This is a genomic window from Sphingobium sufflavum (assembly GCF_021403115.1).
GTDB classification, from domain to species: Bacteria; Pseudomonadota; Alphaproteobacteria; order Sphingomonadales; family Sphingomonadaceae; genus Sphingobium; species Sphingobium sufflavum.
This window is the reverse complement of record NZ_JAJSSH010000001.1, coordinates 331,935-388,893: the sequence shown is the minus strand read 5'-3', so window position 1 is coordinate 388,893 and position 56,959 is coordinate 331,935. Positions and strand designations below refer to the sequence as shown.

The 56,959-nt window shown below is 66.6% G+C and carries 50 protein-coding genes (2 of these 50 only partly in view); 31 read left to right on the top strand and 19 right to left on the bottom strand.

Annotated features, from left to right (window positions below; translation table 11 throughout):
- Positions 1–513, bottom strand: the 5' portion of a protein-coding gene (locus tag LWE61_RS01980) for an A/G-specific adenine glycosylase (RefSeq protein ID WP_234148303.1). It extends 537 nt beyond the left edge of the window; 513 of the gene's 1,050 nt are visible here — the first part of the coding sequence; it begins with the start codon at positions 511–513; its stop codon lies beyond the left edge, outside the window.
- 74 nt (positions 514–587) lie between these two features.
- Between LWE61_RS01980 and LWE61_RS01975 the strand changes: the two genes are divergently transcribed.
- The 4 genes from LWE61_RS01975 (at position 588) to LWE61_RS01960 (ending at position 6,282) form a co-directional block, all read left to right on the top strand.
- On the top strand, positions 588–1,151 hold the full coding sequence (locus LWE61_RS01975) for a DUF721 domain-containing protein (RefSeq protein ID WP_234148302.1): 564 nt from the start codon (positions 588–590) through the stop codon (positions 1,149–1,151).
- Between the two features lie 40 nt (positions 1,152–1,191).
- The gene (locus LWE61_RS01970) at positions 1,192–1,926 is read left to right on the top strand and encodes a DsbA family protein (RefSeq protein WP_234148301.1); all 735 of its coding nucleotides are present in this window, start codon (positions 1,192–1,194) and stop codon (positions 1,924–1,926) included.
- Positions 1,927–1,988: 62 nt separating this feature from the next.
- Positions 1,989–2,726 carry a thioredoxin domain-containing protein gene (locus LWE61_RS01965; protein ID WP_234148300.1) on the top strand — a complete coding sequence of 246 codons (738 nt, stop codon included), beginning with the start codon at positions 1,989–1,991 and terminating at the stop codon, positions 2,724–2,726.
- 115 nt (positions 2,727–2,841) lie between these two features.
- Positions 2,842–6,282 carry a chromosome segregation SMC family protein gene (locus LWE61_RS01960; RefSeq protein ID WP_234148299.1) on the top strand — a complete coding sequence of 1,147 codons (3,441 nt, stop codon included), beginning with the start codon at positions 2,842–2,844 and terminating at the stop codon, positions 6,280–6,282.
- A gap of 191 nt (positions 6,283–6,473) precedes the next feature.
- Here the strand turns inward: LWE61_RS01960 and LWE61_RS01955 are convergent, their stop codons facing one another.
- Complete coding sequence (locus LWE61_RS01955; protein WP_234148297.1) at positions 6,474–7,691, bottom strand: MFS transporter; 1,218 nt, start codon at positions 7,689–7,691, stop codon at positions 6,474–6,476.
- Positions 7,692–7,874: 183 nt separating this feature from the next.
- Between LWE61_RS01955 and LWE61_RS01950 the strand changes: the two genes are divergently transcribed.
- Positions 7,875–8,051 (top strand): hypothetical protein, encoded by a 177-nt coding sequence (locus LWE61_RS01950; protein WP_234148295.1) that lies wholly within the window; start codon positions 7,875–7,877, stop codon positions 8,049–8,051.
- 28 nt (positions 8,052–8,079) lie between these two features.
- Here LWE61_RS01950 and LWE61_RS01945 read toward each other — a convergent pair whose 3' ends face one another.
- Positions 8,080–9,225 carry a sulfotransferase family protein gene (locus LWE61_RS01945; RefSeq protein WP_234148293.1) on the bottom strand — a complete coding sequence of 382 codons (1,146 nt, stop codon included), beginning with the start codon at positions 9,223–9,225 and terminating at the stop codon, positions 8,080–8,082.
- 347 nt (positions 9,226–9,572) lie between these two features.
- On the opposite strand from LWE61_RS01945, the gene LWE61_RS01940 reads away from it, so the two are divergent.
- The 3 genes from LWE61_RS01940 (at position 9,573) to LWE61_RS01930 (ending at position 13,700) form a co-directional block, all read left to right on the top strand.
- Entirely contained in the window at positions 9,573–11,426 is a 1,854-nt protein-coding gene (locus LWE61_RS01940) for a CHASE3 domain-containing protein (RefSeq protein WP_234148292.1), read from the top strand.
- Between the two features lie 509 nt (positions 11,427–11,935).
- Positions 11,936–12,451, top strand: coding sequence for an outer membrane protein (locus LWE61_RS01935; protein ID WP_234148291.1), 516 nt, complete (start codon positions 11,936–11,938; stop codon positions 12,449–12,451).
- Positions 12,452–12,746: 295 nt separating this feature from the next.
- Complete coding sequence (locus LWE61_RS01930; RefSeq protein ID WP_234148289.1) at positions 12,747–13,700, top strand: phosphatase PAP2 family protein; 954 nt, start codon at positions 12,747–12,749, stop codon at positions 13,698–13,700.
- Between the two features lie 28 nt (positions 13,701–13,728).
- Here LWE61_RS01930 and LWE61_RS01925 read toward each other — a convergent pair whose 3' ends face one another.
- Positions 13,729–14,277 (bottom strand): P-loop NTPase family protein, encoded by a 549-nt coding sequence (locus LWE61_RS01925; protein WP_234148287.1) that lies wholly within the window; start codon positions 14,275–14,277, stop codon positions 13,729–13,731.
- A 136-nt stretch (positions 14,278–14,413) separates the two neighbouring features.
- Positions 14,414–14,989: a septal ring lytic transglycosylase RlpA family protein gene (locus LWE61_RS01920; protein WP_234148593.1), complete on the bottom strand. Its 576-nt coding sequence runs from the start codon at positions 14,987–14,989 to the stop codon at positions 14,414–14,416.
- A gap of 141 nt (positions 14,990–15,130) precedes the next feature.
- Here LWE61_RS01920 and uvrA point away from each other — a divergent pair, with 141 nt between their 5' ends.
- Positions 15,131–18,028 carry an excinuclease ABC subunit UvrA gene (uvrA, locus tag LWE61_RS01915; protein ID WP_234148285.1) on the top strand — a complete coding sequence of 966 codons (2,898 nt, stop codon included), beginning with the start codon at positions 15,131–15,133 and terminating at the stop codon, positions 18,026–18,028.
- 113 nt (positions 18,029–18,141) lie between these two features.
- On the opposite strand, the gene LWE61_RS01910 is transcribed toward uvrA, so the two are convergent.
- Positions 18,142–19,395, bottom strand: a complete 1,254-nt coding sequence (locus LWE61_RS01910; RefSeq protein WP_234148284.1) for an HD-GYP domain-containing protein — start codon at positions 19,393–19,395, stop codon at positions 18,142–18,144.
- A gap of 735 nt (positions 19,396–20,130) precedes the next feature.
- Between LWE61_RS01910 and LWE61_RS01905 the strand changes: the two genes are divergently transcribed.
- From LWE61_RS01905 to LWE61_RS01895, 3 genes are all read left to right on the top strand, one after another.
- Positions 20,131–20,787, top strand: a complete 657-nt coding sequence (locus tag LWE61_RS01905) for a DUF7700 domain-containing protein (RefSeq protein WP_234148281.1) — start codon at positions 20,131–20,133, stop codon at positions 20,785–20,787.
- Between the two features lie 538 nt (positions 20,788–21,325).
- Entirely contained in the window at positions 21,326–21,547 is a 222-nt protein-coding gene (locus LWE61_RS01900; protein ID WP_234148278.1) for a hypothetical protein, read from the top strand.
- Positions 21,548–21,778: 231 nt separating this feature from the next.
- Positions 21,779–22,123: a glycine zipper 2TM domain-containing protein gene (locus LWE61_RS01895; protein ID WP_234148277.1), complete on the top strand. Its 345-nt coding sequence runs from the start codon at positions 21,779–21,781 to the stop codon at positions 22,121–22,123.
- 68 nt (positions 22,124–22,191) lie between these two features.
- On the opposite strand, the gene LWE61_RS01890 is transcribed toward LWE61_RS01895, so the two are convergent.
- Positions 22,192–22,614, bottom strand: coding sequence for a low affinity iron permease family protein (locus LWE61_RS01890; protein WP_234148275.1), 423 nt, complete (start codon positions 22,612–22,614; stop codon positions 22,192–22,194).
- Positions 22,615–22,726: 112 nt separating this feature from the next.
- Between LWE61_RS01890 and LWE61_RS01885 the strand changes: the two genes are divergently transcribed.
- The 4 genes from LWE61_RS01885 (at position 22,727) to LWE61_RS01870 (ending at position 26,215) form a co-directional block, all read left to right on the top strand.
- Positions 22,727–23,044: a hypothetical protein gene (locus LWE61_RS01885; RefSeq protein ID WP_234148274.1), complete on the top strand. Its 318-nt coding sequence runs from the start codon at positions 22,727–22,729 to the stop codon at positions 23,042–23,044.
- Positions 23,045–23,168: 124 nt separating this feature from the next.
- Positions 23,169–24,368, top strand: coding sequence for an ADP-forming succinate--CoA ligase subunit beta (gene sucC / locus LWE61_RS01880; RefSeq protein ID WP_234148273.1), 1,200 nt, complete (start codon positions 23,169–23,171; stop codon positions 24,366–24,368).
- A 168-nt stretch (positions 24,369–24,536) separates the two neighbouring features.
- On the top strand, positions 24,537–25,286 hold the full coding sequence (locus LWE61_RS01875; RefSeq protein ID WP_234148272.1) for an electron transfer flavoprotein subunit beta/FixA family protein: 750 nt from the start codon (positions 24,537–24,539) through the stop codon (positions 25,284–25,286).
- Positions 25,283–26,215 carry an electron transfer flavoprotein subunit alpha/FixB family protein gene (locus LWE61_RS01870; RefSeq protein WP_234148271.1) on the top strand — a complete coding sequence of 311 codons (933 nt, stop codon included), beginning with the start codon at positions 25,283–25,285 and terminating at the stop codon, positions 26,213–26,215. The genes LWE61_RS01875 and LWE61_RS01870 overlap by 4 nt, the downstream gene beginning before the upstream one ends.
- A gap of 259 nt (positions 26,216–26,474) precedes the next feature.
- Here LWE61_RS01870 and LWE61_RS01865 read toward each other — a convergent pair whose 3' ends face one another.
- Positions 26,475–27,452: a right-handed parallel beta-helix repeat-containing protein gene (locus LWE61_RS01865; protein WP_234148270.1), complete on the bottom strand. Its 978-nt coding sequence runs from the start codon at positions 27,450–27,452 to the stop codon at positions 26,475–26,477.
- Positions 27,453–27,750: 298 nt separating this feature from the next.
- Here LWE61_RS01865 and LWE61_RS01860 point away from each other — a divergent pair, with 298 nt between their 5' ends.
- Positions 27,751–29,355 carry an inorganic phosphate transporter gene (locus LWE61_RS01860; RefSeq protein WP_234148268.1) on the top strand — a complete coding sequence of 535 codons (1,605 nt, stop codon included), beginning with the start codon at positions 27,751–27,753 and terminating at the stop codon, positions 29,353–29,355.
- Between the two features lie 124 nt (positions 29,356–29,479).
- On the top strand, positions 29,480–30,397 hold the full coding sequence (locus LWE61_RS01855; protein ID WP_234148267.1) for a CorA family divalent cation transporter: 918 nt from the start codon (positions 29,480–29,482) through the stop codon (positions 30,395–30,397).
- 177 nt (positions 30,398–30,574) lie between these two features.
- Here LWE61_RS01855 and ppk2 read toward each other — a convergent pair whose 3' ends face one another.
- The 4 genes from ppk2 to LWE61_RS01835 all read right to left on the bottom strand — a co-directional run bounded on the left by ppk2 (position 30,575) and on the right by LWE61_RS01835 (position 35,853).
- Positions 30,575–31,489 carry a polyphosphate kinase 2 gene (gene ppk2, locus LWE61_RS01850; RefSeq protein ID WP_234148266.1) on the bottom strand — a complete coding sequence of 305 codons (915 nt, stop codon included), beginning with the start codon at positions 31,487–31,489 and terminating at the stop codon, positions 30,575–30,577.
- Positions 31,490–31,606: 117 nt separating this feature from the next.
- The gene (locus tag LWE61_RS01845; RefSeq protein ID WP_234148264.1) at positions 31,607–33,190 is read right to left on the bottom strand and encodes a DUF4139 domain-containing protein; all 1,584 of its coding nucleotides are present in this window, start codon (positions 33,188–33,190) and stop codon (positions 31,607–31,609) included.
- 14 nt (positions 33,191–33,204) lie between these two features.
- On the bottom strand, positions 33,205–34,614 hold the full coding sequence (locus LWE61_RS01840; RefSeq protein WP_234148261.1) for a DUF4139 domain-containing protein: 1,410 nt from the start codon (positions 34,612–34,614) through the stop codon (positions 33,205–33,207).
- A gap of 348 nt (positions 34,615–34,962) precedes the next feature.
- The gene (locus LWE61_RS01835) at positions 34,963–35,853 is read right to left on the bottom strand and encodes a LysR family transcriptional regulator (protein WP_234148259.1); all 891 of its coding nucleotides are present in this window, start codon (positions 35,851–35,853) and stop codon (positions 34,963–34,965) included.
- 128 nt (positions 35,854–35,981) lie between these two features.
- Here LWE61_RS01835 and LWE61_RS01830 point away from each other — a divergent pair, with 128 nt between their 5' ends.
- From LWE61_RS01830 to LWE61_RS01815, 4 genes are all read left to right on the top strand, one after another.
- Positions 35,982–36,545, top strand: coding sequence for a UGSC family (seleno)protein (locus tag LWE61_RS01830; protein ID WP_234148257.1), 564 nt, complete (start codon positions 35,982–35,984; stop codon positions 36,543–36,545).
- On the top strand, positions 36,542–37,705 hold the full coding sequence (locus LWE61_RS01825) for a hypothetical protein (RefSeq protein WP_234148255.1): 1,164 nt from the start codon (positions 36,542–36,544) through the stop codon (positions 37,703–37,705). The genes LWE61_RS01830 and LWE61_RS01825 overlap by 4 nt, the downstream gene beginning before the upstream one ends.
- Positions 37,706–37,799: 94 nt before the next feature.
- Positions 37,800–38,351: a carboxymuconolactone decarboxylase family protein gene (locus tag LWE61_RS01820; RefSeq protein ID WP_234148253.1), complete on the top strand. Its 552-nt coding sequence runs from the start codon at positions 37,800–37,802 to the stop codon at positions 38,349–38,351.
- A 102-nt stretch (positions 38,352–38,453) separates the two neighbouring features.
- Complete coding sequence (locus LWE61_RS01815; protein ID WP_234148250.1) at positions 38,454–40,067, top strand: helicase HerA-like domain-containing protein; 1,614 nt, start codon at positions 38,454–38,456, stop codon at positions 40,065–40,067.
- Positions 40,068–40,104: 37 nt separating this feature from the next.
- Here LWE61_RS01815 and LWE61_RS01810 read toward each other — a convergent pair whose 3' ends face one another.
- Together LWE61_RS01810 and LWE61_RS01805 are read right to left on the bottom strand one after the other, a co-directional pair.
- Positions 40,105–40,800, bottom strand: coding sequence for a TetR/AcrR family transcriptional regulator (locus tag LWE61_RS01810; RefSeq protein WP_234148248.1), 696 nt, complete (start codon positions 40,798–40,800; stop codon positions 40,105–40,107).
- Positions 40,801–40,915: 115 nt separating this feature from the next.
- On the bottom strand, positions 40,916–41,770 hold the full coding sequence (locus tag LWE61_RS01805; RefSeq protein WP_234148246.1) for a diacylglycerol/lipid kinase family protein: 855 nt from the start codon (positions 41,768–41,770) through the stop codon (positions 40,916–40,918).
- A gap of 212 nt (positions 41,771–41,982) precedes the next feature.
- On the opposite strand from LWE61_RS01805, the gene LWE61_RS01800 reads away from it, so the two are divergent.
- Positions 41,983–43,974, top strand: coding sequence for an LTA synthase family protein (locus LWE61_RS01800; protein ID WP_234148245.1), 1,992 nt, complete (start codon positions 41,983–41,985; stop codon positions 43,972–43,974).
- Between the two features lie 573 nt (positions 43,975–44,547).
- Here the strand turns inward: LWE61_RS01800 and LWE61_RS01795 are convergent.
- From LWE61_RS01795 to hflK, 3 genes are all read right to left on the bottom strand, one after another.
- On the bottom strand, positions 44,548–46,065 hold the full coding sequence (locus tag LWE61_RS01795; RefSeq protein WP_234148244.1) for a Do family serine endopeptidase: 1,518 nt from the start codon (positions 46,063–46,065) through the stop codon (positions 44,548–44,550).
- Positions 46,066–46,194: 129 nt separating this feature from the next.
- Positions 46,195–47,046, bottom strand: a complete 852-nt coding sequence (gene hflC / locus LWE61_RS01790; protein ID WP_234148243.1) for a protease modulator HflC — start codon at positions 47,044–47,046, stop codon at positions 46,195–46,197.
- Positions 47,043–48,125 carry a protease modulator HflK gene (gene hflK, locus LWE61_RS01785; protein WP_234148241.1) on the bottom strand — a complete coding sequence of 361 codons (1,083 nt, stop codon included), beginning with the start codon at positions 48,123–48,125 and terminating at the stop codon, positions 47,043–47,045. The genes hflC and hflK overlap by 4 nt, the downstream gene beginning before the upstream one ends.
- Positions 48,126–48,292: 167 nt before the next feature.
- Between hflK and LWE61_RS01780 the strand changes: the two genes are divergently transcribed.
- The 4 genes from LWE61_RS01780 (at position 48,293) to LWE61_RS01765 (ending at position 52,433) form a co-directional block, all read left to right on the top strand.
- On the top strand, positions 48,293–49,288 hold the full coding sequence (locus tag LWE61_RS01780) for an Mrp/NBP35 family ATP-binding protein (protein ID WP_234148239.1): 996 nt from the start codon (positions 48,293–48,295) through the stop codon (positions 49,286–49,288).
- Between the two features lie 99 nt (positions 49,289–49,387).
- A complete protein-coding gene (locus LWE61_RS01775) occupies positions 49,388–49,816 on the top strand; it encodes a CoA-binding protein (RefSeq protein ID WP_234148237.1) in 429 nt (142 codons plus the stop codon).
- Positions 49,817–49,937: 121 nt separating this feature from the next.
- Positions 49,938–51,566 (top strand): alpha-D-glucose phosphate-specific phosphoglucomutase, encoded by a 1,629-nt coding sequence (locus LWE61_RS01770; protein WP_234148234.1) that lies wholly within the window; start codon positions 49,938–49,940, stop codon positions 51,564–51,566.
- A 93-nt stretch (positions 51,567–51,659) separates the two neighbouring features.
- Positions 51,660–52,433 (top strand): SDR family NAD(P)-dependent oxidoreductase, encoded by a 774-nt coding sequence (locus tag LWE61_RS01765; protein ID WP_234148231.1) that lies wholly within the window; start codon positions 51,660–51,662, stop codon positions 52,431–52,433.
- Between the two features lie 46 nt (positions 52,434–52,479).
- On the opposite strand, the gene LWE61_RS01760 is transcribed toward LWE61_RS01765, so the two are convergent.
- Together LWE61_RS01760 and LWE61_RS01755 are read right to left on the bottom strand one after the other, a co-directional pair.
- Positions 52,480–53,994, bottom strand: a complete 1,515-nt coding sequence (locus tag LWE61_RS01760; RefSeq protein ID WP_234148229.1) for a YifB family Mg chelatase-like AAA ATPase — start codon at positions 53,992–53,994, stop codon at positions 52,480–52,482.
- A gap of 327 nt (positions 53,995–54,321) precedes the next feature.
- Entirely contained in the window at positions 54,322–54,957 is a 636-nt protein-coding gene (locus LWE61_RS01755; protein WP_234148227.1) for a winged helix-turn-helix transcriptional regulator, read from the bottom strand.
- Between the two features lie 173 nt (positions 54,958–55,130).
- Between LWE61_RS01755 and LWE61_RS01750 the strand changes: the two genes are divergently transcribed.
- The 4 genes in view from LWE61_RS01750 to LWE61_RS01735 are tightly spaced (at most 38 nt apart) and all read left to right on the top strand, a layout consistent with a single transcriptional unit that may run on beyond the window.
- Complete coding sequence (locus LWE61_RS01750; RefSeq protein ID WP_234148226.1) at positions 55,131–55,574, top strand: VOC family protein; 444 nt, start codon at positions 55,131–55,133, stop codon at positions 55,572–55,574.
- Positions 55,575–55,612: 38 nt separating this feature from the next.
- The gene (locus tag LWE61_RS01745) at positions 55,613–56,017 is read left to right on the top strand and encodes a DoxX family protein (RefSeq protein ID WP_234148224.1); all 405 of its coding nucleotides are present in this window, start codon (positions 55,613–55,615) and stop codon (positions 56,015–56,017) included.
- Between the two features lie 11 nt (positions 56,018–56,028).
- Complete coding sequence (locus tag LWE61_RS01740; RefSeq protein WP_234148222.1) at positions 56,029–56,400, top strand: DUF1428 domain-containing protein; 372 nt, start codon at positions 56,029–56,031, stop codon at positions 56,398–56,400.
- A 1-nt stretch (position 56,401) separates the two neighbouring features.
- A protein-coding gene (locus LWE61_RS01735) for a VOC family protein (RefSeq protein ID WP_234148221.1) crosses the window boundary here: on the top strand, positions 56,402–56,959 show its 5' portion. The gene runs 246 nt beyond the window's last position; only the first 558 of its 804 coding nucleotides appear in the window; its start codon is at positions 56,402–56,404; its stop codon lies beyond the right edge, outside the window.

Sequence of the window (56,959 nt, the reverse complement as noted above, 5' to 3'; positions counted from 1 at the left end):
GGCGCGGATTTCCGGACGGGCGGCGGGCAAGGGCGTGGCGATGGCAAAGAGGCGGGAGACGACCCGCTCCACATTGGCATCCACCACCACGGCACGGCGACCAAAGGCGATGGCGGCGATGGCGGCGGCGGTATAGGCGCCCACACCGGGCAGGGCGCGCAGCCCCTCCTCCGTATCCGGGAAGATACCGCCGAGGTCGCGCGAGACGACCCGCGCGCAGGCGATCAGGTTGCGGGCGCGGGCATAATACCCAAGGCCAGCCCAGGCCGCCATGACATCGCCATCCTCCGCCCCGGCCAGATCGTCCACGGTCGGCCAGCGCGTCGTGAACGCCTGGAAATAGGGGATGACCGCCGCCACCGTCGTCTGTTGCAGCATGATCTCGCTCAGCCACACCCGATAGGGATCGGTCGCATTGGCCCCCGGCGGCGCGCGCCAGGGCAGCGTTCGCGCGGTGCCGTCATAATGGGCGAGCAGTTGCGCCGCCACGCCGGAACCCGTGATGGACCCCATGCCCTCCTCATCGCGGGGGGACTGGTCCGAAAGAGCATCGACGCGCATGACCCGTCTATGGCATGAAGGCGGCAATGACCCAATCCCCTTCCCGTGACGAAAAACCGGCTGCAAAGCCCGCCCGCAAGCGCGCCGCCGCTCCTGCCGCGGACCGTCCGCGAGTCGGCGGGGCGCGCGCCATATCCGACCTGATGCCCGAAATCGGCGGGGCGGCGTTCCGCAAGTTCGGCTTCATCCAGTCCAGCATCGTCACCCGCTGGGCGGAGATTGCAGGCGCACGCCACGCCAGCCTGTCCATGCCCGAATCGATCCGCTTTCCGGTGGGCAAGAAGGCGGAGGGCACGCTGCACCTGATCGTCGCCAGCGGCCACGCCCCGATCATCCAGCATGTGATCCCCGACCTGATCGACCGGGTGAACCGTTTCTTCGGTTATACCGCCGTCGCAAAGATCGCCATCCGCCATGGCGAGGTACGGGCAGAAGCCCCCGCCGACCGCCCGCCGCCGCGCATGTTGCGCCCCATTCCGGTGGAGATTGGCGACGGTCTGCGCGACATCGGCGACCCGGAACTGCGCGCCGTGCTGGAGGCGATGGCGGGCGGTCTCGACATGCCCGCCCGGCCGCAGCGTATCGGCTGAAATCCGCCTTTCCCGTCACATATCATAACCGGAGCCTGCCATGCGCGCCCTGCCGATCCTTCTCGCCGCGCTGTTCGCCATCCCGCTCGCGTCACCCGGCCTTGCCAAAGCGCCCGTAACGGCTCCGGCCAAGGCTCCGGCGAACGCCGCCCGCCCCGCCCCCACCGACTGGACGCGCACCGTCACGCTCACCCCCGACGGGGCCTTTGTGCTGGGCAATCCGCGCGCCACGCGCATGGTGGAATATGTCAGCTACACCTGTTCCCACTGCGCCCATTTCGTGGGCGAGGCGAGCGCACCGCTGCGCGCCGACTGGGTCCGGCGCGGCGCCTTGTCCATCGAGGTGCGCAACGCGATCCGCGATCCCTATGACCTGACCGCCGCCGTGCTGGCCCGCTGCGGCGGGCCGGCGCGCTTCTTTGGCGATCATGAGGCGCTGTTCGCCAACCAGACCGACTGGATGCCCCGCATCGAACCCTATGAGCAGAAGCGCGCCGACCAGCCGCCGATCAAGGACCCCGGCCAGCAACTGGCGGCCATTGCGGAGGGCACCGGCCTGTCCAGCTTCATGGCCCGGCGCGGCCTGCCGCTGGCCCGGCAGCGTGCCTGTTTCGCAGACAAGGCGACCCTGACCACGCTGGCCGCCATGGCCAAGGATGCGTGGGAGGTGAAACAGATCGGCGGCACGCCGTCCTTCTCCGTCGGCGGCACGATGGTCGCGGAGGTGCATGACTGGAACGGGCTGCGCGGCGCATTGCCCGCCCCGCGCAAGTGAAGTAGAGCCTGTCCAGGCTAAATCTGGCCGGGGGCGGTCAAGATGATGGAGTTGGCAAGAGGATGAAGACGGGTTTCCTGGTCGTAATGATGGGCGCCATGCTCACGCTGTCGGGCTGCGGTGACAAGGCGGCGGAGGGCAATCAGGCCAGCGCCCCGCCGGTCGCCGCCGTGGCCGCGCCCAAGGGCAGCATCTGGTCCGAAACCGTCGCCGCCACGCCGGAGGGCGGCTTTCGCATGGGCAACCCCGATGCGCCGCTCAAGCTGATCGAATATGCGTCCTTCACCTGCCCGCACTGCGCCGAATTTGCCGAGACGGCGGATGAGGGCCTGCGCGCCAAGGTGGATACGGGCAAGGTCAGCTTCGAATTCCGCAACCTGATCCGCGACCCGCTCGACCTGACGACAGCGGTGCTGGCGCGCTGCGGCGGCAAGGATCCCTTCTTCTCGCTCAGCCACCAGCTGTTCGCCAATCAGGCGGCGATGTTCAAGACGATCCAGGGCGCGGGCGACGCGGGCTATCAGGCCGCGATGCAGGCCCCCCCCAACCAGCGCCTCGTCAAGCTGGCCGAACTGGCGGGCCTGATCGACTTTGTGAAGGCGCGCGGCATCGCCGACGCACAGGCCCGCACCTGCCTGGCCGATGTGGCGGCGGCGGAGAAGCTGGCCGCCGAAAGCGGCGCAGGCGCGGAGAAATATCAGGTCGAGGGCACGCCGACCCTGATCCTGAACGAGAAGAAGATCGACAACGCCAACACATGGCCCCTGCTACAAGCCGCGCTGAAAGAGGCGGGCGCCTGAAGAGGGGCCTTCGTTTTTGGTCCACTGATGTGGAGCGGCGACATCGGTTCCGCGACCGGGCCACGCGCCCCTGTCGCGGGGCCGGTATCGCCCCTCGGCATAGCTGAGCGTTGACATGCGCCTGACCCGTCTCAAGCTGTCCGGTTTCAAGAGCTTCGTCGAGCCTGCCGACCTGCTGATCGAGCCGGGGCTGACCGGCATCGTCGGTCCCAATGGCTGCGGCAAGTCCAACCTGCTTGAGGCGATCCGATGGGTGATGGGCGAGGCATCGGCCCGGACCCTGCGCGGCGGGGCGATGGAGGATGTGATCTTCGCGGGCACGACCAAGCGTCCGCGCCGCGACTTTGCCGAAGTCACCATCATCGCGGAAAATGTTGCGCCCATGCCCGGCGTAGGTGACGGCATGGAGGATGGCGCGGCGGAAATCATCCGCCGGATCGAGCGGGGCGCGGGCAGCGCCTATCGCATCAACGGGCGCGATGTGCGGGCAAAGGATGTCGCGCTCCTCTTCGCCGACGCCGCGACCGGCGCGCACAGCCCCGCGCTGGTCAGTCAGGGCCGCATCGCCGCCGTCATCGCCGCCAAGCCGCAGGAACGGCGCGCCATGCTGGAGGAAGCGGCGGGCATCGCGGGCCTGCACGTCCGGCGCAAGGATGCGGAGACGAAACTGCGCGCGACCGAGGCGAACCTGGCCCGTCTGGCCGAGATCATGGCCGACATGGAGGGCCGCGCGAACAGCCTGCGGCGGCAGGCGCGCGCGGCGGAGAAATATCGCGAGCTGACCACCCGCATCACGCTGGCAGAGGCCCGCGCCCTCTTCGCCCGCTACCGCGCCGCGATCCGCGAGGAGGAGCAGGCGATGCAGGCGTCCACCGCCGCAGATGCGGGCGTAACCGGCGCGCAGGGCGAGCAGGCTGCCGCCGCCACGGCGCAGCGCGACGCCGCGGAGACGCTCAACGCCCGCCGCATCGCGGTGCAGGAGGCGCGCGACGCCGCGCTGGCGGCCCGGCACACCCTCGACAAGCTGACCGCGCAACGGCGCACCGTCGAACGGCGCATCACCGACCTTGCCACCCAGCTCCAGCGGCTGGACGCCGACCGGGACCGGGAGACGGCGCTGGACCGGGACGCCGCCGCCGCATCGCAGCGGCTGACGGCGGAGGCGGAGGGGCTGGCCGCCCGCGTCGCCACGCTGGACGCCACCATCCCCGACCTTGCGGGCCGCATCGCCACCGCCGACCTGACCGTGCGGGAGGCGGAGGTGGCGCTGGCGCAGGCGATGGCCCGCCGCGCCGCCGAACAGGCCGAACGGCGCGTGGCGGAGGCCGCGATGGTCGCCGCCCGCCACCGGCTCGAACGCGCCTCTGTCGAGGCCAAGACGATCGACGATGCCCGCGCCGCCCTGCCCGATCTTGCCCCCATCGAGGGGCGGATCGCCGCCGCCCGCGCCGCGCGGACCGTCGCCCTCGCCAATGCGGAGACGGCGGAGCGCGCCATCGCCGCCGCAGAGGACGCGCGCGTCATCCATGCCGCCGGGCAGGAACGGCATCAGGGCGCTTTGTCGGCGGCCCGCGCCACGCTGGCCGCGCTGGATGCGGAGGCGGTGGCGCTGCGCAAGGCGACGCAGAGCGTGCAGGGGTCGAGCAAGGCCATCGACCGGGTCCGCGCCGCCCCCGGATATGAGCGCGCGCTGGCGGCCGCGCTGGGCGATGCCCTCAACGCGCCCATTGGTGCGGACGGCCCGATGCGCTGGGCCGGGGCCGCGCCGATGGACGGCGATCCGGCCGTGCCCGCCGACTGCACCTGTCTGGCGGACAAGGTGGACGCCCCCGCCGAACTGGCCCGCGCCCTCGCCCTCACCCTGGTGGCGGAGGTGGACGACGGGCGTCCACTCGCCGCCGGGCAGCGGTTCGTCACGCTGGCCGGGCATATGCGGCGCTGGGACGGCTATGTGATCGCGGACCGGGGCGCGGCGACGGCGGAGCGGTTCATCCGTCTCAACCGGCTCGACGCCATCGCCGCCGAACGGCCCGGCCATGCCGCGACGGTGGAGGCCCATGCTGCCGCCCTCGCCACGGCGGAGGCCGCGCTGCGCCAGTCGCTGATCGACCAGCGCACCGCCCGGTTGACGGCGGGCGAGGCGCGCGAGGCGACCCGCGCCGCCGAAAAGCTGATGGACGAGCAAAGCGCCGTCGCCGAACGGCTGACGCAGCGCCGCGCCGACCTCGACCGCCGGGCGCAGGAGCAATCGGGCGAAATGTCCGCCGCGCGCATCGGCCATGAGCAGGCGACGATGGCCGTCTCCGACCTGCCCGACGGCATGGCGATTGCGGAGGAGATCAACCGCCACAACAATGTCTGCGAGGGTGGCCGCCGGTTCATCGTCGAACTGCGCTCCGAACTGGCGCTGGCCGAACGCGGCGCGGCGGAGCAGCGCGAGCGGCTGAAGGCGGTCGCGGCGGAGCAGGCGGGCTGGCGCACCCGCGCCGCCGACGCCATCGCGCGGCTGGCCGACATGGCAGCGCGGCGCGACAGCCTGTCCGGCGAATATGACGGGCTGGTGGATCGCCCGGCGGCGCTGCTGGCGGAGCAGGGCGAGGCCGATGCCGACGTCAAGACCCGCAACGCCAAAGTGGCGGCGGAGAGCGAGGCGGAGAAACAGTCCGACGCGCTGCTGAAACTGGCCGAGGAGGCGCTGGCCGCCGCGACCGAAACGCTTGCCCGCGCCCGTGAACAGCGCGCCAGCGCCGCCGCCCGCGCGGAAAACGCCACCCACCGCCGCATGGAGATTGGCGGCCAGTGCGGCGAACGCTTCCACTGCCCGCCGCCGGTCCTGCCCGAACGTTTCGCCTTTGCCGCCGACAGCGTGGAGGCGGCGGAGCGGGAGCAGGACGCCTTCGACCGGCTGACCGCCGAGCGGGAGCGGATGGGACCGGTCAATCTGGTCGCGGCGCAGGAACTGGAGGAGATGGAGGCCGAACAGGCCCGCAGCGCGGCGGAGAGCGAGGAACTGCAACTCGCCGTCAACCGGCTGCGCGGATCGGTCGGTTCGCTGAACCGCGAAGGACGGCAAAGGCTGCTGGCCGCGTTCGAGGCCGTGAACGAGCATTTCCAGCGATTGTTCACCACCCTGTTCAACGGCGGACAGGCGCATCTGGCGCTGGTCGACAGCGACGATCCGCTGGAAGCGGGGCTGGAGATTTTCGCGCAGCCGCCGGGCAAGAAGCTGGCCGCACTGACCCTGCTATCGGGCGGGGAGCAGGCGCTGACCGCCGTCGCGCTGATCTTCGGCCTGTTCCTCACCAACCCCGCGCCGATCTGCGTGCTGGACGAGGTGGACGCGCCGCTGGACGATGCCAATGTCGGGCGCTTCTGCGACCTGCTCGACCGGATGGCGCGCGATACGCAGACGCGCTACCTCGTCGTCACCCATAATGCGGTGACGATGAGCCGCATGCACCGCCTGTTCGGCGTGACGATGGTGGAGCAGGGGGTCAGCCGCCTCGTCTCGGTGGACCTGGGCGGTGCGGAGGCTTTGCTGTCCGAACCGATGTGACCGGGAGGGCTACCCGGTCCGCGCCCATGGCTCCTGCGGATGAGCTTTGGCCATCCCGTCACGCGGGCGTAGCGTGACAATCCCCTGACGCCGTACGATGGATGGCTTCGCTACGCTCGCCATGGCGAAGCTGTCGACAGGGCGGCGGGTTCGGCGGCTCAACGCCCCCAGACCCGCCGCCCGCGCAAAACTTATGCCGCCACTTCGTCGCCCGTCGCCGCGCCACGCGGCATGAGCAGGAACAGCAGGCTGCCGGTCAGCACCGCCACGCCGCAGATGGTCAGGAAGGTGGAGAAGGTGCCGGTCTGCTTGAGCATGATGCCCAGCACCAGCGCGCCCACCGATGCGGAGACGGAGATGATGGCGGTCATCATGCCCATCACGCTGCTATAAACGCGCACGCCGAACGCCCGCACGACCAGAAAGCTGACCAGATCGCCCTCCGCGCCGAAGGACAGGCCGATCAGCAGGATGGACAGCATCACCACCGGATAGGCGTCGAGGCTGGACGCGATCAGGAACAGACCCATGGACGACAGCGCCATGCCGCACGCCGCGACCAGATGCGGCGGAAAGCGGTCGAGCGCCACGCCGCAGATGAAGCGACCCGCCAGCGTGCCGACGGCAAAGGCGGAGATCATGCCCGAAACGCCCGCCGCGCTGACGCCATTGTCGAGCAGGACGAGGTTGAGCTGGGTCAGGGCGATCACCTGCGGCAGGTTGCACAGCAGCATCGCACCGCCCAGCACCCAGAAGGCGCGGTTGCGGAAGATTTCGGGATAATCCTCCCGCGCGGCCCTGGTCTTGGGCAGGGGAGCGGCGCCGTCCCTGCGATCCTTCGGCATCATCGCCAGCGCGAAGAGGCCGACCGCGCCGGAAAAGACGGCCATGACCACATAGCCCGCGCGCCAGCCATGCGCCTCCACGAAATTGTTGAGCAGCGGCGCGGCGAGCACGCCCATCACCGCCGGTCCCGACGCCACGATGGCCAGCGCCAGCCCGCGCGCGTTGGTCACATATTGCACCACCATCCGGCTATACACCGTGGCGGTGGTGGTGATGCAGATGATGCCCATGAACAGAAACAGCGCGATATAGAGACGGATGTCGCCATTCTGCATGCTGAGCAGCGTGTAGCTGATCGGAAAGGAGAGGACGCCGATCAGCGCCGTCTTGCGCACGCCGATCAGGTCGGTCAGCCGCCCGATGAACGGAAAGACGAGGGTGCTGATGAGGCCCAGGCTGCCGATCGCGGCAAATTCCGACTTGGACCAGCCGAATTCGGTCAGCATGTGCGGCGCCATGATGCTGGTGACATAGTTGGTGATGGAATAACCGCTGCTCATGCCGATGATCGCCGCCAGCAGCGGCCGCCATTGCACACGCAATTCCTCTAAATATGCCGACATGCCTCTCGTCTCTCCAATCCTTGGCCGACGCCGGTACGCGCCCGTTGTGGCGTTCGTATACATAGCGCACGCTGCGCGCCATGCTCAAAAAGTGAGGCGGTCTGTTTTTAACAGCACCGCGACCGAACCATATGGCCCGTCATGCGTTGTCCCGGCTTCGCATGGCTGCCGAGGATCATCTTCATGGGCGTGGACGATACGGATAGTGTGTCCGAACGGGCCGAACTGCATTTTCTCGCCGCGCTGGTCGACGAACTGATGCGCCAGCTTCTCGTTGCCGGTGTCCTGAACCAGGGCCAGTTGAACGAGGTGGAGGAGGCCGTGTCCCGGCGCGTCGGCTCCGTCGCCCGCGCCTGGTAGGGGCCTCCCCACCCCGTCCATCCTGTTCCTAGGCCTTCACGCCAAGGCCGTAACGCTCGGAATAGTCGTGGAAATGCTCTTCCACGCCAGCCTTCGTCAGGCCAAATTGCTCCAGCGTATAATGATGCTTGCCATGCTTGCCCTGCTGGTTGTCCGCCAGGAAGGCGCGCATCGCGGCCTCCGCCTCTTCGGTCAGCGTCTCGCCGAAATGGGCGTAGAGCTTGCGGATCACCGCGATCGGGTCGCGCAGCAGGTCGGTATACTGGATGTCATGGATCGAATCCGCGCCATGCTTCGCGCGATAGGCTTCGGACCGCTCGATCATCGCGTCGAAGGTTTCGAGCAGATTGTCCGCCACCACATGCGGATCGGCCGCGTCGCTGGTCATCGCGCGCGAGGCATGGACGAGGCTGCACGCGGACCCCACGACCTCCACCGGGTCGCGGTGCGTCATCACCAGTTGCGCGTCGGGATAGACGGCGGTCAGGTCGTCGAGGAACAGCGGGTGCCACGGATTTTTGAGAACCCAGCGACCGCCTTCATTCTCCTGCAACACCTGCAGCAGTTTCTTGTGATATTCGAACGCCGGGCGATAGTCCGCCTTGTTCAGGAACCAGTCGTGATAGGTGGGAATATCCGCGACGGAATCGAAGAATTGCGCGCAGAAGGACTGCGACATGGAGAATTGGCACTCCGTCGGGCTGTCCGCATCCTCATAATGGATGGCGGCGATATGCGGCGCATATTTCACCGACATCTCCAGCATCGCCTGCTCCGCCTTGTACCGCTCGTCGGAACTCAGTTCGCCCTTCTGCACCGGCGGCACGCTGTCGAAACATTCCCAGCGCAGGAAGCCGCGGTTCGCCGGATCGGCGTTCAGCAGGTTGATGACCAATGTGGTGCCGGTGCGCGGCAGGCCGAACACGAAGATCGGCCGGGCGACGGGCCGCTCCAGCAGGTCGGGATGCTGCTTCAGATAATCGACGACGCGCAGGCGGTTGGCGATCATCTTGGTGATGCGCGCGACGGTCCCGGCCGCGCCCCGCTCGGTCAGCTTCGCTTCCCGGTCCAGCGAATCGACCAGAACATGCAGCCCCTCCAGGATCCGGTCGTCGCCCAGATCGCTCAGCCCGGTCTGCTCCCGCGCGGCGGCGAGCATTGCATTCGCGTCCATATTCATCCTTTCTACGGGCCGTCCTGCGGCCTATTCCATGGGCCAGCGCCTGCGCGGCCGGTCCCGTCACTCTTGGGCTATCCTCTTGGGATTGCACCCGGCATGCGCGACCGTGCGTCCCGGTTCAACGATGGACAAAAGCGCCAACCGGCCATTTATCATCGGTTCAGGACATTATCGGATGGACGCCCTTTCCGTCCCCGGACGGCGAAAACGCAAAAAATGCGTCCTAACCCCCTGAAACGGATACACAGTGTTGCGTCCGGCCGCGCCGACCGATAGCTCTGCGCGATCAGGCCCCGTTGCCGCGGGCAACCGGGACCATCGGGCCAGAATGACGGCCGGACATGACAGGGAGTGAGACGATCAGCGTGACCCGCAAGATATTGCCGCTGCTGCTGGGGGTGACACTGCTCGCCGCGACCACGATCAGCGCGATCTGGCTGTCGTCCCGGCAGGAAAAGGCGACCGGGTGGGTGCGCCACTCCATGCAGGTGCAGGCGATACTGGGCCGTGTCCAGTTGCTCGTGACCGGTGCGGAGACGGGCCAGCGCGGCTATGTGCTGACCGGCGACTCCGCCTATCTGCGGCCCTATCAGGACGCGGTCGCCCATATGCCCACGGAGATCGAGGCGCTGGCCCGGCAGACCAGCGACAATGGCCGGCAACAGGAACTGGTCACGCGCCTCACCCCCTTGCTGCGCGACCGGATGGAGGTGCTGTCCGCCTCCGTCGCGCTGATGAGCCTGCGCAAGGATCATGAGGCGGCCCAGCTTGTCCGCACCGGCCGCGGGCTGGAGCTGATGCGCAGCATCCGCTCGACCATCGACGCCATGGCGCGCGAGGAGGACCGGCTGCTGGCGGAACGGGTCGCGGCGGCGCAAGGCACCACGCGGGTGGCCCAGTCGGTCCTGATCGGTTCGGCGGTGATGGTCTTCCTCTTCGCCCTGTTCGTGGTGCCGGACGGCCTGCGCCGCATCCGCGAGATCGAGACGACCAACCATCTGTTGCAAAGCGAGATAGCGGAGCGCAGCGCCGCCCAGACGCAGGTGCGCCAGTTGCAGAAGATGGAGGCGGTCGGCCATCTGACCGGCGGCATCGCGCATGATTTCAACAATATGCTGGCCATCATCATCGGCAGCCTGGACCTGGCCAGGCGTCGCCTGACCGGGCAGGAGCATCCCAAGCTGGCCACCGCGCTGGACAATGCCATGTCGGGGGCGCAGCGCGCCGCGACGCTGACCGCACGCCTCCTCGCCTTCTCCCGGCGCCAGCCGCTGGAGCCGAAGGTGGTGGACGCCAACCGGCTGGTCGGCGGCATGTCGGAGATGCTGCGCCGGACCATCGGCGAGACGATCCGCGTCGAGACGGTGCTGGCGGGCGGCCTATGGGCGATCAACGCCGATCCGCAACAGATCGAAAATGCGATCATCAACCTGGCGGTCAATGCGCGCGACGCCATGCCGGCGGGTGGCCGCCTGACCATCGAGACGGCCAATGCCGAACTGGACGACCGCTACGCGCGCGCGCATGAGGAGGTGACGGCGGGGCAATATGTCGTCATCTCCATCACCGACACCGGCACCGGCATGACGCAGGAGGTGATGGACCGGGCGTTCGAACCCTTCTTCACCACCAAGCAGGTCGGGCAAGGCACCGGCCTCGGCCTGTCGCAGGTGTTCGGCTTCGCCAAACAGTCGCACGGCCATATCAAGATTTATTCGGAACTGGGCGCGGGCACGACGATAAAGGTCTATCTGCCCCGCCATGTCGGCGCGACCATCGCCGAAAGCCCCGCCCGGATCGACGAAACCGAACTGCCGCTGGGACAGGCGGGCGAGATCGTGCTGGTGGTGGAGGATGAGGCGAATGTGCGCCGTATGTCCGTCGATGCGCTGCGCGACCTCGGCTATACGGTCATCCATGCGGAGGACGCCCAGCGCGCCCTCGGCAAGCTGGCCAGCCATCCCAGCATCAGCCTGTTGTTCACCGACGTCATCATGCCCGGCATGACCGGCCGCGAACTGGTGGACAAGGCGCGGGCGGAGCGGCCCGACCTGCGCGTCCTCTACACCACCGGCTACACCCGCAACGCCATCGTCCACAGCGGCGTGGTGGACCATGACGTGCATTTCCTGTCCAAACCCTTCACCGTCGCCGCACTGGCGCGCAAGGTGCGAGAGGTGCTGAACGCGGCCTAGGCGAGCGGCGAAACAGGGCATCGAACGGAGCGAGCCGAAACGAGCGAACCGAAGGGCGCGACCCCGCGCCGCCGCGCCCTTCGCCGCCCCTGCGCGCCTCCGTTCACCCTGAGCCTGTCGGAGGGCCGCCCTCCTGCCCGCGCGGCCGGTGCAGTTCCCGCACTGGCCCGTCAGTCCGCACCATCCTGCGCATGGCGACTCTCCCCCTCCACCGGGGCTGTGGGCCACGCGCCAGCGCCTGTGGGACAGCGCGCCCCTTCCCGCCCCGCCTCCCACGCCATCTTACCGCAACCGAAAAGACCGTTCATCTTCCGGCCATGTCCATGCCGCTAGTGACCCCCATGCTTGGCCGATGGCGAAGCATGACAGGGGATATGAGACAAAGGCCGCAAGGACAGTGAACCACTGAACCCAGACAAGTCCTACCCCACCACCAAAAAGCCATGGCATACCCCGTCGCATGACTTTCATGCCACGGACCCATGCGCCCATCATTATTGAGGTTAGTCATGAAAACTGCGATTTTCGCGGCGATAGCTGCTGTCACCCTTGCCACCCCGGCACTGGCCCAGGACGACGCAGGCTCCTTTACCGGGCCGCGCCTTGGCGTGACCACCGGCTATGACAAGATACAGCATCAGGACGGCGTGACCTATGGCGTCGCCGCCGGATACGACATCGCCTTCGCGCCAAAGGTGCGCGCGGGTGTCGAGGTCGGCCTGGCCGATTCCACCGCGGGCGGCACCACCTTCGACGCCAGCCGCGACCTCAGCGCCTCCGCGCGGCTCGGCTATGTGCTGACGCCCCGGATCATGGGCTTTGGCAAAGTCGGCTACACATCCTCGCGATTCGAGGCGGTGGACACCACCATCGGCTCCGCGACGGAGGGCGTGCGCTATGGCGGCGGCGTGGAATATGCCGCAACGCCAAAGACCTATATCTCCGCCGAATATCAGCGGACGGAATATGGCAACAACATCGGCGGTCGCGACGCCGCCATGGTCGGGGTCGGCCTGCGCTTCTGATCGCGCGCCGATCGCCGGATTCGGGAAGGGTGGCGAGCGATCGCCGCCCTTTTTTGATACAGATTCCCGCGCAGGGGGCCGATTTCCGTCCCAAAGCGACAGACTTAGGTCGCAACCCGTCCCATTCCCGGCGCAGGGCGCTTGTCACCGGCGCGTCAGGGGATTAGCGCAGCATGGGAGACGCTGCGGGATGGAAACGGTCGGGGGACCGTACCGGCGGCGAAATGGCGGTACTTTGAAACAATCGGATAACGGCTTGCACAGGATGGGGGAGCAATCGGGGACGGAGCAGGACATGCCCATTCCCCTGCGCTGGCTGGTGGCCGGCATCACGGCGGGCGCCTTTATCCTCACGATCCTGATGATGCGGCTCGACATGCGCGTCGCGCTCAACGGCGCCAGCGCGGGCTTTGCGACGGCGGCGGTCATCCTGCTGCTGGTCCGGCACCGCTTTCGCCCCGCTGGCCCGCGCGCCCACCCCGTCGCCCATGCCATGGCGGAGGATGTGCTGGTCTTTGCCACCACCACGCTGGTCGGCGTGATCGCCAGCTATGCCGTCGCGGCCTGCACCACCGGCTGGGTGGACCATGCGATGGTCCGGCTCGACCATGCCATCGGCTTCGACTGGAACGATCTCTATGCGCTGACGGCGGCGCACCCCCTGCTCCAGATCATGGGCCGGATCGCCTATGCCAGCATCTATGCCTCGCCCGCGATCATCCTCCTGTCCTATGCCCTCAACCGGCAACGGGCGGAGGCGCGCTTCTTCCTCGCCTCCTTCTGGCTGGCGGCGGGGCTGTCGCTCTGCTTTTTCCTGTTCATGCCGACGCTGGGACCGCTGGCCTATGGCTGGCATGGCGCCATCGACTATATGCCGACCAGCGGCCTGTTCCAGGCGGAGATCATCCCGCTGCTGCGCGACCACAGTATGCAGGTGGTCGACCTGAGTATGCTGCGCGGCCTCGTCGGCATCCCCAGCTTCCACGCCGCCAGCGCCACCCTCTATATCCTGGCGGCGCGCCATACCGGCAGCGCGCGCGCGCCGCTGGTCCTGCTCAACGTGGCGATGATCTTCTCCATCCCGGTGGAGGGAACCCATTATGCCGTCGACCTGATCGGCGGCATGGCAGTGGCGCTGGTCGCCCATGGCGTGGTGACGCTGCTGGTCCGCGCCCGCCGCGTGCCCGCCCGCGATCCCATCGCCTATGCGCCGGGCGTCGGCGTTCCGGCGGTTGAGGGCGCATCCTGACCGGCAAACCGCGAAGGCCCACCGGCCTTTAACGCACCAATCCCTCCCCCTCGTAAAAATCCCGGATAGCCTGCGCGGACGCCAGCCGGATCCGGGGCAAGGCGAGACTGTCGAACAGCGCCGCCGACCGCTTGCGCCCCGCGCGATTGGCCACGACGATGTGCCGGATCATCACCCATTTCACGCTGTCGCGTCCGCCCGCCAGCCCGCCGACCCGTCGGCCCCGCTCGAACCAGCAGCGCCGCACATAGCGGGCCACGCTGGTCGCCGTGGGCACGTCGAGCAGGATCAGCCCGGTCGCCCGCGCCAGCCGTTGCGGCAGGCATCGCGAATAGCTGCCGTCCATCACCCAGCGGTCGCCCAGAATGGCGGCGGCTTGCAGCGCCAGAAACGCCTCTTCCGCACGCGGCACCCAGTCGCTGCCGGGCCGATGCTGTAACTGGTCGAGATGCACCGGCGACAGGTGACGCGCCCGCCCGATCGCCACCGCCAGTGTCGACTTGCCGCTGTTCGACGGTCCCAATAGGCAGATGCGCGGCCCCAGCGACGCCAGCGTCGGTCGCTCTTCCTGTACCATGCGGGCGTCTCCCTGCGGTTGCGGATGGACATGCCACGCCGCTGCCATGCCGGGAGTAGGTCGCTTGCCGCCTTACTATGGCAAGGGCGGCGTCCTTCTCAACCGCCTTTTCACGGGCGGGCGTCGAAGCCCTCTCCTAGAATCCGCCCCGCGCCAGTTGCGCGCGCAGATTGGCCAGCGCCCGCTCCGGCACGCGCGGCCGCTCCCGTGCGGGCTTGCCGTCGCGCAGGCGCTGCCGGTCCTCCTCCGACGGGTTGGCGATCCGCACCCGCACCGCCGCCTGCCCCTGCACCCGCATACCCAGCTGCTCCGCCGCGCCCTTCGACAGGTCGATGATCCGCCCGCGCCCTGCAAAGGGGCCGCGGTCGTTGATCCGCACCACGATCGTCCGCCCCGTGTCCAGCGCCGTCACCTCGACATAGGTGGGCAGCGGCAGGCTGGTGTGCGCCGCCGTCACCGCGCCGGGCCGGAACCGCTCGCCATTGGCGGTGCGGTTGCCAGATTCGGAGCCATACCAGCTCGCATAGCCGAGATAATCATAGGCCGGGTCCGCCGCCGGGCGATAGGTCTGACCGCGCACCACATAAGGCGCGCCGATCCGCACCGGCACGTCGCTGACCGGGCGATAGCCGCCGCCCGCGCAGGCGTAGAGCAGCAGGACGGACAGCAACGCGACGCCCCGCCGCACACCCGCACCGGCTCCCGCCACCATCAAATTCCCGCGCAAATCCATGGTGTCGGCTCATACCCTCTTGCACCGCGCGCCGTCCACGCCATCTTTGGGGGCAACCAATCGCCGCGCCTGCACAGCCCCGCTTGCAAGATGCGAACAAATCTGGAACAAACCACCCGCATGAGCCTAACCAAGATTTCCGTGCGCGGCGCGCGCGAGCATAACCTCAAAGGGGTCGATATCGACCTGCCGCGTGAAGCGCTGGTGGTCATCACGGGCCTGTCCGGGTCCGGCAAGTCCTCCCTCGCCTTCGACACCATCTATGCGGAGGGGCAGCGCCGCTATGTGGAGAGCCTCTCCGCCTATGCGCGCCAGTTTCTGGAGATGATGCAGAAGCCGGACGTCGAACATATCGACGGCCTCTCCCCCGCGATCAGCATCGAACAGAAGACGACCAGCCGCAACCCGCGTTCCACCGTCGCGACCGTCACCGAAATCTACGACTATATGCGCCTGCTGTGGGCGCGGGTCGGCATCCCCTATTCGCCCGCCACCGGCCTGCCCATCGCCGCCCAGACGGTCAGCCAGATGGTCGACCGGGTGATGACCCTGCCGGAGGGGACGCGCGCCTATCTCCTCGCCCCCGTCGTGCGCGGGCGCAAGGGCGAGTATAAGAAGGAATTGCTGGAGTGGCAGAAAGCCGGCTTCACCCGCGTCCGCATCGACGGCGAACTGTACGAGATCGACGAGGCCCCGACGCTCGACAAGAAATATAAGCATGACATTGAGGTCGTCGTGGACCGCATTGCCGTGCGCGCCGACATGCAGACCCGGCTGGCGGAGAGTTTCGAGGCCGCGCTCAAACTGGCCGACGGCCTCGCCTATGTGGACCTCGCCGATGGCGTCGTGCCGGGCCGCGAAAATGAAGCCACGGACGCCGGCGCCATGAAGGGCGCGGGCATCCCCGCCAACCGCATCGTCTTCTCCGAAAAATTCGCCTGCCCCGTCTCCGGCTTCACGCTGGCGGAGATCGAACCGCGCCTCTTCTCCTTCAACGCGCCGCAGGGGGCCTGCCCCGCCTGCGACGGCCTGGGTGAGAAGCTGGAGTTCGACGACCAGCTCGTCGTCCCCAACGAGGCGCTGACCATCAAGAAGGGCGCGGTCGTGCCCTGGGCCAAGTCCAACCCGCCCAGCCCCTATTATATGCAGGTGCTCGGCTCCCTCGCGAAGGAATTCGGCTTCTCCCTCGACACGCCCTGGGCCGAACTGCCCGGCGAGGTGCGCCTCATTATCCTGCACGGCACCGGCGGCAAGCCGGTCACGCTCAAATTCATGGACGGCCGCAAAAGCTATGAGGTGAACAAGCCGTTCGAGGGCGTCATCGGCAACCTCAACCGCCGTATGCTCTCCACCGACAGCGCGTGGATGCGCGAGGAACTGAGCAAGTATCAGACGGCGCAGCCGTGCGAGACGTGCGGCGGCGCGCGCCTGAAGCCCGAAGCCCGCTCGGTCAAGATCGCGGGCGAGGACATCTCCATCTCCACCCGCCGCAGCGTGGTGGACGCGCTGGCCTTCTTCCAAAGCCTGCCCGACCATCTGACCGACCAACAGAACCAGATCGCCAAGGCCATCCTCAAGGAAATCATCGAGCGGCTCGGCTTCCTCAACAATGTCGGCCTCGATTACCTGAACCTCGACCGCACGTCGGGCACCCTGTCGGGCGGCGAGAGCCAGCGCATCCGGCTGGCGTCGCAGATCGGCAGCGGCCTGTCCGGCGTCCTCTATGTGCTGGACGAACCCAGCATCGGCCTGCACCAGCGCGACAATGACATGCTGCTCGCGACCCTGAAACGGCTCCGCGACCTCGGCAACACCGTGCTGGTCGTGGAGCATGACGAGGATGCGATCCGCGCCGCCGACCATATCGTCGACATGGGACCGGGCGCGGGCGTGCATGGCGGCGAAGTCGTCGCGCAGGGAACGCTGAAACAGATACTCAAGGCCAAGGGATCGCTCACCGCCGACTATCTCAACGGCACCCGCTTCATCGAAGTGCCCAAGAAGCGCCGTAAGGGCAATGGCAAGAAGCTGACCGTCCACAACGCCCGCGCCAACAACCTGACCGGCGTGTCAGCGTCGATCCCGCTCGGCACCTTCACCTGCATCACCGGCGTGTCCGGGTCGGGCAAGTCCAGCTTCACCATCGACACCCTCTACGCCGCCGCCGCGCGCACCCTCAACGGCGCGCGGGTCATCGCGGGCGCGCATGACAAGGTGACGGGCCTCGAATATCTCGACAAGGTCATCGACATCGACCAGTCGCCCATCGGCCGCACGCCCCGGTCGAACCCCGCCACGTACACGGGCGCCTTCACCAATATCCGCGACTGGTTCGCGGGCCTGCCCGAAAGCGCCGCGCGCGGATACAAGCCCGGCCGCTTCAGCTTCAACGTCAAGGGCGGCCGGTGCGAGAAATGCGCGGGCGACGGCCTGCTCAAGATCGAGATGCATTTCCTCCCCGACGTCTATGTCACCTGCGAGGAGTGCCACGGCAAACGCTACAACCGCGAAACCCTCGAAGTGAAGTTCAAGGGCCACAGCATCGCCGACGTGCTGGACATGACGGTCGAGGATGCGCTGGAATTCTTCAAGGCCGTGCCCCCGATCCGCGACAAGATGGCGATGCTGGCGGAGGTTGGCCTCGGCTATGTCAAGGTCGGCCAGCAGGCGACCACCCTGTCGGGTGGCGAGGCGCAGCGCGTGAAACTGGCCAAGGAACTGGCCCGCCGCGCGACCGGCAACACCCTCTACATCCTGGACGAGCCGACCACCGGCCTGCATTTCGAGGATGTCCGCAAACTGCTCGAAGTGCTGCACGCTCTGGTTGAACAGGGCAACAGCGTGGTGGTGATCGAGCATAATCTGGACGTCATCAAGACCGCGGACTGGATCATCGACCTCGGCCCGGAAGGCGGTGTGAAGGGCGGCGAAATCGTCGCCGAAGGCACACCGGAGACGGTGGTGAAGGCCGCGCGGAGCTATACGGGGCGGTATTTGAAGCCGTTGCTGGGGAAGTAGGGGGTGAGCGTGGAGTTGGCCGATTGCGGACTGTCGGTTTATTGAAGGATAGGCTCGAATAGCGGCCGGTCTGGCTTGCATCATAGCGCATCGAACGTGCAAGCTCGCTCTTTTTAACAGCCTCCTGCAGCCAAAGGCGGCAACCGACCGTCTTGCAGGTGGTTGACCATCGCCTCCCAGTCTTTGAACCCCCATTCTGATGGAAACTCGGGCGAGATTATTTGGTCGCCGTCGAGGCTGTCCTTGATGACAACGGTTTCTGGATTCACGAACTGTTTCTCTCGTGCCGAATAAAACGCTAAAACTCGGGGCCGTGATACCCGTCGCCGATTGTTCAGAACGATGCCCAGCCGGTTACTCCTGAGGCGTACCAGCATACCGGTCGGAAAAATGCCTATACTCTGCATAAATGAGAACAGCAGTTTACGATCAAAATGGCCTTCCCAACTCCACATTGCTGCGACAGCTTCGGTCGGCGCCCACGCATCCTTGTAGGGGCGCACTGACGTAACTGCATCATAGACATCGCAGATAGCGCCCAACCGTGCCGCGAAGCTAATCTTCGACCCCTCTATTCCAAATGGATAGCCTGTGCCGTCAAGCTTCTCATGATGGTGACGGCATACATCAAGCGCGGATTCCACCATATTGGGCGCGGCACAAAGCATCTGATATCCCTGCTCGGGATGCGTCTTGATGATGGCAAACTCTTCATCGGAGAGGCGCCCGGCCTTGTTCAAGATTGGGTCGGGTACACCCATCTTGCCGACGTCGTGCAGCAAGCCTGCCAAGCCTAAATCAAGTATGGTTGCGCTGTCCAAGCCGAGATGACGCGACACGTTGATCATCAAAGCGCAAACCGCCACGGAGTGAAGGTAGGTGTACTCGTCTTTGGTTTTCAGGCGGGTGACACTTAAGAGAGCGTGTGGAGTACGAGCTACTGATACATTGATTTCATTGACCACATCGATCACATCCGAAATGCGAACCGCACGACCCAGCCTTGCCCGGTCGAAGGCACTTTGAATTACCTTCTTGGACCGCAGGACCAACTTTTGTGCCTGTTGCTTGTCGCTGGCTCTCTTCTCGTCACCAAAATTTTCCGCTGCCTCGGTCGGTCGGCGTGATTCAACTCGCAGAGGCTCAGTCGGCCTTAGCGCGTCCTGACGAGCGGATTGGTCGGGACCGATCCCCAACTCATCGTCCACCAGCACATAGGGTACATCAGAATTGCGGACTTTTTCGACATCCTCCGGGCATTCCAGCAGAAACCTGCGTGACCAGAAGGGATGTCGGAGCCACGAACCGCCAAAGCCATGAATATACATCCCAGCTCGAATCTGGTCGCACCTGATTTTTTGGATCATCGCTTACCCCCTCTAGGGTCTATCAGATCTTTAAGCGGTGCTGGCTTCTAACCAATACACCACTGATCATCACAACCCAGAACGTGCATGACAGCATGATATTAAGCGATGCCTAACGTTTTGCGGTCCCGTTTCTCACTCCGCGTGAGTGAATGTTACCACGTGAAATCTAAACGAATGGCAGCTTCCGAGAGAATTACCTCTCAGTCGCTACGGCAAAGACTAGCGCAAACCGGCCCACCCAAAAAACCTATCCTACACCCCGCCAACCATGCCCCCGGCGAGCGCCCGCAGCAGTCCATCCGTGCCGATAGGGCGACGGCCTTTACCACCACGGAACCGGAACATCGCCGCCATGGGAGGGGCGTGTCGAAGCCGGGCTGATCGGCAATTGCGCGCCCACGCCGCCGGACGTCGCCGCGATCCGCGATGCCAATGATACGCTGTTCCAGTCCCTTCGCCGCCGGAGCTGATCGCTGGGGGGGGGGGGGGACGCGCGACACCCGTCTTGCGCCCACCCATATCGGCAACGCCGCCTCCGCCCCGCTCCCCCTGACAGCCCCCACACACATCGGCCCAGCCGCTGCCCGCCACGCCCTCAGCTCCAGCGCCTACCCGGCCGAACCCTGCGCCAACCCATCGGCCGCGCCGATACCCCCTCCCCGGCAAGCCGCGATAGCGGTGGCGGGTCGGGATGCTGTAGTCTCCTGCGCATAAGGATTCGAGGAGATGACCATGGCCGAAACCGGCACCCCCGCGCTCGCGCCCGCAGGCTGGCCCGCCAACAGCGCGCCCAAGGCGCCGCTCGCGCCCAAAGCCGCCCCGGTCGAGCGCCCCGGCAGCAAGACCGTCGCGGTCGTGCGTGGCCAATATCATCACTTCATGCTGATCCCGATCCAGGATGACGAGGCGGAGTTTTTCCCGGCCGGGCCGATCACCTTCGGCATCGAATGTCGCGTGCTGGGCCATCCCGACGGGCGCGTGGGGGAGAGGGGGGCCAGCCTCCACGTCTTCAACGCCGACCGCAGCGAGGAATATCTGCGCTTCGACTGTTTCGAGCGGATTCCCCATTATCATTACATCCTCAACGGGCCGCAGCATAATATCGTCTGGGGCTATGACGAGGAGGCGAACGGGCCGATGCTCGACTGGGCGCTGGGGGCGCTGCGCCACCGGTTGCCGGTGATGCTGCGCGGCGCGGGGGCGGACGATCTGGCCGCGCGGGTCGAGCGCAAGGGCTTCGACACCGCCGTCCTCAGCCGGCTCCACGCCGCGATGGTCGCGGCGGACGCCCGCACCCGGCCCGGCACCGTGGAGCAGATCATGACCGGCGTGCGCTGGATGCAGCGGTGGAAGGAAATCCACCCGCAGTTTAACACCGTGGACCATTGACGCCCCACCCGGCACCCCGCCCGCGCCGGGACAGCAGGACAGGGCGCGCAGGGAAGGAGACGGCGATCCCCCTTCCGCACCAGTTCAGCCCCGGCAGGGACGACACGATCTTCGGAACGGGGACCGGTGGTCAAAGCCGGGGCGACCCACCCCCGCCACACGGGCCGCGCCATGGCGGAACGATGCGGCCCGCGTCCCTCCCTGCGGCACAGTGACATCCCGCCTTTTTGCCACCTCATCCGCGCATACGAAGACGGCGAGCCGAAAATGGCGGTTGTCCAAGACCGTCGAACCGAGGCACACGCCTTGCTGCAACAGAGCGCACGGATCCTATCTCAGCACCGGACGCTCGGAGTTTGAAGCGAGCACGGGCCGCACTGCAACCATTGGCAGGCCGTCAGGACGGAATGTCGATTGGCCCCACCCGTGCATCCGCCGTCACAGCCTTTTGGCCGCCGTGGGGAAACCATCGCGCCGCTGCCGCGTTGGGCCATCAACACATTCCAAGGCAACGACATTTCAAGGAAGGAGAAGGATCATGCTTCGCGCCCTTATCTTCGCAGGCATCGCCGCCGCCGCCGGTCGCCAGCTCTACAAGAATGGCTCGCTCCAGCGTTTCGGTGACAAGGTCAGGGACCGGGCCGACGATCTGAAAGCCTATGCGTCGGAAAAGCGCGCCTCGATCGAGGCCGCCGGTGGTCCCGGCGGCGCGCCGATCCGCCCGACCGCCGTGCACGATCACAAGCCGACCCCGGCCTGATCCCCCACCCTCTTCCGGGCGTTCCCCCCTTACGTCCGGCATGATGCGCCCCCATAGCGCATGACTTCACCCGCCCGTCGCCGCCAAGGCGAAGGGGCGGGTGCTTCTTTTGGCGCGTCGCTCCACGCAATGTCGGGCCGCGCGATGTCGGGCAGGGGCCTTTTCTCCGCAACCTCCCCGCCCGCCGACCGTTGGAGCCTTATCCGAAACGATGAAGAAGAGGATGCCCCGATGACCCGACCCCTCCTGATCGCCGCCACGGCGATGCTCCTGCCGCTGGGCGCCTGCACCGGCGATGGTTATGGCGACGGCTATGGCGGGCGTCCCGGCTATGCGTCGAACAACGACGGTTACTATCTGGGCGACAATGACCAGATCTATCGCAACAATGATGGCGGCTATTATTGCAAGCGCAAGGATGGCTCGACCGGCGTGATCGTCGGCGGACTGGCGGGCGGCGTGCTCGGCAATGTCATCGCTCCGGGTGGCAGCAAGACGCTCGGCACCCTCCTCGGCGCGGGTGCGGGCGCGCTGATCGGGCGCGAGGTGGATCGCAAGAACGTCCGCTGCCGCTGATCCTGCTGCGACAGCAGCCGCGATAAAAGGGCGCGATAAAAGGGTCTGTCTGCTGGTGCGACCGATGGTCAGCGCCGCACCAGCAGCCGGTCGATCAGTTCCGCCCGTGACGCGGCCCCGCCATTGCCATCGCTACCCGCGCAATCCTCCGTCTGCTCCAGCGCGTGGCGGATGCGCTCCAGTTCCGCGTCGGTCAGATGCTCGATGCCGATGAAGTCGTTGCGCGCATCGGCCACGGCGCGGATCAGTTCGTCCAGCTTCACCTGCATCGCCGCGGCGTCGCGGTTCTGGGCGTTCTGGATCAGGAACACCATCAGGAAGGTGATGATGGTCGTCCCCGTGTTGATGACCAGCTGCCATGTGTCCGACCATTGGAACAAAGGCCCGCTCACGCCCCAGATGATGACCACGCTCAACGCGATGATGAAGGCGGCGGGCTGGCCCGCCCATGCGGCGATCCGCGCGGCCACCATGCTGAAGAAACGGTCCATGGCTTGCTACTCCTGACGGGGATGCGGATGCGGTCTGCGTCCCCCTTGCGCTATCCCGGCGCCCCTGCCAATCCGCCGCGCGATAACCCATCGCTACCGGGAACCGTTCCAGATGCCTTCGCGCCACCTTCTCCCCCTCCTCGCGCTCTCCCTCTCTCTTGCCGGTTGCGCCACGCCACAGGCGCAATTGCGCACCGGCCTTGCCAGCGCGGGCCTGTCGGACGGCATGGCCGCCTGCATGGCGCAGGACATGACCCCGCGCCTTTCGGTGAAGCAGCTTTTGCGGCTTCGCTCCCTGTCGCATGTCACCGACCGCAACCCGCGCAAGACCAGCATCGACGCCTATTTGTATCAGGTCCGCGCGCTGGGCGATGGCGAGATATGGTCGATCACCAGCCGCGCCGCCGCCCGCTGCGCCCTCGGCCTTTGACGAAATAGCGCCACCCGACTTCGCAACTTTGCAAAATAGCGCCGCCGAGTCCCGCTGGACCGGCCCCGGCAAACATGCTTGGGAGGCGCCATCAATTTGCAACTTCAGCGCGAAGGCTTCTGCGATGAACATTCATGAGTATCAGGCCAAGGAACTTCTGGCGAAATTCGGCGCCCCCGTCCCCGCGGGTATCGCTGCGCTGACCGTCGAGGAAGCCGTCGCCGCCGTCGACACGCTGCCCGGACCGCTCTACGTCGTGAAGGCGCAGATCCACGCGGGTGGCCGCGGTAAGGGCAAGTTCAAGGAACTCGGCCCCGACGCAAAGGGCGGCGTGCGCCTCGCCAAGTCGAAGGAAGAGGTTGAGGCCGCTGCCAGGGACATGCTCGGCAACACGCTCGTCACCATCCAGACGGGTCCGGAAGGCAAGCAGGTCAACCGCCTGTACGTCACCGACGGCGCGGACATCCTCAAGGAATTCTACCTCGCTCTCCTCGTCGATCGTGGCACCAGCCGCATCTCCTTCGTCGTCTCGACCGAAGGCGGCATGGACATTGAGGAAGTCGCGCACAACACGCCGGAGAAGATCCACAGCTTCAGCGTCGATCCCGCGTCGGGCTTCCAGCCGCACCATGGTCGCGCCGTTGCCGCCGCGCTGAACCTGTCGGGCGACCTCGCCAAGCAGGCTGCAAAGGTCGCCTCCTCGCTGTTCGACGCCTTCCTGGGCACCGATGCCGAGCAGATCGAGATCAACCCGCTCGCCCTGTGCGAGGGTGACAAGCTCTATGTCCTCGACGCCAAGGTCGGCTTCGACGGCAACGCCCTGTTCCGCCACCCCGACGTCCTCGCGCTGCGCGACGAGACGGAGGAAGACCCGGCCGAGCTGGAAGCGTCCAAGTACGACCTCGCCTACATCAAGCTGGACGGCGACATCGGCTGCATGGTCAATGGCGCGGGCCTCGCCATGGCGACGATGGACATCATCAAGCTGAACGGCATGTTCCCCGCCAACTTCCTCGACGTCGGCGGCGGCGCGAACAAGGAGAAGGTGACGAACGCCTTCAAGATCATCCTGCGCGATCCCAATGTTAAGGGCATCCTGGTCAACATCTTCGGCGGCATCATGAAGTGCGACATCATCGCCGAGGGCATCATCGCCGCGGCGAAGGAAGTGAACCTCTCGGTTCCGCTCGTCGTCCGCCTCGAAGGCACCAATGTGAACGAGGGCAAGGAATTGCTGGCCAACTCCGGCCTCGCCATCGTGCCCGCCGACGATCTGGGCGACGCCGCCCGCAAGATCGTGGCAGAGGTGAAGAAGCTGGGCTGATCGCCCCCACGATAAGATAATCGGGCCGCGCATCGTGTTTCACACATGCGCGGCCTCATTGCGTTTGCAGGACTTGACCTGTGCGTCGGGTAAGGCAAAGGCAGTTTCGTTTATCCGGTTGGACTCTCCACGGCCCGGCACGCGGAGTTTTAGGAAGGACCGTTTGCAATGAAGATACTCGTGCCCGTGAAGCGGGTGATCGACTATAACGTCAAGCCGCGCGTCAAGGCGGACGGCACCGGCGTCGATCTCGCCAATGTGAAGATGTCGATGAATCCGTTCGACGAAATCGCCGTCGAGGAAGCCATCCGCCTGAAGGAAAAGGGCGCCGCGACCGAGATCGTGGCCGTTTCCATCGGCGTGGCCAAGGCGCAGGAAACGCTGCGCACCGCGCTGGCCATGGGCGCCGACCGCGCCATCCTGGTCCAGACCGACGATGAGGTCGAGCCGCTGGGCGTGGCCAAGATCCTGGCCAAGATCGTGGAAGAGGAAGGCCCCGGCCTCGTCATCCTCGGCAAGCAGGCGATCGACGACGACAGCAACCAGACCGGCCAGATGCTGGCGGCGCTGCTCGGCTGGCCGCAGGGCACCTTCGCCTCCAAGGTGGAAGTGTCGGGCGACACGGTCGACGTGACCCGCGAAGTGGACGGCGGCCTGGAGACGGTGAAGCTCAACACGCCCGCCATCATCACCACCGACCTGCGCCTGAACGAGCCGCGCTATGCGTCGCTGCCCAACATCATGAAGGCCAAGTCCAAGCCGCTGGCGACCAAGACCCCCGCCGATTATGGCGTGGACATTGCCCCGCGCCTCGAAACGCTGAAGGTCGGTGAGCCGCCGAAGCGGTCGGCCGGCATCAAGGTTGCCGATGTCGACGAACTGGTCGCCAAGCTCAAAGCCCTGGGAGTAGCCGCATGACGAAGACACTCGTTTGGGTCGAGCATGACAATGTGTCCGTCAAGGACGCGACCCTCTCCGCCGTCACCGCCGCGTCGAAGCTGGGTGAAGTCCATCTGCTCGTCGCGGGCAAGGGCGTCGATGGCGCCGCTGCCGAAGCCGCGAAGATCGCCGGCGTGGGCAAGGTCCATGTCGCGGACGACGCCGCGTTCGAACATGCGCTGGCCGAGAATGTCGCACCGCTGATCGTCGAACTGCTGGGCAGCCACGACGCCTTCATCGCGCCCGCCACCACGCATGGCAAGAATATCGCGCCGCGCGTCGCCGCCCTGCTCGACGTCGCGCAGATCAGCGACATCCTGTCGGTCGAGAGCGAGGACACCTTCACCCGTCCCATCTACGCGGGCAACGCCATCGCGACCGTCCGGTCGAAGGATGCCAAGAAGGTCATCACCGTGCGCGGCACCGCGTTCGAGAAGGCCGCCCGTGAGGGTGGTTCCGGCGTGGTCGAGGCGGTTGCCTCCACCGGTGACAAGGGCATCTCGTCCTTCGTCGGCGCCGAAATCGCCAAGCTGGAGCGTCCCGAACTGACCAGCGCCAAGGTCATTGTGTCCGGCGGCCGCGCGCTGAAGGATGCCGAGACGTTCGAGGCCACCATCTTCCCGCTGGCCGACAAGATCGGCGCGGCGGTCGGCGCATCGCGCGCCGCGGTGGACGCCGGCTATGCCCCCAACGACTATCAGGTCGGCCAGACCGGCAAGATCGTCGCCCCCGAAGTCTATATCGCGGTCGGCATCTCCGGCGCGATCCAGCATCTGGCCGGCATGAAGGACAGCAAGACGATCATCGCGATCAACAAGGATGAGGACGCCCCCATCTTTCAGGTCGCGGACATCGGCATCGTCGGCGATCTGTTCAAGATCGTGCCCGAACTGACCGAAAAGCTCTGATCCACTCCACCGGATCGCACCACGGAATGAAAACCCCGGTCAGCAATGGCCGGGGTTTTTCCATGTCCGCGAACCCCATCGGGCTGGCATAGGGCATTTTCAAAGGGACCGCTTACGGTCAACGGCTCGAAAAATACGGCACCAGACAAACGAGAGCGTTTTCGTCCCATGTAAGAACGCTCTCATAGCTACAGCGGATCGCATGCCCTGCCCATCATCCCGATATGGAGACCCTATCCGGCAACGGCTGGACGCAACGTCACTTCATTGGAATGACGGAGGAGAAAGCCCCATCCCTGCTGTTATTGCCGTTCACCGCATTATTGCCATAGGATATCAGGAGGCCGCCTCCGACCGGCAACAGTCCGCGTTCATTATGGTTGATCGTCGACCGGCCGACCAGCATTCCCGTGCCCACACCATTTGCCACCAGGGCATAGCTTCCGTTTCCAACAACCCGTACATTGTCGAGCGACAAGACCAGGGACTCCGCTGAATTCTTGAGTATCGAGATACCCAGAAGTCTATTGGCGTTCACATTAGTATCACTAACAACACCGGCGACCTTTCTGGTATATGCACCGCCTTGCACAGATATACCCTGTGTATTTCCCACAATATCGGATCTTGTAATATTCACGATTCCATCCCCATAGGGCGAAATATAGATCCCATAAGCACTACCCTCTGTACCGCTGTTATGAATTTTCGTTCCACTGACATTCAGGAATGAAAAAGCGTTGTGAGAGACATACTGTATTCCGCTTTGCCGGAAATTGCGGATGCTGCAATTTTCGATCGTCAATGAGCGGCCGGACAGGAAATGGATTCCGTTCAAACCACCAGCCGCGACGGGTTGCCCCGACACCATGCGGCCCATGCCCTCCAGATCCAGCCCGATCAGATACACGAAATCATCAATCCCGGCCTGAACGACAATGGCGTCCGTATCGACCGCCAGAATACCGCCGATCGCTCCGCCATCACATCGGATCGTGATCGCCTTGGTGATCGTCACCGGGCCGAACCCACCGGAATCGAGGCAATTAACCTCGCCGCTTGCCAGGGTCCGGGGCACAGCACTCGCAAATGTCGCGCAGGGAGCGGTTCGGCTGCAGGGATTGGCATCGTCGCCAACTCCCGAAACCCAGGTGCGCGCCAATTGCGCGGAAACAGTATTGACGAAGCCAATATTCAGGGCCGCCAATACTATCATGGCAATAAACGCACGAACCATGGTTTTCCTCATTTTACGTCAATCCAAACAGCAATCAGAAACGATCATCAGATATTCGATAATTCCGACTTAACTTCCCGATCCAGGATTAGACACAGAAATATCCTGCGTAAGACACCCCGCCAATCATCCAGAAAAAGACGCAGTCCGCCCTTGCGTCGGATGGACGGAACATCGGTCAATTCATCGGCCAATCGTTCAGCGAGCGGCGAGGGCTGCGTGCTGAACCCATTTTCACCGCAACATTGCTGTCATGGAACCGGCCTACCCCCGAATCATCTTTTGGGGAGCCGACAGCATGAGCGCATCTATCACCGCCGGGCATTATACCCGGCCCAATCTTGACCAAGGGCTGGGGCTGGCGGGCCAGGTCGGTCTGGTCGCTACCATCCTCGCCGCCCTCTTCTATGTCGCCTACAGCGTCTATGCGGATGCCAGCGCGGCGGGCGTCAGCGCCACGGCGCTGCTGCCCTTCCTCCTCCTCTTCATCGCCCTGCTCATCGCGCTCGGCTTCGAATTTGTGAACGGCTTTCACGACACCGCCAACGCCGTGGCCACGGTGATCTACACCAACGCCATGCCCGCCAATGTCGCGGTGGTGTGGTCGGGCTTCTTCAACTTCCTCGGCGTGCTGCTGTCGGGCGGCGCAGTCGCGTTCGGCATCGTCTCGCTGCTGCCGGTGGAGCTGATCCTGAAGGTCGGGTCGAACGCCGGTTTCGCCATGGTCTTCGCGCTGCTGATCGCGGCCATCGTCTGGAACCTCGCCACATGGTGGCTGGGCATCCCGTCCTCCTCCTCGCACACGCTGATCGGGTCGATCATCGGCGTCGGCGTCGCCAATGCGATGCTGCACGGCAAGAGCGGCACGGCGGGCGTGGATTGGACGAAGGCGACGGAGATCGGGCAGGCGCTCCTCCTCTCGCCGCTGATCGGCTTTGGCGTCGCCGCCGCCCTGTTCATCGCCATGAAGCTGCTGATCCGCAACAAGGCGCTGTATCAGGAGCCAAAGGACGGCGTGCCGCCGCCGCTGTGGATTCGCTCGCTGCTGATCTTCACCTGCACTGGCGTCAGCTTTGCCCATGGCTCCAACGACGGGCAAAAGGGCATGGGCCTCATCATGCTGATCCTGATCGGCACCGTGCCCACCGCCTATGCGCTCAACCGGGCCGTGCCCGCCAGCTACACCGCCGAATTCCACGTCAATGCGGACAAGGCCTATGGCGCACTGGCGCAGGGCGGCAGCACCCCGGCGCTCAGCGCACCGGCCGCCCGCCAGACCGTGACCACCTATATCGCCAACAAGAGCTATGAGCCGTCCACCACCCCGGCGCTGGCCGTGCTGGTCAAGGACATCGACCGGCAGGTTGGCGAATATGGCTCGCTGGCCAAGGTGCCCGCCGCCGCGGTGGAGAATGTCCGCAACGACATGTATCTCGCCTCCGAAGCCATCAAGCGGCTGGGCAAGGACAAAGCCGCTGGCCTGGACGATGCACAGAAGGACGCGCTGGGCGATTACAAGAAGTCGCTGGACGCCGGCACCCGCTTCATCCCGCTGTGGGTCAAGATCGCGGTGGCCTTTGCGCTCGGCCTCGGCACCATGGTCGGGTGGAAGCGGATCGTCGTGACCGTGGGGGAAAAGATCGGCAAGTCGCACCTGACCTATGCCCAGGGCGCGTCGGCGGAACTGGTCGCGATGGGCACCATCTTCGGCGCGGATGCGCTGGGCCTGCCCGTCTCCACCACCCATGTCCTGTCGTCGGGCGTGGCGGGCACCATGGCCGCCAACCGCTCCGGTCTCCAGATGAGCACGATCCGCAACCTGCTGATGGCGTGGGTGCTGACCCTGCCCGTGTCCATCCTGCTGTCGGGCACGCTCTACATGCTCTTCTCGAAGAGCTTCTGAGTGCCCATGCTTTGACCGGGGCCTTCCTCTGACCGGGAATCCGCCCCTGCCCCTCGCGGGCAGCACGCCGGGCGCGGGTCCGGGCCTCCTCTGGGGCCTGGACTTCGCGCCCGGCGGCGTTGCGGTGGCGGTGGAGCGGTGCGACAGCGCCCATCCCGGCGCCTTCCGCTGGCTCCACCTCAACCTCGCCGACCATGGCACGCGGGTGTGGATGGAGGGCGCCGCCAGCCTGCCCCCCGCCGCGCGCGAACTGCTCCTCTCGCAGGACATGCACCAGCGCGCGCTGGTGGAGGGCAGCGGGGACGACTGGGTGGTCTGCTGCACCCTCCACGACCTGGAGCGGGATTTCGACGTGCGCGACACCGCCCGCGTCGGCGCGTTGCGCGTTGCGCTGATGCCCGGCCTGATCGTCACCACCCGGCTGCACCCGCTGGGCTTTGCCGACATCGTGCAGCGCCGCATCCGCGACGGCGCGCGGGTGGACGGGCCGGGCGCGGCGCTGGACCTGCTGGTCAGCGCGCTGATCCAGAATATCGACAGCGTCATCCGCACCCTGTCCAGCGACGTGCAGGTGGCGGAGGACGCCTTTCTCGACGGCCATCATCCGCCGACCAGCCGCCAGTTGCTCGACATACGGCGGCGGCTGGCGCAGCTTCACCGTATGCTCGACGGCATGCAGCGGGTGTTCCGGCGGCTGGAACAGGACGACGACCTGCCCGATGCGCTCCACCCCACGATCGAGAAACTGTCGCAGCGGTTGCAGGGGCTGGATGCCGATGCGCTGGGCGTGCAGGGGCAGCTCCGCCTGCTGCGCGACGAACTCGACCTGGCGTCGGACCAGCGGACCAACCAGAATCTCTACCTCTTGTCGGTGATGACCGCGCTGATGCTGCCCGCGACGCTGGTGACGGGCCTGTTCGGGATGAACACCGGCGACCTGCCGTTCACCGGGGCGGGCGGCACCTTTGCGGCGACGCTGGTCGCGGCGGGCACGGCCGGGGCAACCTACCTTTTCCTGCGCAGCAAGGGCTTCTTCCGGTAATTTGGGAGGGGACGCTCCACCCTACCGCTTACGTCACCCCCGACCTGATCCGGGGTGACGGCTGAAGGACGTATCCGGGATAACAGTCGGGATAACAGTATAGGCACTATCCGGGGCAGGGCAGACGCACCGCGACCAAAGCCGCGCAACGACGACGCCCACCCTGCCTCTCACCCGTCAGAACACCGACGGCACATACATTTCCTCCGGCACCGGATGCCGGATATAATCCTCATGCCGCACCCGGTCGGGCAGGACCACCGACGACCGCGGCACATCCTCATAGGGGATCTGGTCGAGCAGATGGCTGATGCAGTTCAGCCGCGCCCGCTTCTTGTCCACCGCTTCCACCACCCACCATGGCGCTTCGGGGATGTGGGTGCGCTCCATCATCGCTTCCTTCGCGCGGGTGTAATCCTCCCAGCGGCGGCGCGACTCCACGTCCATCGGCGACAGCTTCCACTGTTTCAGCGGATCATGGATACGCATGTTGAAGCGGAACTGCTGTTCGTCGTCGGTGATGGAGAACCAATATTTCAGCAGGATGATGCCCGACCGCACCAGCATCCGCTCGAACTCCGGGACGGAGCGAAAGAATTCCTCCACATCATCCTCGGTGCAGAAGCCCATGACCCGCTCGACACCGGAGCGATTATACCAGCTCCGGTCGAACAGCACGATCTCACCCGCGGCGGGCAGATGCTGCACATAACGCTGGAAATACCATTGGGTCCGCTCGCGCTCGCTTGGCGCGGGCAGGGCGGCGACGCGGCACACACGGGGGTTGAGCCGCTGGGTGATGCGCTTGATCGCCCCGCCCTTGCCCGCCGAATCGCGTCCCTCGAACAGGACGACGACCTTCAGCCCCTTGTGCTGCACCCATTCCTGCAACCGCACCAGTTCATGCTGGAGGCGGAACAGTTCGCGGAAATAGATGCGCCGGTCGAGCTGCATCCGGTCCGGGTGGTCGGCCATGTCGCCCAGCAGGCTCTCCAGCCGGCTCTCGTCGATCTCCATCTCCAGCTCCTCGTCGAAGCTGTCGGCGATCTCCTCCTTGATGCGATCCATCTCGAAACCGTCGGACAGGGTCATGGCATATATCCCGAATGATTTCGGACAGCCTTGGCGCAGACTCATGACAGGGCGGTGACGGTGATAGCCGCCCTGCTCCTGTGTCCCCTTCCTGCCGCGCGCCCTCCTACTGCCCCCTTACTGCACCTGCGCCGTCTCGAACGCCAATGTCCGTTCGCTGTTGGCGGGCACCCGCACCGTCCAGACCGGCAGGCCGTTGCGGGTCGCCATCCGCCGCGCCGCGCCGCGCAGGCCGTCGGGACGCACGCCGATCACCGCCTCCACCGACACCGCAAAGGGATTGGCGTTGCTGACGACATAGCGCCACCGCCCGGCCCCAATCCCGGCACCGGCCCCGCCCGCATCCAACGCGACCAGCCTACCCTGCACCTGCGCGCTCTCGCCGATGGACAGGTTGGCCTCCTGCCCCACGGCGGTGTCGTCCACATCGCCCTCCCCCACGCGCAGGTCGCGGTCGCCGCGCGGGGCCATCACCGCGATCCGGCCGGATGGCAGCGGCAGGCCCAGTCCGTCCTTCTCCCGGTTCTGGAGTCGCAGGACGATCCGCGCCGGGCTGCCCGCCTCCTGCGCCCCGCCGCGACCCCGACCTTCACCCCCGCCCCTACCCATGCCGGGCTGGATCAGGAAGCTGTAGATCGTCGCGAACGGCACGCCCCGCCGGGTCAGCAGCGCCACCTGCTTCAGGCTCTGCGCCGCCACCGTCACCGGCTCCGGGATGCGGTAGAGCTTGAGGTCACCCAGCGATTCCTGCTCCGCCATCAACACCGCCATGGGCGCGTCCTGCACCATTTCCTGGCGGCGCTGCGCCGTCACCATGATCTCACCCATCGCCGGCGGGGCGGAGGGCGCGGGCGGAATCGGTGGCACCCCCGTCTCCGCAATATCGCTCGTCGTCTTGCGCGGCCAGCAGCGCAGCCGGATCGCCCCCGGCGCGGCGGGTGGCGGCGTCCGGGTCGCGTTCTCGTCCCGCGCCAGTTCCCCCGCCACCGCCATCGTCTGCGCCGCGCGAAAACTCACGCCATTGCCATTGGCCAGCGTCAGCCAGGCGAACAGGTCGATGGTGCGGCCATCCGCGCCGATCCGCCCGCTATAGGTCGCCTCCCAGTCGAAATCGTCCGCCAGATAGGAGAGTTGCACCGTCACCCGCGTCGCCACCCGGCTGGTCGTGGTGACGGACAGGGTGGGCCGCGCCGACAGCCCGTCGGGCACCGCGCCATAGACGGGTGCCTCCGTCAGCCCGGAACAGCCCAGCGCCAGCACGCCCTCCGCCGTCTGCACGATCAGGCCGCCCGCCGGACCCGCGACCAGCCGCGCCGCCTCCTCCCGCACCCGGCCCGTCGCACGGTCCGTCCGGCGCAGGGTCAGGCGGCGGCCCAGGCTGCCATCCGCCAGCGCCGCAGCCGACAACAGCCGCGCGTCGCGGTTCTTCTCCACCGTGCCGCCGGGCAGGCCGGTGACGATGGCGCTGACAGGGATGATGCCGTCCGCCACCCCTTCGAACCGGATTTCGGCGGGACCGGCGGGCAGGTCCACCGTCCGCGTCTCCGTCACCAAGGCGCTGCCGTTCAACCCGTCGAGGCTCAACGCGCCAGCCCGCCGGTGCGGATCGCGATAGACGGTGACGGACACCGCCTCCGGCTCCGCAGAGGTCACGACCGCCGGGGCCGCGCCCAGCAGCAACACGGACAGCAGGGCCAGCATCGCCGCCGCTCCCCTCAGTACCGGGTTTCGAGGAGCGCGCTAATCTCTGTCTCGCCATTGGCGGGCACCGCCACCGACCAGCGGATGCTGTCCGCCGATGTCCGGTCGCCCTTCACCGTCTCGGTGATGACCCGCGTTTCCGCCCAGGCCCAGTCGAGGCCCGACTGGATCACCTCCACCGTCACCGGTTCCGGCGATGCGTTGGTGAGGGTGTAGCGCATGGCCGTGCGCCATTTGGTGTCGCCCGCCTTCTCGCGCGACACCACCACCGGCTTGACCTTCACGTCAAAGGCCGCGCCGGTCACGATCGACAGTTCCGATCCCATCGGCGTGTGGCCGATGCGGTTCTCGCCCACGAACTGCGGCGCCCCGCGCGCGTCGCGCATATAGACGCGCACCGTCCCGGCGGGCAGCGCATCGCCCAGCCCCGCCTCGCGCGACGTGGAGAATTTCAGCACGCTGCTCGCGCTCTGCGCCTCTCCGCCGCCGCCCAGCCAGTCGTTGCGATATTCATAGGCCGCACGGGCGGGCGCGCCCGCCACGTCGAGAAAGCTGACCTGCTTGGTCTGGGCATTGGCGATCGTGGTGCGCTGCTTCAGGGGATAGAGATAGAAATCCCCGATCCGCTCCCGCGCCGCCGTCTGCGTCCCCGCGCGCCGGACCGGCGGCGCATAGGATACACCGCCTTCCACCTGCCCCGCCACCAACAGCGTGTTGGCGTTGGTAAAGGTGGTGCCGGTGCTGTTGGTCAGGGTGATCCAACCCTGCACGTCGATTTTGCCCGCCGTCCGGTCGAACAGCGCGACATAGTCCGCGCCCCAGCCCAGCCCCTGCGTCAGATAGGACAGGCCCAGCGCCCGCGTCCCCGCGCCCGTGCTTTCCACCGTCACCGACAGGGTGGGCCGGGCGCGCAGATTCTCCGGCACCTTGTCGAAAATCACCCGCACCGGCAGGCCATCGTCGCGCAGCACCTCGATCCGCTGCCCGATCTGGAGGACGACGCCGCCGTTCGCCGCCAGCACCTTCGCCTGTTCCCGCGTCTCCGCGCCCGTCGCCGGATTCGTGCGGACGATGGTGACGATGCGCCCCACCGCCTTCTCCATCATCTTGGCCGGGGTCAGCAGGTCGAAATCAAAATTCTGCTCCACGATGCCGATACCCTGCCCGGCCCCAACTCCCTGCTCGGACAGCGTGGCGGTGGCGGGTTCGATCCGCGCGGAGACATCGGGAAACTCGATCCGCTGCCGCCCCGCCGACAGCGCGATCGGCCGCGTGTCGGACACCAGCGACCGCCCGCTGTTATAGATGGTGACGGCCAGATCACCCTGCGCCGATGGAGCCTCCGCCGATTGCGCCTGCACCGGCGGGGCAAAGGCCGCGATGGTCAGGAGGGCCAGCGTCATACCGGAAGCGTATCGGATCATGCGGCTCTCCTGTTTACCGATCACCGCCTTATGCGAGCCGATCACCGCCTTATGCGAGAGAGTCGCAGAAGAAGGCAACGGGGGGCGTCCGGCCACCGCAGAAAATTTCGCGCCCATGGTGCGAAGCGTCCCTCCGCTCCCGCCCCGGTCGCCGGCCGGGCGTCTGACCACGGCCTCACACCGGCCCCGTATGTTGGGTCGCACGTCGGGCCATTGCATCACCACCGCCTTTGCCCCGCGCCATTCCGCCGCCCGGCACGGTCCCACTCAGTCTCCAGAGCAGACCGCCAGAAAACAGCCTCGTCATTGCGGGCGCCACCCCACGCCATCAGCCTCCAAAGGCCACCCTCAACCCCCGGCCCCGCGCGCCAGCCGCTGGATCTCCTGCCGCAACAGCGCCTTCAGCGACCGCGCCCAGGGCGATGGAGAACGCCGCTCCAGCGAGCACATCACCACCCGCACCGCCGCGTCCGGCGCGCCGTCGGGCAACTGGTGCAGCACCCCCGCGCGCAACGCCTCTCCCGCCGAATAGGGGGAGGAGAACCAGATCGCGTCCGACGCCGCGGTGATCGCGGCCAGCGACCCGAAATCCTCGATCACATTGGCCACGCCGCGCCTCCGCGCCTCTATCTCCGGCGGCAGCGGCACGCCGGTCCAGCTCGACCGCACCACCGGAAAGGTCATGCCGGGGCAATCGCCGGACAGCAGCGGATGGCCCGCGCGCACGATGCCGCCGACCGGGAAATGGCCCAGCGTCTCGATGCGCGGCGGGGGCGACTCACACTGAAACCCCTCGTTGGTGACGAAAAACTCGATCTCGCCGGCGACCAGCAGCGCCCACAGCGCATCCACGTCGCGCACCACCACGTCATTGGTCACGTCCGGCGCGACGCGCAGCCGTTCCGCGATGACGGCGGGCAACAGCGCGCGGGCGGGCATGGGCGCGATGCCGAACCGGACATGCCCCGCTTCCGCACTGGCGCTGGCGGCCAGATGCCGTTCGAAATCATCGGCGTCGGCCAGCAGCACGGCGGCCCGCTCCACCGCCATCCGGCCCTGCGGCGTCAGCGTCACGCCCGCCCGGTCGCGGTCGAACAGGCGCATGCCGATCTGCGCCTCCAGCGCCTGGATCGACCGGCTCAGCGCGGATTGCGACAGGCCCAGATCCTCCGCCGCCCGCGCGAAATTGCGCCGGGCGGCGAGGGTGACGAGATGGTTGAGGCTACGGAGCTGGAGCATGATGCATAAAACTCATCATAGTCGGTTCTGATACGCATTGGACGCAATGGGGGCGCTCTGCAACACTCCCGTTGGTTGGTCATGTTAAAACAGCACCACCGGAGCGGATGCATTTTCAGGAGGCGACAATGGCAACAGGATTCATCCTCGACCCCACCGCAAAACGCGCGGACGACATCACCAGCCCCGGCCCCGATGCGGGATCGCTGGCGGGCAAGCGGGTGGGCTTCCGCCTCGACCGCATGTGGCGCGCGTGGGACTGGATCAGCGAGGGCTGGGCGGAGAAGTTCAGGGCAGCCGGAGCGGACGTCGTCTTCTGGCGCTCCGGCGGCCGGTCGGGCGACGAGGGCGAACGGCATGCCGCCGATTATGAGGCGTTCCTCAACAGCATCGACATCGCCGTCGTCGGACTCGCCAATTGCGGCAGCTGCACCGGCTGGACTGTCCGCGACGCCATCCAGGCGGCGAACCATGGCCTGCCCACCACCGCCATCGCCACGAAGAATTTCGAAGTCTTCGCCCATGAGATCGCCGCGCGCGGCGGCCGCTCCGGCCTGCGCGTCCACGTCCTCCCCTATCCGTTGAACGAGCAGCGCCGCGAGGATGTGGAGCTGATCGGAGAGGCCCATTTCGAGGGCGTGCTGGAAACCATGGGCGCCAATCTCAACGCAACGGCGGAGGCCGCGGAATGACCATCGAATTGATCCGCCCCGGCGCCCACCGCGCCGCGCCCGTCATCAAGCCCCTCGTCAGCCGCGACTGCGGGCCGGAGGGATGCGAGGTCGACTGGCTGACCAGCCGCCGTATCGAGACCGACCTCGACATCGACGCCTTCAACCGTTTCGCGCTGGAGCAGGGCTGGGGCGACGGCCTGCCCCTGATCCCGCCGACCGACGCGCGCGTCCGCACCTTCCTCAGCGAGAATGACCGCTACCCGGACGAACTGATCGGCACCATGCCGGACAGCAGCGAGTGCACGGTCGAGAAGATCGTCATCAACGCCGTAATGGCGGGCGCGCCGCCGGAATCGCTGGAACTGCTGATCGCGATGATCGCCTCCATCGCGGACCCGGACTTCGAACTCTATGGCGTCAACGCCACGACCGCACCCGTCTATCCCGCCTTCGTGGTCAACGGGCCGGTCCGGCACGACCTCGCCATTCCATACGGCTATGGCTGCCTCGGCGGCGTGCCGGGGGCCAGCGCGGCGATCGGCCGCACCATCCGGCTGCTGATGCGCAATGTCGCGGGCCAGACGACCGGCGGCACCTCGCAGACGACCTTTGGCTCGCCCGGCCGCATCGCGGGCGTCGTGACCGGCGAGTGGGAGGAGAAATCCCCCTGGTCGCCGCTGGCCGAACGTCGCGGCGTGGCGGGCAGCGCCGTCACCTCCTTCGGCACCATGGGCACGATGAACGTCATCGACACGACCTCGCACAGCGCGCGCGATTTTCTGGAGATGATCGGCCGCTCCTATGCCTATGCCGGCTGCAACAATTTCTCCGGCGCGGTGCCCTTTGGCGAGGCGTTGATCGCGATCAACCCCATCTGCGCGGAGATTGTCGGCAGGGAAATCCCCCGTATCGAGGATGTGCAGGAACTGGTGTGGAAATATGCCAGCCTGGGCGAGGGCGACTTCAACAAGGAACATCGCGACCAGCTCGCCCTTCAGGAGCGTATTCGCGCCGATGGCCGTGTCTATGCGACGCCGGAGCCGAAGGATGTGCTGCTTTTCGTCGCCGGTGGCCTCGGCGGCCTGCACGCGGCCTGTTTCCACACCTTCGGCACCTCCCTCGCCCAGACCAAGCCGGTGGCGTCCGCGCAGGCCGCACAGGCACAGGCGGCGGAATAAGCGTTTCGGGCTGGCTTTCTGCCCGCAGATCATCGAACAACAGCCCTTCCCTCACGGGGAAGGCTGTTGTCGTTCACAATCCAGGGAGAGAGATATGGCGCGCGTCCAGCCCGTCCACACCGCCAGCGATTATCGGGATGACCCGGCCGATGCCGCGGCCTTGTTCGGCACCCTGTTCCCCGGCGTGGCAGCCCCGGCCTTCGACGCCAATCATGACGGCATGGCCATCGCCGCGCTAAACCCGAAACTGGCGCTGACCCTAGCCCAGACCAGCCGCTTCCTCGCGCTCGACCTGGAATGGTGCAAGCGGGCGGACCTGCGCGAACTGGCGATCATGACGGTCAACCGCCATTATGGCTCGACCTATTCGATCCGCTCGCGTGAGGCCATCGCGCTGGCGGGGGGCATCAGCGCGGATCAGGCGGCGGCGCTGGACGACTGGCGCAACAGCAACCTGTTCGATGCGGAGCAGCGGCTGGTAATCGACTATGCGCAGACGGTGCTGAGCGGCACCGTGCCCGCCGCCCTGTTCGAGCAGGTGAAGACCGCTTTTGGCGAGAAGGGCGCGGTGGAATTTACCTCCGTCGTCGGATTCTGGGCCTTCTGGGCGATGTTCCTGAACGCGACCCGGCCGGACGAGGGCTGACCGGCCCGCCGACATCGGGTGATGGCGGCGCCGTCCATCATCCCTCTCGACTTCATCCGCCGCGCCGATAGGATGCCGCCATCCAAGCGTGGGGACAGGATCATGGCGGACAATATCTATATCGGCCTCGGTGGCGGCGAGGAGCAGCGGCTGGTGCTGCGCCGCGCCAACCGGCACGGGATGATCGCGGGCGCGACCGGCACCGGCAAGACGGTGACGTTGCAGGGCATTGCCGAGAGTTTCTCCGCGCGCGGCGTCCCCGTCTTCATGGCCGATGTGAAGGGCGACCTCGCCGGCATCGCCATGGCCGGATCGCCCACGGCCAAGAACGCCGACAAGCTGATCGAGCGGGCCAAGGAAATCGGCATCACCGACTATGCCTTCGCCGACAATCCCGCTATCCTGTGGGATCTGTATGGGGAAAAGGGCCACCCGATCCGCACCACGGTCAGCGAGATGGGACCATTGCTCCTCGCCCGGCTGATGGGCCTGAACGAAACGCAGGAGGGCGTGCTGACCATCGCCTTCCGCTATGCCGACGAGCAGGGGCTGCTCCTCCTCGACCTCGACGATCTCCAGTCGATGCTGGCCTATTGCGCGGAGAATGCCGACGCTCTGACCGCCCAATATGGCAATGTGACAAAGGCCAGCGTGGGCGCGATCCAGCGGCAGTTGCTGCAACTGGACAGCCAGGGCGGCGCGCAATTCTTTGGCGAACCGGCGCTCGACATCCATGACTTCATCGGCGTGGACGACAAGGGCCGCGGCTATGTCAACATCCTCGCCGCCGACAAGCTGATGCAGTCGCCCAAGCTCTATGCGACCTTCCTGCTGTGGCTGCTGTCCGAACTTTTCGAGACGCTGCCGGAGATCGGCGACCCGGACAAGCCGGTGCTGGTCTTCTTCTTCGATGAGGCGCACCTGCTGTTCGACGATGCGCCCAAGGCGCTGACCGACAAGATCGAGCAGGTCGTGCGCCTGATCCGGTCGAAGGGCGTGGGCGTCTATTTCATCACGCAGAACCCGATCGACATCCCCGAAGATGTGGCCGGGCAGCTCGGCAACCGGGTGCAGCATGCCCTGCGCGCCTTCACCCCGCGCGACCAGAAAGCGATCAAGGCCGCCGCCGACACCTTCCGCGCCAACAAGGATGTGGATGTCGCCACCGTGATCACAGAGCTGAAGGTGGGCGAGGCGCTGGTCAGCCTGTTGCAGGAGGATGGATCGCCCTCCCCCGTGCAACGGACATTGATTGCGCCGCCCCGCTCGCGGGTCGGGCCGCTGGAGGCGAAGGAACGGGCGATCCTGCGTTCCATTTCCCCGGTCGAGGGCAAATATGACGAGGCGATCAACCGCGAGTCGGCCTGCGAGATACTGGCCGCGCGCGGCAACGCCGCCGCCGCCGCTGCGGAAGCCGCCAAGGCGCAGGCCAGCGCCGACAAGGCCGCCGCCGAACAGGCCAAGGTCGAGGCGAAACAACAGGCCGCCGCGCTGAAGGAACAGGCGAAGGCAGACGCCGCCGCCGCGCGCGAAGCCGCTAGGCCGGGGGCGCTGGAGAAGGCGGTGCAATCCGCCACCCGCTCCGCCGCATCCTCGGTCGGGCGCCAGGTCGCGAACGAGATCGGCAAGGCCGTGTTCGGATCCAGCCGCAAATCGTCGGGCGGCGGCATCGTCGGATCGCTCGTACGCGGGGTGCTGGGCAGCCTGTTCAAATAGGGCGAGAGAGGCGTCATCCCCCTCCCATGCCGTCGCCTTACCCCTTGGCCAGAACCCCGTGCAGGAAGAGCCGCACGCAAAATTGCGTCTGCCGCTCGATCTCGTCGTCCGGCACGGCCACGCCCCAGGCGCGCATAGTGGCCGGGCCGCCGACGACCAGATGGATGAAGGCATGGGCGGCATCCTGCGCCCAGTGCGTCTCCGCATAGTCCGGGCGCACGCGGCGGCGAAGCAGTTCGGCGAGGAAGGCCATCGTCCGCTCCGTCCCCTGTTGCAGCGTATAGACGCCGATTTCCGGCATACGGGAGGATTCGGCGTTGGTGATCTTCATCAGCCGCTGCCCGGCCGGGCTGACGATATTGGCGACCAATATCTGCCCGATGCGCAACAGGCTAGCCTCCAGATCGTCGTCCTCTGCCTCCTGCAGCCGCTCGATCGGCACCACCCACTCCTCGATGCCGCGTTGCAGCGCCGCCTTGAACAGCATCGTCTTGTCGGCGTAGCGGGCGTAGATGGTCCGCTTCGCCATGTTGCAGGCGGCGGTAATCGCGTCGATGGTCGTGCCCTCGAACCCGCGCTGATGGAACAGGTCCAGCGCACAGTCCAGCAATTCCATGTCGCGCTGCACCGCCTGATGGCGGGTGGGGCGACCGGGGCCACGGCGGGTGCGGGAAAGGCGGGTGGAACCGGCGGGGGCGGTGGTCGCCGCCTGCTGGCGGGGCGTGTTGGTCACGGGCGGGGCTATCCTGCGGGAGGCTTTCGGAAGGCAGGAGCGTAAAAGAGATTTTGCGCCGCAACAATGACTTTGCGAGTGACTCGCGCTTATTCCCGTGCCGCGCCTGCTCGCCTCAACTGAACGACAGCGGATTATCCCCCACCGCCAGCCGCACGGGCAGGTGCGCGACCACGTCGCCATCCGCCTGCAACGGCAGGGGAGTGTCGCTTTCCGCCAGCAACCGCGTCGCAGTAAAGCAGGTGGCCCCCGGCACCGCCGCCACGCTGCGTCCCAGCAACAGGGTAAGCGCGAGGCGGACGAAATCCCTGCGCCGCGCCCGTTTCAGCGCGACGACATGGATCAGCGGGTCATCAACCCTACTGGCAGGCGCAAAACTCCACGGCCCGGCATAGTAGCGGCCCTTGGCGACATAGAAGGCCTCGCAATCCACCCGGCGGCCATTGGCGTCGAGGCGGATGGTCTGGCGCGGCCATTTCCACAGCAGGGCGACGAACGCCGCGACATAGGCCATGCGCCCGATCCGCCGCTTCAGCCGGGGGGAATATTGCTCCAGCACAGCGCTGTCCGGCCCCGCGCTGGCGCAGGCGAAGAAGAAGGTATCGCCCGCCGCGACCGGATAATGGGGGCGACAGGTCGCCTTCGCCATCACCATCCGGGCAAATTCGCAACTCTTGGTCGGATAGAGGCGTTCGCGCGCCAGCAGGTTGATCGTGCCGATGGGATAGATGCTCATCGTCACGGGCCGCCCGCATTGCAGCACGGCGGACGCGACATGGCGCACCGTGCCATCGCCGCCCGCGACGCAGACATGATCCGCCTCGTCCAGTATCTCCGGCGGCCCGTCCGCGCTGACCGACTGCACCACGGTCGCGCCCATGCCCTGCAAGGCGCGCGTCAGCGCCCGGACGCGGCGGCGCGAATAAGCGCCCGCGTGCGGATTGCTGAACAACTGAACCACCTGTGCCATCGGCTTCCTTGCGAAGGGCGACCCTAGAGCGTTTTCCCGGCAGAAGGAAACATCTGCTGACCCGGAAAACGCGGTAAATCAGAAGAGTAGAGCAACCGGGCCGGATGCCGTCGGATCGGCCCTTGCTCCCATATCGCCCCACCCTTCAACGAAGCCTTACCGCATCCTGCCGATTAACGAAATCGGAGGCACTGTCGGGCATAGGGAAAAGCATGAACCGTCTCGCCCCCCGCATCCGCCCGGCAGGCCGTGGCACCATCCTTGTGGAACGGATCGCGATCGGCGTCGCGCTGGCCGTGACCCTGTTGTTCGAACTGGCGCTGGCGGAGCGCAAATATGCGCTGTTCGGCGGCGGTTTCGGCCAGTCCCATGCGCTGTCCGGCGCGGGCGAGGTCATCCTGTTTCTGCTCACGGCGGTGGTGGCGCAGGCGCTGGAGGTCGGGCTGGCCTATCTGCTGGTCGGCCTGTGGCTCGGCCAGCGCACGCGCCGGCTGGTGCGCCTGTTCGCCTTCCTCTTCCTGACCATCGGCATCCATATGGGCGTCGTCGTCGCGAAGTTCGAACTGCTGAGCTATTTCAGCGATGCGGTCTCCTTCACCATCCTGCGCAACCTGGGCGGGGGTAGCCTGCTGGATGCCGCGCTGTATGGGCTGAGCGAAGGGGCGCTGGTCGCGCAACTGCTGGTCGGCGTGGCTGTCGCCTGGCTGCTGTGCCTGTTCGTCATCCGCCGCCTGACGCGCCCCACCGACACCGGCTGGCCCCGCGCCCTCCGGTGGCGGACGGTCGCGCTGCTCTTTGCCGCCATGCCAGTGCTGCTCCTGCTCGCCAACGCCCATGCCAATGTCCGCTATGCCGTTGTGCGGATGACCGCGTCGGGGCTGGTGGCGCAGGCGCTGGGCACGCTGACCGACTTCGACCGCGACGGTTATAGCTGGTTCTCGCCGCTGCGCGACGACGCCCCCTTCGACGCCAGCCGCCACCCCCTCGCCCTCGACATCCCCAATAATGGCGTGGACGAGGATGAGCTGGGCGGCGACCTCAAACTGCCGCCCATCCGGCCGGAAGCGCCCCTGCCGACCCTGCCCGCCCGGCCGAAACATCTCGTCCTGATCGTGCTGGAGAGCACGCGCGGCGACGTGATCGGCAAGCGGATCGACGGCAGGCCGGTCGCCCCCAATCTCGAAGCCCTCGCTGTCACGGGCAGCAGCGCGCGCGAGGCGTATAGCCATGTCGGCTTCACCACCGCGTCGCTCAAAAGCCTGTTCACCGGCCAGCTGGAACCGCGCGTCGGCGCGCCCTCACTGTTCCGCGACCTGAAGAAGGCGGGATACCGCATCGCGGTAATGTCCGGCCAGTCGGAGGAGTTCGGCGACATTTCGGGCATCACCGGTATGAAGGCGGCCAGCAACATCTTCGTCGATGCGGAAACGCTGAAGGCCGACCGCGCCTTCGGCTTCGCCGCGCAGGGATCGCTGCTGGTGGACGAGAGCAAGCTGTTGACCCAGTTCGACCGGCAAATGGGCCGGGCGGAAGGCTGGCGGCAGCCCACCTTCGTCTATTTCAACTTCCAGTCGGCCCATTTCCCCTATCATCATGACGGCATGACCGACCGGATCGAACCGAACCCGGTCGCGCGCGACGCCATCACCGCCGCCAATCGCACCCATGTCCAGCGCACTTACTGGAATGCGGTCGCCTATTCGGACGCGATGATCGGCCAGGTGATCGCCTCGCTCAAGGCCATGGGCGTGTGGCAGGACACATTGCTGGTCGTCACGGCGGATCATGGCGAATCCCTGTTCGAGGACGGTTTCCTCGGCCATGGCCACCGTATCAACCGCATCCAGACGCATGTACCGCTGGTGCTGAGCCAGCCGGGCGTCGACCTCTCCGGGGCCATCGGCCTGCGCGACTATCGCGGATTGATCCTGCGCGTGCTGGCGGGGCAAAAGACCGGACAACCGGCCCGCAAGCCCGTGCTACGCTATGTCGGCGATCTTCAGGAACCGGCGGCTATCGGCATGGTCGATGCAGCGGGCGCGGGCTGGGCGTTCGATACGTCGAGCCAGGAGGCATGGTTCGAACGGCGCGGGCGCACCATCCCCTATGCGCGGCTGGTACCGGGCACGGCGGAGCAGCGGGACGTGGGCCGGCTCATCCAGCTCTGGGGCGCGGAACGATGGGCGGCGCACCGGGGGCAATAGCACAGCCGCTTTCGGCCATTTCCCTCCTCCCGGCATCGACGGGGATAGAGAGGATTTTCATATGACCATCGACGGTCGACGACTTGGAATCTGCAGCTTCAAAAGACCTCAAGCATTTTCACGCATGGGAAAAGGCTCCAGGGCCAATCGACATCCAAAGGTGACATACCGAAAATCGTGGTTTTACGAAAACCTTGAAGCGAGGCACGGGACTCGCTCCACAGAGCCTGCTCAACCTGCGAATGCACCAGAAGAGCGGAACTTGAACCGGGCCATGCGCCTCACTTCAACCACTTGCAGACCGCCGGAACGGCATGTCGGTTGGCCCTGTCGCAGGATGGCTTTTCCTTGAACCGTCATTGCGAGCGCAGCGAAGCAATCCATGAACGCCGCAGTGGATCACCCGCCTACGGTTCCCGGCGCTCACAGGCGGGAAGTGGGTCAACCTAACGGCATCACGTTCTAACGCCCTGAGACCTGTCGGCACAGGCGCGAACGCCCCACGTTGCATCTACGAAAAAGGGGCACGGAAGGTCTCCCTCCCGCGCCCCTTTGGAAACTTCATGGCCCCGATCAGTTGCCGCGCAGGCGGATCGGCACGAAGGCGGCGGGCTGGCCGCGGCGCAGGATCTGGAGCAGGATGGCGTTGCGCCCTGCGGTCTTTGCGGCCTTGACCGCCGTGTTCAGTTCCGCCTCGGTCACGACCGGCGTACCATTGGCGGTCAGGATCACGTCGCCCCGACGCAGGCCCTTCTGCCCCGCATCGGTGGACGCATCCACGCCCGCGATCACGACGCCGCGCGTGGTGCCCGGCACGCCTAGTTGCTGGGCGATGGTCGGCGTCAGCGGCTGCACCGCCAGACCCAGCAACTGCTGCCCGGCCTGCTCGCTGCTCTTGGGATCCTGGTCGGAGAAATCATCCTCGCCCTGCTGGCCGAACTTGGCCAGTTGCTCCTCCGGCGGGCGTTCGCCGATGGTGGCGGTGACGCTGATCGGCTTGCCATTGCGCACGATCTCGATCGACACCTGCGACCCGATCGGCAGGGCGGAGACGATGTAGGACAGCGTGTCGTCCGGCGTCACCTCGCGCTTGTTCACGCGCACGATCACGTCGCCCGCCTTGATCCCGGCCTTGTCCGCGCCCTTACCCGGCTCCACGCCCTGCACGAACTCGCCGTGATTCTTGGGCAGGCCCAGCGAATCGGCCATGTCTTCCGACAACTGGCTGATCTGGATGCCGAGGTAACCGCGCCGCACCGACTGGCCCTTGCGCAGCGTCTCGATGATGGAGACGGCCTGTTCGGACGGAATGGCGAAGCCGATGCCGACATTGCCGCCCGACGGCGACAATATCTGCGAGTTGATGCCGATGACATTGCCCGCCATGTCGAACATCGGGCCGCCGCTGTTGCCCTGATTGATCGAGGCGTCGGTCTGGATGAAACGGTCCGACCCGCCGCCGGTGTTGCGGTGCAGCGCGGAGATGATGCCCGCCGTCACCGTGCTGCCCAGCCCGAACGGATTGCCGATCGCCACGACCCAGTCACCGACCCGCGCCCGCGTGCTGTCGCCGAACTTGACGAAGGGCAGCGGCTTCTTGGGAATGATCTTCAGGACGGCGAGGTCGCTGTTCGCGTCCTTGCCGACCAGCTTGGCCTCATATTCGGTGCGGTCGGGCAGGATCACAGTGATGGTGTCCACCGTGGCGCCCGCCGCGCCGGGGGCGACGACATGATTGTTGGTCACGACATAACCGTCGGCGGAGATGATGAAGCCGGACCCCAGCGACTGCGCCTGCCGCGTCTGCGGTTGCCCGCCCTGCTGGTCCTCGCCCATGCCGAACATGTTGCCGAAGGGTGTGCCCGCGAACGGGTTCTGGTTCTGCACCTTCACCCGCTGCTTGGTGGAGATGTTGACGACGGCGGGCTGGAGCCGCTCGACCATGTCGGCAAAGCTGCCGGGGGCGCCGCGCGGTGCGGCGGCCAGTCCCTCGTTCTGCGCGGTCTGCGCGCTGACATTCGTGCCCGTGGTCAGGCTGAGAGCGGTCCCGCCCAGCAACAGGGCGGCGGTGATGGCATAAGCGTAACGCACGATAATCCTTCCTCTCTCGACGCATCCGGCCCTGGCCATGGCCGAGGCCGGACGGCAATGCGCACTGTCAGCGCATGCCCGGCGCCGGATTAACCGGCATTGAATGAAGCAGATGGAGGACCGGCAGGATTACCGGCCGCCCTTGAACTCCCGCAGAAAATCATTGTCGGCGGACAGGATCACCGACGTCTGCCCGCGCGCATTGACCCCGAACGTGGTCTGGTACGCCTGCATCGCCCGATAGAAATCATAGAATTTCGGATCCTGACCATAGGCCTTGGCATAGATTTGCGATGCCGACGCATCCGCGTCCGCCCGGATCAGCGCGGCCTGCTTGGCACCTTCCGCCTCGATGGTCCGTGCCTCCTGATTACGCGCCGACCGCATCCGCCCGAACGCGCTCTGCAATGGCGTACCGTCGGGCAGGTCGGCGCGCTTGATCCGCACGTCGATCACTTCCGCGCCATATTGCGCCGCGACCCGGTTCAGGCTGACCCGAATATTGTTCATCACCGCGCCCCGCTCCGGGCTGAGCAGCGACGCAAAGGACCGCTTGCCCAGTTCGTTGCGCAGCGAGGAACCGAGGATCGGCCGCAGCGCGTCCGACACCCGCTCCTCATTGCCCGCCACGATATACATGCGCAGCGGGTTGGTGATGCGATAACGGGCAAAGGCATCGACCTGCAGGCGGAGCTGGTCGGTCGACAGCACCTGCTGCCGCTCCATCTCCACCGACTGGATGCGCTTGTCGATCCACACGATCTGGTCGGTGAAGGGCATGCGGATGTGCAACCCCGCACCGGTCTGGCCGAATGTCTCGCCCTTCTTATAGGCGTTCACGATCCGCACCGGGTTACCGAAACGGACGATGACCGCCTGCTTCGTCTCCGGCACGATGGAGAAGGTGGAGCCGACGAGGATCAGCAACACCGTGGCGATCACGGCGAAGAGGATGGCGTTGCGGGGGACGAGCGCGTTCATTGCGCGGCCTCCGCTTCAGGCCGGGGCTGGGCCGGGGCACGACGCGCGACCTCGGACAGCGGCAGATAGGGGGTCACGCCATTGGCCTCCACGATCGTCTTGTCCACGCCTGCCAGAACCTGCTCCATCGTCTCATAATACATGCGGCGACGGGTCACTTCCGGCGCCAGCTTATACTGGCCATAGACCTTGTCGAACGCGGCGGCCTCGCCCTGCGCCCGTGCGGTCAGCTGCTGGGCATAGGCGCGCGCCTGGTTGAGATAGGTCTGCGCCGTCTGCTGCGCGGCGGACACTTCCTTGAACGCGTCGTTGACGGCTTCCGGCGGGTCCGCCTGCTTGATCGCGACGCCCTGCACCCGCACGCCGGCACGATAGCCGTCGAGGATTTCCTGCATGCGCCCGCGCACCTGCTCCTCGATGGTGGTGCGGCCCGCGCCCATCGCATCGTTCAGCGTCACGGTGGCCAACACCGCGCGCATCGCCGATTCGGCAACCTCGCCGATGGTCTGGTCGGTGTCCGCGATCTGGAAGACATAGAGTTCGGGACGGCTGATGTTCCAGCGCACCGAATAGGCGAGGTTGATGATATTCTGATCGCCGGTCAGCACCAGCTTGCCCGACTCGCCGGTGGAGCCGATGTCGATGGTGCGGATTTCCTCGACGTCGATCACCTTCACGCTCTCCAGCGGTTCGGGCAGGGTGATGCCGATGCCGGGGGTGAGGGTGCGCGAGAAGCTGCCGAAGAAAGTCACGATGCCGCGTTCCTGCGGCCCGATGCGATGGATGCAGGTGGTCGCCAGCCAGATGGCGACGAGGCCCAGCGCCAGATAAAACCACAGCGCTCGCTTGTCGGGGCCGCCCGGCAAACCATCGCCAAAGCTGCTGCGCGCGCGGCGCATTAGTTCCTCGACGGCGGAGGGACCGCGCGGGTCGCCGCCACCACCACCACCGCCCGGCGGTTCCTCACCCGGCGGACGGCTCCACGGGTTGCGGGGGCCACCACCGCTTCCGCCACGGCCATTGCCGCCAGACCCTCCGTCCGAACCTCCCGATCCGCCCCAGGGACTATTCTCGTTCATCAGCGCGATTGCTCCGCGCCGCCAGCGTTCCACAAGAGTCATACAGACACTATAGGGAGCGCATTGCGAAAGAACAGGGTGCAAGGCTGATTTCAGGGGCAATTTAGGTCCGAAAAGTCTCCGGCGACCGCTTCACGCCGCCTCGCGCGCCGGTTAAGAGGCCCGCCATGACAGACAGCAGGCCCCAACCCGTCTCGCCCGACACGCTCGAACGGCTCACCCAGGCCAGCGGTGGCCGGGCGTCCTCGGCCAAGGTGAAGGAGGGCGTCCTGACCCTCGTCCTCGACGTCGGCGGCCTCGACGCGGGGCAGCGCGGCACGGTGGAGCAGGCGGTGCGGGACACCGCCATGACCCTGCCCGGCATCACCGACGTGCGCATCGCCATGACCGCCGAAAAGCAGGCCGGGCCGCGCATCATCGCGGTCGGATCGGGCAAGGGCGGGGTGGGCAAGTCCACCCTCTCGGTCAACCTCGCGGTCGCCCTTGCGCGCCTTGGCCTCAAGGTCGGCATGGTGGACGCGGACATCTATGGCCCCTCTCTCCCCCGCCTCCTCTCCAGCGAGGGGACCAAGCCGCGCGCGGAGAACAGCCGCATGATCCCCATCGAAAATGGCTTTGGCGTGCCGATGCTCTCCATGGGCCATCTCATCGAACCGGGGCAGGCGATCGCGTGGCGCGGACCGATGGCCAGCAATGCGCTGGGCCAGTTGCTCGACGCGCATTGGCAGGGGACGGAGATATTGGTGGTCGACCTGCCCCCCGGCACCGGCGACGTGCAACTGTCGATGCTCCAGAAGCACAAGCCCGCCGGGGCCGTGATCGTCTCCACGCCGCAGGATCTCGCCCTCATCGACGCGGCCCGCGCGATCAGCCTGTTCGGACAGGCCGGGGTGCCGATCATCGGCATGGTGGAGAATATGGCGGGCTATGCCTGCCCCCATTGCGGGGAGGTCAGCGATCCCTTCGGGCAGGGCGGAGCGGAAGCGGCGGCAGCGGAGATGGGCCTGCCTTTCCTCGGTCGCGTCCCGCTCGACATCCAGGTCCGTCGCGCCTCCGACGCGGGCGTGCCGCCTGCATCGGGCGATGGCGCCCATGCCGAACCCTTTGCGGCCATCGCGCAGAAGGTCGCGCAGTGGATCAGGGGCGGCTCGACAACGACATGACCGGGGCGGCATGAGCAAGGCCGCATGACCGGGACGGAATGACGGACAGGGGAACCAACCGCTCCCCCCATCGCTCTTCCCGCAACAGAAAGGTGCCCCATGCCGCTGACCGACGACGCCGACATCGCCCATGTGCTGGAGACCACCCGCAGCATCGCGCTGGTCGGCGCGTCGCACAAGGTGGAACGGCCCAGCAACCGGGTGCTGCGCTTTCTCCTCGCCCATGGCTATCGCGTCATCCCCGTTAATCCGGGCCTCGCGGGACAGCAAATCCATGGCCAGACCGTCATCGCCCGCCTCTCCGATCTTGGGGAGCCGGTCGACATGGTCGATATCTTTCGGGAGAGCGCGGCAGCGGGCGATGTGATCGACGAGGCCATCGCCATCGGCGCGAAGTCGGTCTGGACGCAGCTCGGCGTCATCAACGCCCCTGCGGCGGCCCGCGCCGAAGCCGCCGGACTGACGGTGGTGATGGACCGCTGCCCCGCCATCGACATCCCCCGGCTCGGCATCGCGGCGGTGCGATAAGCGGCTCGCCCGCAACGCACCCGCGAAATACACATATACCCCATAAAGCCGCTGGCCTTGCCCCGCGCGATTGTGCAGCATGCACACCATTGCTGCACAACGGCATGAACCGGAGAATTGCGTGACCGATAGCGTCCAGACCACCCCCTTCCTCGATCAGAAACCCGGCACATCGGGCCTGCGCAAGAAGGTCCGCGTCTTTCAGCAGCCGCATTATATCGAGAATTTCGTTCAGTCCGTGTTCGACAGCCTCGACGGTTTCGCGGGCAAGACCCTGGTGGTCGGCGGCGACGGGCGCTATCTGAACCGGGAGGCGATCCAGACCGTGCTGCGTCTGGCGGCGGCGAACGGCTTTGGCCGGGTGCTGGTGGGGCAGGGCGGCATCCTCTCCACCCCCGCCGTCTCCCATGTCATCCGCAAATATGGCGCGTTCGGCGGCTTCGTCCTCTCCGCCAGCCATAATCCCGGCGGCCCGGACGAGGATTTCGGGATCAAATATAATATCGGCAACGGCGGCCCGGCGCCCGAATCCGTGACCGACGCCATCTACGCCCGCACGCGGGCGATCGACCGCTATCGGATCGCGACCGCGCCCGACATCGACCTCGACGCCATCGGCGCGGCAGAGGTCGCGGGCATGACCGTGGAGGTGATCGATTCGGTCGCCGACTATGCCGAACTGATGGAAAGCCTGTTCGACTTTCCCGCGATCAAGGCGCTGTTCGCGGACGGCTTCCGCCTTTCCTTCGACGCGATGAACGCCGTCACCGGCCCCTATGGCCATCGGATTTTCGAGGAAATATTGGGCGCGCCCGCCGGAACCGTCGTCAATGGTACGCCGCTGCCCGACTTCGGCCATCATCACCCCGACCCCAATCTCGTCCATGCAAAGGAGCTTTACGACCGTCTCTACGGCCCCGACGCGCCGGATCTGGGCGCGGCATCGGATGGCGATGGCGACCGCAACCTCATCATCGGCCGCAACAGCTATGTGACGCCGTCCGATTCGCTGGCGGTGCTGGCCGCCAACGCGCACCTCGCCCCCGGCTACAAGGACGGCATCGACGGCATCGCCCGCTCCATGCCGACCAGCGGCGCGGCGGACCGGGTGGCGGAGGCGCTCGGCCTGCCGCTCTATGAAACGCCCACCGGCTGGAAATTCTTCGGCAACCTGCTCGATGCGGGCCTCGTCACCATCTGCGGGGAGGAGAGCGCAGGCACCGGGTCCAGCCATGTGCGGGAGAAGGACGGCATCTGGGCGGTCCTCCTCTGGCTCAACATCCTCGCCGTGCGAAAGACCGGCGTGGCGGAGATCATGGCCGATCACTGGGCGCTTTATGGCCGCAACTATTATGCCCGCCACGATTATGAAGCGGTGGCGAGCGACCGCGCCGACGCGCTGATGGCCGCCCTGCGCGCCAGCCTCGACACCCTGCCCGGCCGCGTCACGGCGGCGGGCACCATCGCGACGGCGGACGATTTCGCTTATCTCGACCCCACGGACCAGTCGGTCAGCAACCGGCAGGGCGTCCGCATCCTGTTCGAGGATGGCTCGCGCCTCGTCTTCCGCCTCTCCGGCACCGGCACCGAAGGGGCGACGATCCGCCTCTATATCGAACGGTACGAGCCGAAGACCGGCGATCTGGCGCAGGCGGTGGACGACGCCCTCGCCCCCCTGATCGCCGCAGCGCAGGATCTGGCGGACATCAGCGGCCATACCGGCATGGACGCGCCGACCGTCATCACCTGATCCCCGCCTGCCCCATCATATCCCCACCGGGGAGTTGACCCCGCCCGGTGGCGCCCCCACCCTCTTCGCAACGACAAAGGGAGGGATGACGGCATGACGGCAGCAGGCACGGGCGCTTTTGGTTTCACGGGCGAGGTGGTGATCGTCACCGGCGCGGCCATGGGCATCGGCGCAGGCATCGCGCAGGTGCTGGCGGAGGCGGGCGCGACCGTCGTCATCGCCGACCGCGTCCTCGACACGGCGCGGGCCACCGCCGCCGCCCTCGTCGCGGCGGGCCATGCCGCCAGCGCCGTGCACATCGACATGGCCGACGAAGCCTCCATCACCCGCGCCGTCGCGGACGTGGTGGCGCGCCACGGCACCCTCTGGGGCCTCGTCAACAACGCCGGTATTCAGGATCGGCAACTGTTGCTCGACGGCACGGCGGAGGAATGGGACAGGGTCAACGCCGTCAACAGCCGCGGCGTCTTCCTCGCCAGCCGGGAGGCCGCCCGTGCCATGGTGGCGGGCGGAGCCGGGGGCCGTATCGTCCATGTCGCCTCCGCCGCGCTGATCGGCTCGCTGGTCAAGGGACACGCCGTCTATGCCGCGTCGAAGGCCGCGCTGGTCGGCCTGATGCGGGCGAGCGCACTGGAACTGGCCGAGCACGCCATCACCGTGAACATGGTGCTGCCCGGCGGCGTCGCCACCCCCGGCGCGATCCACGCCCAAGGCCCCACCCCCGACGGCCCCGCCCGCCGCCGCCCGCCGCTGGGCATGTGCGAACCGCGCGACATCGGCGCGGCCGTCCTCTATTTCGCGTCCCCCATGGCCCGCTGCGTCACCAACCAGAGCTTTGCGGTCGATGGCGGCTGGTCGGTGACATAAGGCGGCGGGGCGGCGCCTCAACAGCGCATCAATAGGTCACAAAGTCTCAGTTGACCGGCGCGCGCCGACGATAGCTCAGCGCCTCCGCCACATGGATGCGCCCGATCGTTTCCGCCCCGCCCAGGTCCGCAATCGTCCGCGCCACGCGCAGCACCCGCGTATAGCCGCGCGCCGACAGCCGCATCGCCGCCGCGGCCTCCGCCAGCAGGGCGCGGCCCGCCTCGTCCGGGGTCGCCACCGCGTCGAGCGCCGGCCCTTCCAGTTCCGCGTTGGTCCGCGCGCCCTCACCGGGGCCGACACGCCGCGCCGTCTGCACCGCCCGCGCCGCCGCGACCCGCGCCGCGACCTCGGCAGAGCCTTCCTCCGGCGGGGGCAGGATCAGGTCGGCGGCGGTCACGGCGGCCACCTCCACATGCAGGTCGATCCGGTCGAGCAGCGGCCCGGACACCCGCGTCTGATAATCCGCCGCGCATTTGGGCGCGCGCGAACAGGCCAGCGCCGGATCGCCCAGATGCCCGCACCGGCATGGGTTCATCGCCGCGACCAGTTGCACCCGCGCCGGAAAGGCGAGATGCGCGTTGGCCCGCGCCACCACCACCTCCCCCGTCTCCAGCGGCTGGCGCAGCGAATCGAGCACCGCCCGCTGAAACTCCGGCAACTCATCGAGGAACAGCACGCCCAGATGCGCCAGGCTCACCTCGCCCGGCCGCACCTTCAGGCCCCCACCGACCAGCGCCGCCATCGACGCGCTGTGATGCGGCGCGCGATAGGGCCGGTCGCGGCTTATTCGACCATTGCTGAGCGTACCCGCGACGCTGGCGACCATCGACACTTCCAGCGCCTCCTCCGGGTCCAGCGGCGGAAGGATACCCGGCAGGCAACTCGCCATCAGCGACTTGCCCGCGCCCGGCGGCCCCATCATCAACAGATTATGGCCGCCCGCCGCCGCAATCTCCAGCGCGCGCTTGGCCGTCTCCTGCCCCTTCACCTGCCGCAGGTCGGCGGAGGGACGCCCCGCCTCCACCTCGCCCGGTCGCGGCGTGGGGAGCAGCCCCTGCCCCTTCAGATGATTGAGCAGCGAAATCAGGTCCGGCGCAGCCAGCAGTTCGACCGTCCCGGCCCACGCCGCCTCCGGTCCCTGCGCGGCGGGGCAGATCAGGCCCAGCCCGTTCGACCCCGCATGGATCGCGGCCAGCAGCACGCCGGGCGACGGCGCGATCCGCCCGTCCAGCGACAATTCGCCGACCGCGCAAAAACTGGCCAGCGCCTCCGCATCGACCACGCCCATCGCCGCCAGCAGCGCCAGCGCGATGGGCAGGTCGAAATGCGATCCCTCCTTGGGCAGGTCGGCGGGGGAGAGGTTGACGGTGATCCGTTTGGGCGGCAGCGACAGGCCGATGGCCGCAATGGCGTTGCGCACCCGCTCCTTGCTCTCCGCCACCGCCTTGTCCGGCAGGCCGACGACGATGAAGTTGGGCAGCCCCGCGACCAGCTGGCACTGGACCTCCACGGCGCGCGCCTCAAGCCCCAGATAGGCGACGGTGGCAACCGTTGCGACCATGTGAACTGATCCCCCTTTGTTCCATACGCCTTATTGCGGGCGAAGGATGCTGTCGAGAGGGAACAGGGGTGGCGTGTTCGCGGATAGGGAGAGGCATGGCACTGATGAAGGAGCGCGCCACCGCCATCCGGGGTCAAGAAGGTTTTTCGCGCAGAGCACGCAGAGGGTTTACGGATAGAGGCACAGGCAGCCTCGGCAAAGCCGTTTTCATCGGATACGGGTAAGCGAAGGCGCAGAAGATAATCCTCCGCCGCTCCGCGCAAACCTCAGCCGCAGGACCGGCCAAAGACCATCTCGCCTGCGCCCTCTGCGCCTCTGCGCGAAAACCTACTCCTTTGGTCGAACCTTCTCCGGCAACCCGAACAATCGGGCAAAGCGCGCAACCAGCCCCGCCTTCCCCCGCACTGTCAGCGCGCCCGCCAGCGCCTCCTCCGGCACATCGCCATAGATGAACGCCGCCAGCGCATTGGGCGCACCGATAAATCCGATGTCGCCCTCCGCCTCCGCCCCCCGCTCCACGACGATGCGGTCGGGATGGGCGGCGTCCAGCCGGGCCAGATATTCCTCCGCACCAAACCGGAAACCCACGCTGAACGGCGGCTCTCCCACCCTGTCCCGCGCGATCATGGTGCGAAAGGACAGCAGGATCGACACCCCGCTGATCGGCAGGGTCGCGTCATGCCCCGGCGAGCGCGCGGCCCAGCGACCAAGTTCCTGGATGATCGGTTCCGCTTCATACCCCCATGCGGTCAGTTCATAGACCTGCACATGGGCGGGCGGCGGCAGCTTGCGCCGGACGAGGATCAGATCGCGCTCCAGATCGCCCAGCCGCTGCGTCAGGACATTGGCGCTCAGGCCGGGCAGGTCGGCCCGCAAGTCTCCAAACCGTCGCGGACCCAGCATAAGCTCGCGCACGATGGCCAGCGCCCAACGGTCACCGACCAGATCCAGCGCATGGGCCATGCCGCAGGCGTCGTAATAGCCGCGCTTCCTGACACTTTTTGCGCCACTTTCCGACTCATTAGTTATTTTTTCTAACTCCATAGTTGCAAAATATAATCTTCGGTCGCATGCTTGTCAATGTCGAGTCGGGGCGCATGGCCTCGCTTCCCACCGCCTCACCCAGGGAGTGGCGCATGACCCGGATGATCTTCGTGAACCTGCCCGTCACCGACCTGCCCCGGTCGCTGGCCTTTTATCAGGCGGTGGGCGCGACGCCGGACCCGCGCTTTGCGGATGACAGCGCGGCGGCCATCTCCTTCACTGACACTATCCATGCCATGCTGCTGACCCACGCCCGCTTCGCCAGCTTCACCACCCGCACGATCATCGACGCGCATCATCAGGCGCGGGCCGCCTTCTGCCTGTCGGAAGAGAGCCGCGAGGCAGTGGACTCGCGGGTGCGGAGCGCGGTGGCGGCGGGCGGCACCGCCGACCCCAATCCGGTGCAGGACCATGGATTCCTGTACAGCCGCTCCTACGCCGACCCCGACGGCCATATCTGGGAACCGATGTGGATGGATGTGGAGGCGGCGATGGCCGCTGGTGCGAATCAACAGGCGCCCGAACCCGCCGCCTGATAGAAACCCGACAGAAAAAAAGACCGAAGGAGAGGATGATGACGCAGGCGCCCGACAACCCGCGCTGGATGACCCTAACCGGCCGCGCGATCACGACGCTGGTCGTGCTGTTCCTGCTGATGGACGCCGCGATGAAGCTGCCACCGCTGGCCGTGGTGGGGGAGACGATGGCCGCGATGGGCTGGCCCGCCGATGCCGGCACCGCGCGCCTGCTGGGCGTCATCCTGCTGGTGGCGACCCTGCTCCACCTGTGGCCGCGCACCGCGCTGCTCGGCGCAATCCTGCTCACCGGCTATCTCGGCGGCGCAATCGCCACCCATGTGCGGATCGCCAGCCCGCTGTTCAGCCACATCCTGTTCGGCGTCTATGTCGGCCTGCTGCTCTGGGGCGGCTTCTGGCTCCGCAACCCGGCGCTGCGCGCGCTGTTACCCTGCAAGGCATAAGGAGAGAGACAATGTCCTATATCGACGGTTTCGTCCTCGCGGTCCCCACCGCCAACAAGCAGAAATTCATCGACCATGCGAACTGGGGTGACAGCCTGTTCCTGGAACTGGGCGCGACCCGCATCCTGGAATGCTGGGGCGACGATGTGCCCGATGGCACGCTCACCGACTTTCGCGGCGCGGTAAAGGCGACAGCGGAGGAGACGGTCGTCTTCTCCTGGGTCGAATGGCCGGACAAGGCGACCCGCGACGCGGCGATGGCCCGGATGGACGGTCTGATGAAGACCGACGACCGCTTCAATCCCGAAAAGAACCCCATGCCGTTCGACGGCAAGCGCATGATCTTTGGCGGCTTCGCGCCCGTCGTAAAGCTGGAGAAATAAGATGGCGAATCATCATGGCGACTTCATCTGGTATGAACTGCTGACCAGCGACGCCGACGCGGCGCAGGCTTTCTATGGCAGAGTGGTCGGCTGGACCGTCGCCGACAGCGGGCAGGAGGCTATGGACTATCGCATCCTCAACGCGGGCGAGAACAGCGTCGGCGGCCTCACGGCGATCCCGCCGGAGATGGCGGAGCGGGGCGCCCGCCCGGCCTGGCTCGGCTATGTCGGCGTCGACGATGTGGACAAATGCGTCGAGAGCATCGACCATGGCGGCGGACGCACGGTCATGCCCGCCATGGACATCCCGAATGTCGGCCGCATCGCGATGGTCGCCGACCCGCAGGGCGCGCGCTTCTATATCATGAAGCCCGCCTCCGTGGAGGGGACCAGCCTTGCCTTCGCCTATGACGTGCCCCGCAACGGCCATTGCGCATGGAACGAACTCATCACCTCCGACCAGAAGGCGGCGTGGCATTTCTACGGCACCCGCTTCGGCTGGACCAAGGATGGGGAGATGGCGATGGGGCCGCTTGGCACCTATGATTTCATCCGCCAC

Excerpts from the sequence above, each read along its gene's own strand:
- LWE61_RS01975 (WP_234148302.1), top strand. The coding sequence starts at position 588 with ATGACCCAATCCCCTTCCCGTGACGAAAAACCGGCTGCAAAGCCCGCC.
- LWE61_RS01970 (WP_234148301.1), top strand. The coding sequence starts at position 1,192 with ATGCGCGCCCTGCCGATCCTTCTCGCCGCGCTGTTCGCCATCCCGCTC.
- LWE61_RS01965 (WP_234148300.1), top strand. The coding sequence starts at position 1,989 with ATGAAGACGGGTTTCCTGGTCGTAATGATGGGCGCCATGCTCACGCTG.
- LWE61_RS01960 (WP_234148299.1), top strand. The coding sequence starts at position 2,842 with ATGCGCCTGACCCGTCTCAAGCTGTCCGGTTTCAAGAGCTTCGTCGAG.
- LWE61_RS01955 (WP_234148297.1), bottom strand. The coding sequence starts at position 7,691 with ATGTCGGCATATTTAGAGGAATTGCGTGTGCAATGGCGGCCGCTGCTG.
- LWE61_RS01950 (WP_234148295.1), top strand. The coding sequence starts at position 7,875 with ATGGGCGTGGACGATACGGATAGTGTGTCCGAACGGGCCGAACTGCAT.
- LWE61_RS01945 (WP_234148293.1), bottom strand. The coding sequence starts at position 9,225 with ATGGACGCGAATGCAATGCTCGCCGCCGCGCGGGAGCAGACCGGGCTG.
- LWE61_RS01940 (WP_234148292.1), top strand. The coding sequence starts at position 9,573 with ATGACAGGGAGTGAGACGATCAGCGTGACCCGCAAGATATTGCCGCTG.
- LWE61_RS01935 (WP_234148291.1), top strand. The coding sequence starts at position 11,936 with ATGAAAACTGCGATTTTCGCGGCGATAGCTGCTGTCACCCTTGCCACC.
- LWE61_RS01930 (WP_234148289.1), top strand. The coding sequence starts at position 12,747 with ATGCCCATTCCCCTGCGCTGGCTGGTGGCCGGCATCACGGCGGGCGCC.
- LWE61_RS01925 (WP_234148287.1), bottom strand. The coding sequence starts at position 14,277 with ATGGTACAGGAAGAGCGACCGACGCTGGCGTCGCTGGGGCCGCGCATC.
- LWE61_RS01920 (WP_234148593.1), bottom strand. The coding sequence starts at position 14,989 with ATGGTGGCGGGAGCCGGTGCGGGTGTGCGGCGGGGCGTCGCGTTGCTG.
- uvrA (WP_234148285.1), top strand. The coding sequence starts at position 15,131 with ATGAGCCTAACCAAGATTTCCGTGCGCGGCGCGCGCGAGCATAACCTC.
- LWE61_RS01910 (WP_234148284.1), bottom strand. The coding sequence starts at position 19,395 with ATGATCCAAAAAATCAGGTGCGACCAGATTCGAGCTGGGATGTATATT.
- LWE61_RS01905 (WP_234148281.1), top strand. The coding sequence starts at position 20,131 with ATGGCCGAAACCGGCACCCCCGCGCTCGCGCCCGCAGGCTGGCCCGCC.
- LWE61_RS01900 (WP_234148278.1), top strand. The coding sequence starts at position 21,326 with ATGCTTCGCGCCCTTATCTTCGCAGGCATCGCCGCCGCCGCCGGTCGC.
- LWE61_RS01895 (WP_234148277.1), top strand. The coding sequence starts at position 21,779 with ATGACCCGACCCCTCCTGATCGCCGCCACGGCGATGCTCCTGCCGCTG.
- LWE61_RS01890 (WP_234148275.1), bottom strand. The coding sequence starts at position 22,614 with ATGGACCGTTTCTTCAGCATGGTGGCCGCGCGGATCGCCGCATGGGCG.
- LWE61_RS01885 (WP_234148274.1), top strand. The coding sequence starts at position 22,727 with ATGCCTTCGCGCCACCTTCTCCCCCTCCTCGCGCTCTCCCTCTCTCTT.
- sucC (WP_234148273.1), top strand. The coding sequence starts at position 23,169 with ATGAACATTCATGAGTATCAGGCCAAGGAACTTCTGGCGAAATTCGGC.
- LWE61_RS01875 (WP_234148272.1), top strand. The coding sequence starts at position 24,537 with ATGAAGATACTCGTGCCCGTGAAGCGGGTGATCGACTATAACGTCAAG.
- LWE61_RS01870 (WP_234148271.1), top strand. The coding sequence starts at position 25,283 with ATGACGAAGACACTCGTTTGGGTCGAGCATGACAATGTGTCCGTCAAG.
- LWE61_RS01865 (WP_234148270.1), bottom strand. The coding sequence starts at position 27,452 with ATGGTTCGTGCGTTTATTGCCATGATAGTATTGGCGGCCCTGAATATT.
- LWE61_RS01860 (WP_234148268.1), top strand. The coding sequence starts at position 27,751 with ATGAGCGCATCTATCACCGCCGGGCATTATACCCGGCCCAATCTTGAC.
- ppk2 (WP_234148266.1), bottom strand. The coding sequence starts at position 31,489 with ATGACCCTGTCCGACGGTTTCGAGATGGATCGCATCAAGGAGGAGATC.
- LWE61_RS01845 (WP_234148264.1), bottom strand. The coding sequence starts at position 33,190 with ATGCTGGCCCTGCTGTCCGTGTTGCTGCTGGGCGCGGCCCCGGCGGTC.
- LWE61_RS01840 (WP_234148261.1), bottom strand. The coding sequence starts at position 34,614 with ATGATCCGATACGCTTCCGGTATGACGCTGGCCCTCCTGACCATCGCG.
- LWE61_RS01835 (WP_234148259.1), bottom strand. The coding sequence starts at position 35,853 with ATGCTCCAGCTCCGTAGCCTCAACCATCTCGTCACCCTCGCCGCCCGG.
- LWE61_RS01830 (WP_234148257.1), top strand. The coding sequence starts at position 35,982 with ATGGCAACAGGATTCATCCTCGACCCCACCGCAAAACGCGCGGACGAC.
- LWE61_RS01825 (WP_234148255.1), top strand. The coding sequence starts at position 36,542 with ATGACCATCGAATTGATCCGCCCCGGCGCCCACCGCGCCGCGCCCGTC.
- LWE61_RS01820 (WP_234148253.1), top strand. The coding sequence starts at position 37,800 with ATGGCGCGCGTCCAGCCCGTCCACACCGCCAGCGATTATCGGGATGAC.
- LWE61_RS01815 (WP_234148250.1), top strand. The coding sequence starts at position 38,454 with ATGGCGGACAATATCTATATCGGCCTCGGTGGCGGCGAGGAGCAGCGG.
- LWE61_RS01805 (WP_234148246.1), bottom strand. The coding sequence starts at position 41,770 with ATGGCACAGGTGGTTCAGTTGTTCAGCAATCCGCACGCGGGCGCTTAT.
- LWE61_RS01800 (WP_234148245.1), top strand. The coding sequence starts at position 41,983 with ATGAACCGTCTCGCCCCCCGCATCCGCCCGGCAGGCCGTGGCACCATC.
- hflC (WP_234148243.1), bottom strand. The coding sequence starts at position 47,046 with ATGAACGCGCTCGTCCCCCGCAACGCCATCCTCTTCGCCGTGATCGCC.
- hflK (WP_234148241.1), bottom strand. The coding sequence starts at position 48,125 with ATGAACGAGAATAGTCCCTGGGGCGGATCGGGAGGTTCGGACGGAGGG.
- LWE61_RS01780 (WP_234148239.1), top strand. The coding sequence starts at position 48,293 with ATGACAGACAGCAGGCCCCAACCCGTCTCGCCCGACACGCTCGAACGG.
- LWE61_RS01775 (WP_234148237.1), top strand. The coding sequence starts at position 49,388 with ATGCCGCTGACCGACGACGCCGACATCGCCCATGTGCTGGAGACCACC.
- LWE61_RS01765 (WP_234148231.1), top strand. The coding sequence starts at position 51,660 with ATGACGGCAGCAGGCACGGGCGCTTTTGGTTTCACGGGCGAGGTGGTG.
- LWE61_RS01760 (WP_234148229.1), bottom strand. The coding sequence starts at position 53,994 with ATGGTCGCAACGGTTGCCACCGTCGCCTATCTGGGGCTTGAGGCGCGC.
- LWE61_RS01755 (WP_234148227.1), bottom strand. The coding sequence starts at position 54,957 with ATGGCCCATGCGCTGGATCTGGTCGGTGACCGTTGGGCGCTGGCCATC.
- LWE61_RS01750 (WP_234148226.1), top strand. The coding sequence starts at position 55,131 with ATGACCCGGATGATCTTCGTGAACCTGCCCGTCACCGACCTGCCCCGG.
- LWE61_RS01745 (WP_234148224.1), top strand. The coding sequence starts at position 55,613 with ATGACGCAGGCGCCCGACAACCCGCGCTGGATGACCCTAACCGGCCGC.
- LWE61_RS01740 (WP_234148222.1), top strand. The coding sequence starts at position 56,029 with ATGTCCTATATCGACGGTTTCGTCCTCGCGGTCCCCACCGCCAACAAG.